The organism is Bifidobacterium aesculapii (assembly GCF_001417815.1).
Lineage (GTDB): Bacteria > Actinomycetota > Actinomycetes > Actinomycetales > Bifidobacteriaceae > Bifidobacterium > Bifidobacterium aesculapii.
On the sequence record NZ_BCFK01000017.1, the window covers coordinates 1 to 57,671 of the forward strand.

Here is a 57,671-nt window from a genome sequence, read left to right on the forward strand (position 1 = left end):
TCTTCCGCATGGCCCAGGAGAAGAAGCAGGTCGTCAAGGCCCCGATCGTCGAAGTGTTCAAGAAGTCCTGGAAGCAGGTCCTGCAGGCAACGTTCCTCGTCGCCGTCACCTACACGCTGTTCTACACGCTCGCCACCTGGTCCCTCGCTTGGGGCACCAAGGAGCAGGGCGAAGGCGGCGGTGGCCTCGGCTTCACCAACCAGGAATACCTGCTCATGCTCATGATCGCCATCTGCGTGTTCGCGCTGTTCATCGTGATCTCCTGCGTCAACGCCGATAAGCTCGGCCGCAAGCGCGTCATCACCTTCTCCTCCTGCGCGCTCGTCGTGTTCGCCGCCCTGTTCCCGTTCCTGCTCAACGGCCAGATCGTCGGCCAGCGCAACTTCGTCGCCAACATGGTCTTCCTGTGCGTCGGTTTCGCCCTGATGGGCACCGCGTTCGGCCCGATCGGCGCGTTCCTGCCCGAACTGTTCGAGGCCAACGTGCGCTACTCCGGCTCCGGCATCGGCTACAACCTCGCCGCCATCGTCGGCGCGGCCTTCGTGCCGACCATCGCCACGTGGCTGTCCTCGCACTTCGGCGTGCACTCCGTGGGCCTGTACCTCGGCGTGATGGCCGTGTGCTGCCTCGTCGCCGTGCTGACCTGCAAGGAGACGAAGGACGTTGATTTCACCAAGTGAAATCAACGGCAGGTTTCTGCCTTCGCTTCGGCTGTCGCCTCGCTCAGGCGTCGCCTATGGGAAGCCCACTGGGCTTCCCACTTGACGGCGCCGCACGGACGTTGGTTTCACGGCTCCCTCTGCCGAGGGGACTCCCGCGAAGCGGTGGGGGGAGAGGTCGACGCGGTGCGGTTGAGACCGCATCGATTCCCAAACTTTCCAGCTGTAATCGTCTTTGATTTCGGCTTGATTCCATAACTGAAAACGCAACTCAATATTTGGACGCGGGTGGCCGCGTCAATCACCGGTGGACTAGAAATAGACCCCAGTGGACCGATGACTTTCCCGACACAAGGACACAATCCTTCTCGTCGAAGGCCGTCAGCAATCTCACCGATTGCCGGACGTGCAGTTTTCGTTCGGCACACTGAACAACATAAAGGAGTGCCTATCATGGCAGCAACTATCTGGTACGAGAAGGACGCCGATCTGTCCGTGTTCGATGGCAAGAAGGTCGCCGTTCTCGGTTACGGCTCCCAGGGCCACGCCCACGCGCTGAACCTGCGCGACTCCGGCGTCGACGTGGTCGTCGGCCTGCGCCCGACCTCCAAGTCCGTCGAGTTCGCCAAGGAGCAGGGCCTTGAGGTCAAGCCGGTCGGCGAGGCCGTCGCCGAAGCCGACGTGGTCATGGTGCTGCTGCCTGACCAGTACCAGGCCGCCGTCTACAAGAACGACATCGAGCCGAACCTGAAGCCGGGCGCCGCCCTGGCCTTCGCCCACGGCTTCAACATCCACTACGGCTACATCAAGCCTTCCGAGGATCACCCGGTGTTCATGGTCGCCCCGAAGGGCCCGGGCCACATCGTGCGTCGTGAGTACGCCGCCGGCCGTGGCGTCCCGGTCGTCGTCGCCGTCGAGCAGGATCCGGACGGCAAGACCTGGCCGCTGTGCCTCGCCTACGCGAAGGCCCTCGGTGCCCTGCGCGCCGGCGCCATCAAGACCACCTTCACCGAGGAGACCGAGACCGATCTGTTCGGCGAGCAGGACGTCCTCATGGGCGGCATCAACCACCTGTGCGACATGGGCTTCGACGTGCTGACCGAGGCTGGCTACCAGCCGGAGATCGCCTACTTCGAGGTGTTCCACGAGCTGAAGATGCTCGTCGACCTCGCCAACGAGGGTGGTCTGAACAAGGCCCGTTGGTCCTGCTCCGACACCGCCCAGTACGGCGACTACACCTCCACGGTCATCACCGAGGAGACCAAGAAGCGCATGCAGTACCAGCTCAAGCGCATCCAGGACGGCTCCTTCGCCAAGGAGTTCATGGACGACCAGGCCGCCGGCGCCCCGAAGTTCAAGAAGCTGCAGGAGGAGTTCTCCCACCCGCACCTCGAGACCGTCGGCCCGAAGCTGCGCGCCATGTTCTCCTGGAACAACGGCCCGGCCAAGGATCAGGACGAGGCCGAGTCCTTCAACGGCAAGATCGCTCGTACCCAGGTTCAGTGATTCTGGCCGCGTAAGCGGTAGTCGCGGATTGGCCGCAAGGTTTTCCGCGTAGAAGTAGGGCCGCCACTTCGATTCCCATCGAGGTGGCGGCCTTTTCGCGTTGCTGCGGAGGGGAGGGGCCACAATAAGCTGAGTCAGCGCTGATGCTGGCGGCGTAGGTATTCACGCAGGAACGGTACGGCGAAATCGACTTCGCCGCGTTCGGTCTCGCGGATGGCATAGGCGTCGAGCAGGCGTTTGCGGTATGTCGCGGCGTAGTTGTTGGTTTTGCCCATGCGCCGGGCGATGTCGCTGGTGGAGGCGAGGACCATCGGACGTCGCCATCGCTTCCAGATACGCCCGGTCGTTGCGTGAGAGTCCGTGCAGCTCGGGAACGCATACGGCGTTGTCAAGATCGATTCGCGCTTCGGCGAGACCGTCGGTGATATCGCCGTCAGTGACGATATCCGAGTCTCGCATGTCGGCTGCATCCCAGATGTGGTATCCGACCAGCTGGATTATGTACGGGTATCCGCGGGTCGCCTCGGCGGCGATGCGAAGCTGCTCGTCGTCGATTTCCATGCCGGCGCTTCGGAAGGTAGTGCTGAACGCGTCCTGCACGTCGTTGATCGGTACGTCGGTCAGCACATTGGTTTTCGCTCGGCGGAGGAATGCGATGACCTCATTGTTGAACAGATCGGAGATCATCTGGGGGAGTCCGGCGAATGCGATGGCGATGTCGCGGCGCTCTCGAACCTGATGCTGGATCGCCGTGGCCAGCGCGATCATATCGGAGCGTTGCGCGGCTTGCGTCTCGTCTATGGTGATCAGCAGTCCGGCGTGATGTTTGGCGAGTGCGTCGAGACGTGCGGACATGGCTTGACGCATGGTTTCCGGCATGCGTTTGGGGGACAGCTCCGCTTCGCCCAAGCTTACGCTTGTGCCGGCGAAGCTTACGGCCGGCTTGATGGAGAGCCTGTCGAGCATATGGTCCTTGCTTCGCAATTCGTTGACAAGACGTTCGCACAGGCCTTCCGAAGCGGTTTCTTCGATGACGTCCCATTTTCGGGCTCGGGCTTTGTCTCCGAATACGGTGAGCATAACCGTTGGCTCTGTTAAACCAGCTTTGACATGGCATCCTAAAAGTCCAATACTGTAGTTGCACTGAGATTACAGTATTGGAGGTGATGGCGATGGGGCTCGCCGACGCGGTACGCAGACAGCTCAAGGACATGGGGCCGGTCGAACGCGAAAACGCGGTGCGTGAACTGCGTGAGGTCCTGTACGAGGACGCCTACGACACGATCACCGCGCATGACGATGTGCCCGCCTGTCCCTGTTGCGGTTCCGTCTCCATCGTCAGGAAGGGCCATAACCCGAACGGCTCCCAGCGTTGGATGTGCAAGGACTGCCGGCGCACGTTCTCGCAGACGAGGGACACGCTGATCGGCCGGTCGAAGCTACCGGTAGCCAAGTGGATGAATGCTTCGTGGGTTGTCTTCCGTTGCGTGAATGCGCCTCGCGCTGCAAGGTGTCGCTGCGCACCGCGTGGCTCATGCGCCGCCGCCTGCTCAAGTGCCTCGAACGGTTCCTGCCGAAGTTCACGGCCGGCGCTGGCGTGTCCGTCCAGCTGGATGAGACGTATCTGCGCGAAAGCTTCAAAGGCAACCACAGGAAGGGCAAGTTCCGGCTCCCGCGCCCCGCACGGCATCGCGGATGCTCCCTGCGCAAGCGTGGATTGTCGAAGGAGCAGATCTGTGTCATGACCGGCGTCGCCGATTCCGGCATCGCGTTCGCCGCATTGAACGGGCGTGGCGTCATCTCCAAGCGGCGCGCCCTTGAATCACTCGCCGGGCGCGTCGGCAAAGGCGCTCTCGTCATGGCAGACGAGGCCGCCGCCTACCCGGGCGCGATGGAAGTATTGGGGGCCATGTTCGAGCAGGTGGACGCGAAATCGCATCGCATCAACCGGATCAACACGCTCCACTCGAACCTCGACGGGTTCCTCGCTGGATTCAAGGGCGTGAGCACGAAGCGCCTGCAAAGCTATCTGACATGGTTCCTGTGGCGGCGCTCGTTCCGCGACGACAGGAACGGCAGCATCATCAGACAGGTCGCCGCCCAGCCCTGCCCCGGCGTGACGCGCGACCGGAGCCATGTGCTCCCGCTGTACATGGACTACTGGGGCATGGCCACATGACGGATGCAAGTACACTGTACATATCTACACTGTCGAACAGGAAGGAGACTGGCATGGCGAACACGCCAACCACGACCATGCGCCTCGACCCAGAACTGAAGGACAAGGCCATGAGCATACTCGAACCGTTGGGGTTGAGCATGACCGGGGCAGTCACCATATTCCTCAAAGCCGTGGTGCGCGAAAACGGACTGCCGTTCGAAGTGAAGAACAAGGAGAACTGAGGCAGGATGCCTTACGAAGACACTCGATATAAAGAACATCATGAAGTACGGCTGCCTTTGCTTAAACAGCTGTTGGGCAAAGGATGGAACCGAGACCAGATCATCTGCCCCTCTCCGGATAGCGACGATAGGGAATGGCAGGTCCCCAGAACGCCCTCAGATAATTCCGTAAGGGAATCCGGAAGACGTTTTGCTGGATTCCCCGTCGATATGGCCATATTCGACGAGCCTCAGCATCGGGGAGAATGGGACCATGTCATAGCTTTGGTCGAAACGAAGGCTCCCACACATGAGGAAGGCATCTCGCAGCTGGAGACATATCTCGGGCTGGAGCCAAATGCCGTGCTTGGCATATGGTCCAACGGTTCGTCGATTTCACTTGTATACAAGCAGGTCGATCTTCATTACAAAGTCATTCGAGACGCCGCATTGCCGTCTCCTTCCGACAATATCCTGTTTGCTGGCGATGAGCCGCTTACTTACGGCGAACTCCGAAACCATGAGGAAATCAGCGGGAAGGGTCTGAATCATCTGTTCTCGGAATTGCTGGACCATATCGTGGCCGGTGATTCCAAGTCCACGAGGGCGGACGACCGTTTGGACAACATGTGCGACATGCTGCTCTTGAAGATGGATTCGGACACCAATGGCAAGATGGCGCGCAATCCCGATGAGGCGGTTCTGGAATTCCAGATTCTCGCCACTCCGCAGGAAACAGCGAAACGCATCAACGCCTGCTTCGAGGAGTATGTGGATAAATACCCGTTCCTGTTCGAGGACAATACGTCGAAGACCATCAAGTTCGACGACGAGACGATACACGCCATCGTCTACCGCTTGCAGAACATCAATCTCAAGGCAGCGGCACCGGAAACACTGTCGGCGGCATTTCAGGTATTCCGCTCGGCCAACGTCAAACAAGGCGAAGGACAGTATTTCACGCCTCAGCGTATCATCGAAGCGGCCGTCAAACTTACCGGGGTTGACTATCACGACAAAGTCATCGACCCGGCATGTGGTACGGGCGGTTTTCTCTTTGAATCGTACAGCAACCTTCTTTCCCAAGCGACCTCCGAGCAAAAGGATGAAATCCGGACGTGGGCGCATCATAACCTGTATGGGGTCGATTTGGATTCCATCAACGTCAAACTGTCCAGAGCTCTGATGATCGGGGCTCGTGACGGCTCCACGAACATCGTGCTCGGGGATTCTCTGAGAGAAGGCAAATGGCTGGAGTTTCCCAAACTTGCCCCGGTTATAGGCCATGAAGCCGATGGTTCGTACAGTGTCGTCCTCACGAATCCTCCATTCGGGGAGAAGCTGAAGATCAAGGCCACGGATGCCAAAGCGGCTGAATACTCTATCTGCAAGCACACAAGCGGTGGTGCGGCAAGCGACAAATACGCCGACACGGAACTCGGTCTGGTATTCATGGAACGGGCCTATCGACTGCTTGCTAACGGCGGACGTCTTGGTATCGTCCTTCCGGAAACATACTTCTTTTCAACGTCCTACCGCTGGTTCCGAACGTGGGTCGATGAACGCTTCGATCTGCTCGCCGTAATGAACGTTCCCATGGAGGCGTTTCAAGGTTTCTGCCGAGCGAAGACGAATTTCTACGTCATGCGTAAAAGACCAGTGGGAGACAAGCCAGCGCTACCACTTCCATCATGGGCGGAAACGGGGCGCACCTGGATCACCTATGCTCCGACGATCGGCATCAACAAGGATGGCAAAACCCTGTTCAAAGTGAACAAGGACGGAATCCGGACTGCGGAAATCGACGACAAGGTGCTGTCCGACGTTGAGGCGCTTGTCAAAGGCAAAAAGGAGACGGAAACATCACGTTTCGTCCCCACTCCAGATTCGTTGTCGTTGGCTTTCCTCGGAGTGCCGCAATACTATGACCAGACCAGTGTCCTTGAATTTGAGAGGTATGTTGGCACCCACTTTGGAAACTTCTCAACACGCTCATTGGGTGATCTGGTCGATGATGGAATCATCACCGTGGAAAACGGGCATGGCAGTCCCTCAGCCGACACTCGCAATGGAACCATCCCATACGTGAAAGTCTCCGATCTCCGTGCAGGCATGGTCAACTTCAATTCCACCAACATGGTCCCCTTATCCGTGGCACAGCGCTTTTGGCATGGGACGGATAGTGGATTGTCTCCGTGGAGCATAGTCACACCATCACGGGCCTCCAAGAACATAGGTGAGCCATCCGTGCTTCTTCCTGGTCAGGAACAGGCAGTGTTCACTAAAGAGACCCTGATCATGAACACCACGGATAAAGCCGACTTTGACAACTTCTATCTGGGATGGGCACTTGATCTTGATGTCGTACGCCGCCAATGGGCGCGTGTCGTATTCATGCAGACGAATCGCGAGGACCTGGGAACCCGGTATCGCGAAATACTGATTCCGATTCCGGATACCAGAGAGGACGGGGAACGAGTCTCGCTTCATTACCGGGAGTACTATCAAACCATCGCACGGTCACGGTCTGCTTATCTGAAAGCGCGTGCATCTCAAAACCAGTAACCAGTAAATTGAGGGGCGGCAAATGGAGCCGCCCCACTTTTATGTCAATTCTGGTTTAACAGAGCCTAACCGTTTTGCCGGTACCGCAGGCCCCGGTGATCACCATGATGCGTCCCGGTGCTCCTACGCCGTTATCGAGACCTTTCTCGAAGTCCCGAATGACTTTGGCTCGCCCGATGAGCAGAGGAGGCTCCCCACCGGCGGTCGGCTTGAACGGGTTTGCTGGCGTGCGCACTGTTGCCTCCTGAAATGGTGATATAAAGCCAAATCAAAAATATCAAAAATATCAAAGGAGGCTGTTGATGGTCACGGCTGACGTTGTTGATGTTGTCATTATCCACGTGGTGCGTTGCTTCCTGTGCTCCGCGCGATTTTGGTGCGGAGAACGCGCGACGAGAGGAGTCCGGAACGAGTCGCGCCGGCCTTGTTCCGGTGCATTGTCCCGATGTCCGCATGATGGAATGCGGTGCCTTGGGTAATAATGCGTGGTTACTCTAATCCGCATCGCCTCGTACTGAACGGTGCGGGCGTATTCGAGAGGGAAGAAGGATCGGACCATGCAATCGTTGCGTAGGGCCGCGGCATGCGGCATGAGCATCATGCTCGCCATCGGATTGGGGCTTGCCGGCGTCGTGTCCGGCGCGCAGGCGGATGATGCCGCGTCGACCGTCGTATCGCCGTCCGCACAGGAGGACGGCACGCGCAACTACGTGTTGAACCTGCCGGAGCAATCCACGGCCGGTCAGCTCGATACGGTGGTTTCAGCGTCCGAGCAATTGGGCGCGAAGACGCTGATGCGATACCCGCAGCTGCACGCCGTGTTCGTGCAGGCGCAAGCGAAGGATTTCGCGCAGCAGGTCGCCGATGCCTCGCGCAAGGCCGGCGTGGCGTTGGACTCCGTGGGCGGCACGCGCACGAGCCTGGTCAAGGGGCAGGAGGATCTGTTCGCTGCATCCGGTGATGCCGCCAAGCCGGCGGCAACGCAGGCCCGCGCAGCAGCCGCTGCGGCCGGACGGTCCTCTTCCGATGCGGATGTGTCCGTCGTCTCCGATCCCGATGTGACCGAGGACAAGGCGTGGGGCGTCATCGCCACCGGCGCGGACAAGGCGCTACCCGTCATCGAGAATCATGTGAAGCTCGCCAAGACGGTGGTGGGCATTCTCGATTCCGGTGTAGACGACACCCACCCGGACATCGCGCCGAACTTCGACGCGGCCGATTCAGCGAACTGCAATGTCAACGGCATTCCCGACAACTCATTCGGCGCATGGCGTCCGACCTCGAACGCGCACGGCACGCACACCGCCGGCACGGTGGCGGCGGCCCACAACGGCATCGGCGTGGACGGCGTGGACCCCCAGGCCACCATCGCCGCCGTCAAGACGGGCAACGATGACGGACTCCTATACCCTGAATACGTCACCTGCGCCATGGTCTGGTCCGCCGACCACCATTTCGACGTGACCAACAACAGCTACAGCGTCGACCCGTGGCTGTACTGGGTGCCGAGCGATCCCACGCAGACCGCGGGGTATGAGATTATCCGCCGTGCGGTGGCATACGCCACGTCGCAGGGCGTGGTGACCGTCGTCGCGGCGGGCAACAACAATTCGGATCTCGACAATCCGACGACCGACTCCCAAAGCCCCTACGACGGAACGCCCATCCAGAACCGCGACGTGCGCGACGGCGTGGAGCTGCCGGGCATGCTGCCCGGCACGGTCGTCGTATCCTCCAGCCGCAAGGCCTCGGTGACCAATCCCGGTGCGGGCATGTTCCCGCTCACCCGCCCCGACGACCCATACGGCTCCAACTACGGCAAGAAGACCATCACCGTGAACGCGCCCGGCGACCGAATCTACTCCACCACACCGGTGCATCCGGTGGACGGCAACAAAGCCTCGTATGACACGTTCAGCGGCACTTCGATGGCGACTCCGCACGCGGCCGGCGTCGTCGCGCTGATCCGCGGCATCCACCCGGACTACACCGCCGAGCAGACGGTGGCGTTGCTGAAGAAGCAGGCGGGATACGATTACGACCGTATCGCGCCGCCCACGGATGGCGCGGAATTCCGCGGCTCCGGCCTGGCGAACGCCTACGCGGCCGTCACCAAGGACCAGCCGCAGCCGGCCGTGGAACATGTGGAATACTCGGCCGACGGCGGTGCCACGTGGACGCCGCTCGCCGATGGTGCGCGACTGTCCGGAACGGTGAAAGTGCGCGTCACGGTGGGAGGCTCCGTATCCGCGGTGACGGTGTCGAGCGGCGACGTGCAGGCGCATGGCGTTTCGGCCGACGGCAAGCCGGTCACCGTGGCCATGACGCTGGATTACTCGAAGGTCAAGCAGGACGCCGCAGGCACGCTGTCCATCGCGGCGGAAGGGTTGAACTCCGCGCCGGACGCGGATGACGACATCGCCAAGACCATCGGGTTCACGGCTGCGGCGAAAGGCGAATCGGGCTCCGACGGCAACGGGGCGCAATCCGGCTCCGGCGACGCCGGTCATCCGAACGGCGCTCCGTCCGGTTCCGCCACCGCGTCCGATGCCGGCAAGGCTCGGGGTCTGGCCTCCTCCGGAAGCGATGCCGGTGTGGTCGTCGTCGCCGGGGTACTGCTGGCGCTCGTCGGCGCAGGCGCGCTGCTGGCCCGTCGTTTTGCCCGATAGCGGATAGGGCGCGATAGGCGAGGGCTGCGGCGGCCCTTTCATGTCTCCGTGGCGTTCTCTGCTGTGCTCGGAGGGGAGGGGCGTAGGTGGAATATGTCCACGATTTGGTTCGAGAGACCAAAATCCGGCCCACCTTGTGGACGGAACCATGGCGGCCGGGCGCACGTCGGTAGGATGGGGCGCAGTTCACGGGACACAATCCCGCACGCTTACGGCCGACCGACCCCGCACAACGCACGCGCCGCCGGTCTGCCGACGAACGCGCGATGCACATCGCGCAACCATACGACACCGTGTGCCGACCGCAACATCCGGACGCGCCGTCGAACCGGTTGGATGCCTGATGGGTGATTCAACCGGCGACCCGCACGCCCGCCTCCGACGGCCGGCACGCAAGTAAAGGAGTGCCAAACATGGCTGCACAGATCTGGTATGAGAACGACGGCGATCTTTCCGTGCTCGAGGGCAAGAAGGTCGCAATCATCGGTTACGGCTCGCAGGGCCACGCGCACGCGCTGAACCTGCGCGATTCGGGCGTCGACGTGGTCGTCGGCCTGCGCCCGACCTCCAAGTCCGTGGACTTCGCGAAGGAGCAGGGCCTCGAGGTCAAGTCCGTGCCGGAGGCCGCCGCCGAAGCCGACGTCATCATGATCCTCGCGCCCGACCAGTACCAGCGCAACATCTGGAAGGACGACATCGAGCCCAACATCAAGCCGGGCGCGGCCGTCGCCTTCGCGCACGGCTTCAACATCCACTACGGCTACATCAAGCCTTCCGAGGATCACCCGGTGTTCATGGTCGCGCCGAAGGGCCCGGGCCACATCGTGCGTCGTGAGTACGCCGCCGGCCGTGGCGTGCCGGTCGTCGTGGCCGTCGAGCAGGACCCGCGCGGCGACGGCTGGGCGCTGACCCTGGCCTACGCGAAGGCTCTCGGCGCCCTGCGTGCCGGCGCCATCAAGACCACGTTCAAGGAGGAGACCGAGACTGATCTCTTCGGTGAGCAGAACGTGCTCATGGGCGGCGTGAACAAGCTCGTCGAAATGGGCTTCGAGGTCCTCACCGACGCCGGCTACCAGCCGGAGATCGCCTACTTCGAGGTGTGCCATGAGCTCAAGATGCTCGTCGATCTGATGAACGAGGGCGGCCTCAACAAGGCGCGTTGGTCCTGCTCCGACACCGCCCAGTACGGCGACTACACCAACACCGTCATCAACGAGGACTGCCGCAAGCGCATGGAGTACCACCTGGGCCGCATCCAGGACGGCTCCTTCGCCAAGGAATTCATCGACGATCAGGACGCCGGCGCCCCGCACTTCAAGGAGCTGCAGGAGAAGTACTCCAACGAGCGCATCGAGACCGTCGGCCCGAAGCTGCGCGCCATGTTCTCCTGGAACAAGGACGGCGTCAAGGACGCCGACGAGGCCAACTCCTTCACCGGCAAGATCGCCCGCGCCCAGGTCCAGTGATCCCCCCGGCGGCGAGCCCCCGGCGGGCTTCCCCGGCGGGCTCCCATCCCGCCCCTCATCTCCCATGGTGCGGTAAATCGCCCATGGTGCGGTGGTCCAAAACCGCATGATTCCGCGGTTATGGAGAACGTGTGTTATCGCACCATGGGAGTAGGGCCGTGGGAATGCGGCCATGGGAACAGGGCTGTGGGAATAGAGCCGTCGCCTCCGTATCGGGGGCGGCGGCTTTGTTGTTGGGTGATGGCGGCGTCGGCCGTCACCCTATACCACGTTCCATTTGAAAAAACAAGTCTTGTGTTCCGTGAATTCGCGGCGTACATTGACGAAATGACTGTGAGTGTTCAACGGCGGCACCGGTGAACGGGAAGCACAGGCAAGGTGCCGCTCGCCGGCGTCGCTGCGGATGCCCGCGATGCCGGCTCGTTGGGGGAGTGTGCGACGAATTGGCGTAATTGCTTACGCGAGTAACAGGTGCGCCTTCACAGCGGTCACCACCGGAACGACGGTGACCACTGTGGCGCCACCGGAACAGCGCAGGCGTACGGGCAATCGTGTGGATACGAGCAACCGTCACAACCGACAACACCGCCACATGCCGCTGCGGCAGTCATGCGCAACCGTGCAGATCGCACGGCCGCAGCGGCATCGAGAAGAGAGAACACAACCGATGGTTTCATGGCATACTACCGGTCTTCTGCGTTCGGCCACGGCACTGACCGTGGCGGGCATCATGCTGGTACCGGCCAATCTGGCCGTCGCCGCGCCCACGTCGCCGCAATCAGGCGCGACGCAGACGACACAACCCGCAAACGCCGCCGTCACGAACGCGGCAGACACCGCAGACGCCGACGCGCTTCTGCGCGCGGTCGGCCAGTCCGCCGCGTCCGACGACAAGTCCTCCGGACTGCTCGCCGGCGACGGCACGACGACCGGCATCGCGACGATCATCGTGCAGCTCGACGACACCACGGCGGGCGTGCCGTGGTACCGTTCGCTGTTCGGTATGAGCAAGCAGACGCGCCACCGCGCCGTCAAGGACAGCATCCGCGACCTCGCCGCGCAGGAGGCGTCCACGCTGTCGCTGCAGGACACGCAGGAAAAGTCCGCCGACCTCACTCAGGTGAGCGACGTGCAGGACTACTACCACGTGATCGACGGTTTCGCGATCAAGGCTTCGGCCGCGCTGCTCGACGGCATCCGCGACCTGCCGGGCGTCAAGCGCGCGTTCCTCGAAAGCAAGTACGCCATCCCGGACGAGACCGCGACCTCCGCCACCGCGGCGTCCGACCCGAAGAACCAGTCCTCGCTCGACATGACCGGTGCGGACAAGGCCGCACAGAAGGGTGACGGCCAGATCATCGCCATCATCGATTCCGGTCTCGATACCGACCATGAGGCGTTCCGGGGCGATCTCGACGACGCGAAGGTGAAACTCACCAAGTCGCAGGCCGAAGCGCAGATCAACAACCTCGGCCACGGCACGTACGTGTCGGAGAAGATTCCGTTCGCGCGCGACTACGCCGACAGCGACGACGACGTGAACCCGAGCGACCTGTCCGGCATGGAGCACGGCACACACGTGGCCGGCATCGCCGCCGCCAACTCCGGCGAGATCCGCGGCACCGCGCCGGACGCGCAGATCGTGCCGATGAAGGTCGCCGACGATTTCGCCGGCGGCATCTACGATTCCGCCCTGCTCGCCGCCCTCGACGACTCCAAGGCGCTCGACGTGGACACGGTGAACATGTCGCTCGGCTCCGACGCCGGCTTCTCCGAGGAATCGACCTCCACCTACGGCGACGCCATCAAATCGCTGCGTGACGGCGGCGCCACGGTGAACGTGGCCGCCGGCAACGCGACCACCTCCGCGCTCGGCAACCGTTCCGGCGCGAACCTGCCGTACGCCACCGACCCGGACAGCTCCGTGATCTCCTCGCCGTCCTCCTTCGTGGATTCGCTTTCCGTCGCCAGCGTGAACAACGCGCAGCGCCAGTCCGCGTTCCTCGGGCCCGACGGCACCGCCATCGGCTACACGCCGCTCGGCTTCGCCACCGCCGACGGGCAGGCCACCGGCGACAGCACGCCCGGCCTGTCCGATCCGGACAAGGGCCTGGCAGACGGCTCCTACGAGTACGTGGACGGCGGCATCGGCTCCACCGAGGACCAGACCCGCCTCGCCGACGCCTACCAGTGGGACCTGTCCGGCAAGATCGTCGTCGTCAAGCGCGGCGGCACCGAACCCACCGACGGCCACGCGCTCACCTTCGGCGACAAGCTGATGAACGTCGGCACCGCCCTCGGCGCGGCCGCCGTCATCTTCTACAACAATGCCGACGGCGCGATCACCGGCGCGGCCATCAAGAACGACATCGTCGTGAACATCCCCGTCGTCGCGATCTCCGGCAAGAGCGGTGAAACGCTCATCGCCGCCGCGAAGAAGACCCTCACCGTGCAGGCGACGGCCACCGCCGCGCCCGCAGGATATGCGATGAGCGACTTCACCAGCTGGGGCGTCACCCCCGATCTGAAGCTCAAGCCCGAAATCACCGCGCCCGGCGGCAACATCTGGTCGTCCGTGCCCGGCGACAAGTACGAGTACATGTCCGGCACGTCCATGGCCACGCCGCAGATGTCCGGCATCACCGCGCAGATCCATGAATACGTGGACGGCGACGCGAAGTTCTCCAAGCTGACCGACGCGGAGAAATCCGCAATCGTCACGCAGCTGCTGATGAGCACCGCGACCCCGGTCACAGCCGGCGACTCCTACGCCTCCCCGCGCCAACAGGGCGCCGGTCTGGCGAACGTGCCCGCCGCCACGAAGACCGATGTCTACCTGACCGTCGACGACGCCACCGACGCATCCCGCCCGAAGGCCGACCTGGGCGACAGCGCGCAGGGCACGTGGGCGTTCACGCTCACCCTGCACAACCTCGGCGGCAAGGCCCGCACCTACACGCCCGACGCGCAGGCGTTGAGCGAAGCCGTTGCCGGCGGACTGTTCCAGAACACCGACGACAACTGGACCGGCAAGGGCATCGCCGTCTCCTACGGCGGCGACGGCTACGACGCCGCGAAGGGCACCGTCACCGTGCCCGCGAACGGCACCGCGAAGCTTACCGTCTCCATCAACGCCGAGCAGGCGTTCAAGGACTTCGCCGCCGCGAACACGCCTAACGGCACGTTCGTGGAAGGCTTCGCCATGCTCAAGGCCGCCAAGGGCGGCGTGGACCTGTCCGCGCCGTTCGTCGGCTTCTACGGCAAGTGGAGCCAATCGCCGGTCTTCGATTCCGCACTGTGGGAGCAGGGCGAGAACGCGTACCACGTGTACGGCACCGCGCTCGCCAATCCGAGCAACGGCGTGCCGCTCGGCGTGAACCCGCTCGACGCCGACGCCACCGCCGGGCCGGTGTACAGCATCGACCCGGAACGCATGGTCGTCTCGCGCACGAACTACAGCAGTTCGCCGACCGCCGCGTGGCCGCTCACCGGCCTGCTGCGCAACGTCGACAAGCTCGCGTACACGTACGTGAACGCCGCCGGCGAGACCGTGCGCAGCTACTCCTACGATCACGTGTCGAAGTCCACGCTGCAGCAGACCACGAACTCGATGCTGTACGCCGAAGCCCGTCTCGGCAACGGTGCGGGCGCGTTCGACGGCAAGTCGGACGACGGCAAGAACCTGCCCGACGGCACGTACACGCTGCGCCAGACCGCGACCACCGCCGGTCCCGGCGCGAGCGAGCAGCGCAACGACGACTACCACGTCACGCTCGACACCACCGCGCCGAAGATCACGAACATGACGCTCACCGGTGACGGCGACGCGAAGACGTTCTCCTTCGACGTGACCGACGCGACGTGGCTCTCCGCCATCGACTTCCACGATCCGACCACGCTCGCCTACTTCAAGCGCATCCTCGCGCCCGCCGACTACACGACGAACGCCGACGGCACGCGCACGTGGCATTTCGACGTGAAGGTCGCCGACATCGCCGACGCATGGACCGCCAGCGGTCTCGAGGGCGCCCTGCCGAACACCGTGCCGCTGTACGCGTGGGATTACGGCCTGAACGCGAGCGATCGCGCCACCGCCGTCATGACCGAGGTGCCGGCCACCGGCATCACCGTCACGCCGGACGCGACCACCATCGCGCCGGGCCAGAAGACGCGTCTCAAGGCCGCGGTCGAACCCGCCGACTCCACCGAAACCGAGTTCACGTGGACGAGCGCCGACCCGTCGAAGGTCACGGTCGACGCGCACGGCAACCTCACCGGCGTCGCCCCCAGCGACGGCAAGCCGGTCGACGTGATCGTCGCCTCGAAGCTCGCCCCGGCCGTCAAGGCCATCGCGAAGGTGACCGTCGCCGACGTGACCGACGAGACCGGCATCGCGATGGCGCAGGACAGCGCCACCGTCGAACCTGGCAAGACCGTCGACGTCGCCGCGCTCGTCGCGCCTTCGCTGGCGGACGAGAAGGTCACGTGGGCGAGTTCCGATGAGAAGGTCGCCACCGTCGCCGCGAAGGACGGCAACGGCACGCAGGCCGTCGTCACCGCCGGCGAGCAGGTCGGCACGGCGACGATCACCGCCACCGTGGCAGGCAAGTCCGCGACGATGACCGTGCACGTCGAGCCCGCCGACTTCGGCCAGTTCGTGTTCGACAAGGACGGTACCACGCTGCTCGGCTACACCGGCAACGCGGCCGACGTCGTCATCCCGAACAACACGAAGGCCATCGACCACAACGCGTTCGCGAACACGCAGGCCGTCACCATCACCGTGCCGGCAAGCGTGGAGACGATCGGCTCGCAGGCGTTCGCCGGCGCCGGCAAGCTCACGCAGGTCGTGTTCCAGAACGACGCGAAGCACCCGAGCAAGCTGAAGTCCATCGGCGACGAGGCGTTCACGGACACGCTCGCGCTCGACACGGTGAACCTGCCGGTCGATGCGAAGGACTTCACGCTGGGCGTCAAGGCGTTCTACAGCTCGACGATCCGGCACGTCACGCTGCCCGCCTCCCTCACCGAGATTCCGGACGACGCGTTCGGCACCGACGCGCAGCTCTTTGACGTCACGATCTCCGCAGGCACCACCGCGATCGGCGACGGCGTCTTCAGCGCGAACATCTCGCTCGGCGAGCTCAAGCTCGTCGACGCGAGCGGCACCGTGACCAAGGGCTGGCCGAAGAAGCTGAAGACCATCGGCAATTCGGCGTTCTCCGGCACCGTGTTCACCGGCGTGATCGAACTGCCCGCGAGCGTGCGGACCATCGGCGACAACGCCTTCAACCTCGTCCAGGCGGACATCCGCCTCAACGACGGGCTGGAGTCCATCGGCGCGACCGCGCTCTCCAGCAGCACCGGCACCGAACTCGTCATGCCCGATTCGCTGGACGCGGTGGGCCGCGGCGCGTTCTCCAACATGCCGAACCTCGCCAAGGTGACCGTCGGCGCGAACGTGCCCGACAAGGCGCTGGCGGCGGCGTTCACCGGCGACCAGAAGCTGGCCGAATTCACCGTGCCGGACAGCGTGAAGCACTACAGCGTGTACGGCGGCGTGCTGTTCGACAAGGACCGCACGACGCTCGTCGCCTACCCGAACGCGAACGCGCAGGGCCCGGCCGACGGCGTGTACACGATCCCGTCCGAAACCTCTTCCGATGGGTTCGGCGCGACCGTCACCGACGTGGCCGAATACGCGTTCTTCGCGAACGATTCGCTCAAGGGCGTGAACTTCACCGAAGGATTGAAGACCATCGGCGACTCCGCGTTCCTGCAGACGCAGCTCGCGCAGGTGGCGCTGCCGAAGAGCATGGAGACGATTGCGCACGCCGCGTTCATGAACATGGCCAACCTCACGTCCGTCGACTTCGGCGGCACCGTCACCGTGGGCGGCAGCGCCTTCTACGGCGACCCGGTGCTCACCGACCTCAACATGAGGCCCGAGTACAGCCGTCTCAAGTCGTTCGGTCGACTCGCGTTCGGCCAGTCGCCGTCCATCACGAAGCTCGACTTCCCCGACTCGGTGGTCGAACTGGGCGACGCCGCGTTCTCGAACATCACCGCTCTCAAGGAAGTGCACCTCGGCGCGGGCATCACCTCCGGCGTGGCCGGCGTGTTCACCGGTGCCAACGGTCTGACCACGATCACCGTGTCCGACAAGAACCCGGTGTACTCCGCGACCGGCAACGTGCTCTACCAGAAGAAGGACGACGGCCTGCACCTGGTGCTCTCCGCGCCGGGCAACCCCGTCACCGAGTACACGGTGCAGGACGGTACCGTGGCCATCGAGGCGCAGGCGTTCCGCAACAACCACCAGCTCAAGCGGATCGTTCTGCCGGCAAGCCTCAAGACCACGACGACCGGTTCGTTCAACTCCACCGACGCGCTCACCGAAGTCGTCTTCCCTGACGGCTTCGAAAGCACGAACAGCTCGTTCCTGTTCGCCGACGCGCTCGAATATGTGGAGTTCGGTACCAAGACCAAGTCCATCAACGACGAGTTCTGGGGCCACCGACCCACGCACCTCGTCGTGCGCGGCGGCCAGGACGGCACGTACACGGGCGGCATCATCGCCGGCGGCATGCAGACCGCATACTTCGGCGAAGGCATGACCACGATCAATATCTCCGATACGCCGAGCATCGTCGTGGTGCCCTCCGATCTCAAGTCGCTCAGCCTCGCCGGTGATGGCGTCGTCTACGCGCCCGCCGGTTCGGAAGGCGAGAAGACGGCCGTGGCCGTCGTCGGCGCTGACCGCGTCAAGGCGTACACGCCGCTGAGCCTGACCGCGAACATCGAGGGCGAAGTCAAGGCCGGCGCGACCGTCACCGTCAAGGCCGAGGCCGCGGGCGGCGTCGACGGCGACAAGCAGTACCGCTTCGTCGAAATCGCCGCCGACGGCACCAGCACCGTGCTGCAGGACTGGTCCGACGCCGCGCAGGCGACGTGGACCGTGCCCGCGAAGGCCGGCGGCGCCAAGGTGCGCGTCGAAACGCGCGACGCCACGTGGTACAGCGTGGCCGTCAACGCGACCGACGGCACGCTCGACGCGGCCCGCGCCGCGCTCGCCGACTCGCTCGACGCCGCCAAGGCCGTCAAGCAGGGCGACAAGGTCGATTCCGCGTGGAAGACGCTGCAGGATGCGATCGCCGCCGCCCAGAAGGCGCATGACGACGCCTCCGCCACGGCCGGCGACCTCCAGCAGGCCGCCGCCACGCTGGATGACGCCGTCACGGCGTTCGAGGCCGCCGCCTCCAAGCCGAGCGACGAGCAGCGCGCCGCGCTCGCACAGGCCATCGCCGACGCGAAGGCCGTGACGCAAGGCACGAAGACCGACGAGGCGTGGAAGACGCTGCAGGATGCGATCGCCGCCGCCGAACAGGTCGCCGGAAACACGTCCGGCGACCTCACCGCCGGCGAGGTCGATGCCGCCACGGCCGCGCTGAACGCCGCGGTGAAGGCGTTCCGTCAGTCCGCGGACAAGACGGAAGGCGGTGACAACGGCGGTGATAACGGTTCCGGTGGTTCCGGGGCTGACGGGTCTGGGTCTGATGGCTCTGGGTCGGGCCAATCCGGGACGAACGGTTCCGACTCGAACCGGAACGACGGCTCGCAGGGCAATCTGCCCGGCACCGGTTCCGCAGTGGCCGCCCTCGGCGTGTTCGCCGCGGTCTGCCTGATCGTCGCCGCGCTCGCCACCATCGTGCGTGCGCGCCGCCGCCGGTGACGCGGTTCCGGTGACATTGTCCGCGGGCGGATTGCCCGCCCGCGGACGGTCTCCCGTCACCGGAGCCCAACTCCTTCCCCCGCGCATCATCTCCCATGGTGCGGTAAATCGCCCATGGTGCGGTGGCCCAAAACCGCATGATTCCGGGGTTATGGAGAAAGTGTGTTACCGCACCATGGGGATAGGGGTGTGGGAGTAGGGGTTGGGAATAGGGCCGGGGGGATGGGGAGAAATGGGGGAATGGGTGGGGTTGTCGTTGAGTGCTGGGATAATTGCGGCAGCTTGGTTATGGTAGCGTTCACAACCGTGAAACGGCGTCGTTGAGGAGCGGCGGCAGCGCATATGCGTGGCGGCGTGGATGCGATCATGGGCCATCGTGCGCGGCATCGGCGAAGCTGTTGAGCGCTGCGCGCGGTCGCCGGCATCGTCGTGGTGTGACGCAGCATCGTGAGGCGACGGCGCCGGGGAGACGAAGGAGAGGCGCTGCGTCGCGCCCGAAGGAAAGTGCATAGCAGCATATGAACTATTGGAAGAAGATAGTGGCGGCGGTCGCGACCGTGCCGATGCTGGCGGCGTTCGTGCCGACGGCGACGGCGGCGGACGTGACGCCCGCGCTCGCGCAGAGCGCGCCGGCCGCGGCCGCGTCGGACCCGCAACTGCTCGCCAGCTGGGACTTCACCGGCAAGGACGGCACGAACAACGGTTCCATCGCGGACTCCACCGGCAAATACAACCTGACCCTCAACGGCGGCGTGTCCGTCGTCAAGTTCGGCGACCGCTCCAACAACGAGGCGCTGAACCTCAACAACGACGCGAACAGCGCCAAGTACGCGCAGATCGACGACCAGCTGTTCAAGGACGCCGGCGACTCCTTCACGCTGGAGTTCGCGGCCAAGTCCCGCCAGGCGGACAGCGACGCGTTCTTCACGTTCGCGGTCGGCAAGGACTACAACAAGTACTTCTTCAACCGCATCAGCACCACCAAGGTGAAGACGGTCATCTCCGACAACAAGTGGAACAACGAGCAGGGCGACAACGTCGATGTCACGGACAACAACAACAAGTGGCACGACTACAAGATCGCCGTGGACGGCACCAATCTCGCCGTGTGGCGTGACGGCACCCCGATCATCTTCAAGGCCAACACCAGCATCAAGATGAGCGACCTGGGCGGCTACACCACGTACATCGGCAAGTCGTTCTACGACGGCAGCGGTTCCGGCATCGGCACGGACAAGTACTGGAACGGCGCCATTGACGACATCAAGGTGTACAAGGGCGCCTCGCTGACCGCCCCGACCGGCGTCGCCATCTCCGGCGACGGCGTGGTCGACGGCAAGCTCGCCCTCACCGAGAAGTCCACCGCGAAGCTCACCGCGACCGTCACCCCTGACGACGCCGTGAGCAAGGACGTCACCTGGACCTCCTCCGACGACAAGGTCGCCACGGTCGCCGCCGACGGCACAGTGACCGCCGTCAAGCAGGGCACCGCCACCATCACCGCCACCGCGTTCGGCGGCGTGAAGGCGGAACTGCCCGTCACCGTCAACCCGCTGGACCCGAAGTCCGCCGCCACCGAGGACCTCGACGCCGCGATCTCCGCGCTGAAGAAGACCACGACCGAGAACCTGCCGCTGGTCGCCGAAGGCACGAAGCACGGCTCCGCGATCACGTGGACCTCCTCCGACCCGAAGCTCGTCACCGGAACGGACGCCGACTACAAGAACACGACCACCGGCGCGGACGACCCGTACAAGGGCGCCGGCGTCGTGACCCGCCCGGCCTACGGCGATGGCGACTCCAAGCCCGTCACCCTGACCGCCACCGCCAGCTACAACGATGGCGAGAAGGTCACCAAGACCGTCGAGGTCACCGTCAAGGAGAAGACCCGCACCGCGCCTGACACCGGTTACGCGTCCGTCACTTTCGAGAGCGACGGCAACGGCGGCGAGAAGGCGTGGGTCGCCTCCACCGAGAAGAACGATTTCTTCACTTTCAAGACCCGCAATAACGGCAAGTCCGTGCTCACCAACGACGCCGACACCGGCGGTCTGCGCGACATGTTCGTGCTGCGCTCCCACGAGGGCGATAAGTACTACCTGATCGCCACCGACCTCAAGGTCTCCTCGATGGGCTGGAGCCAGAACCAGCAGTACGGTTCCCACAAGGTCGAGGTCTACGAGTCCACCGACATGATGAACTGGACCCGCACCAACGGCGACGGCAACGGCGGCATCACCATCAACTCCCCGAACGCCGGCATGACCTGGGCGCCGGAGGCCTACTGGGATGACGACCTGAACGCCTATGTGGTGTTCTTCTCCTCCCGCATGTACACCGACGAGACCCGCAAAACCCCGGTCAAGAACGAGACCACCGGCCGCAGCTCCTACGCGCAGGTGCGCTACTCCATCACCCGCGACTTCGTGAACTTCACCGAGCCGCAGACCTGGCAGGATACGGGCTACTCCCGCATCGACTCCACCGTGCGCAAGATCGGCGGCTACTACTACCGCTTCACCAAGAACGAGGAAAGCGGCAAGGCCGGCGACTACATCACCACCGGCAAGAGCGTGTTCCTCGAGCGTTCCAAGGTCCTCACCGCGCCGACCACCAAGGCCGATCCGGACCAGGATCCGAACACCGGCTGGCAGCTGCTCGAGCAGGCCCTGCTGCCGTTCGAGGGCCCGGAGACCGTCAAGCTCAACAAGGATGACGAACTCAACACGAAGGATGACGACGGCTACATCCTGCTGTCCGACAACTTCGCCTACCGCGCGTTCATGACCACCGGCTCCGAGCTGTCGAAGACCACGTGGGACAATCCGATGACCAAGCGCTACCCGGACTTCAACAACGAGAAGAAGCCGGTCAAGGCCGAGCCGGGTGCGCAGGGCTACATCACGAAGGGCGCCGAGGGCGGCCTGCCGGACAAGGTCCGCCACGGCGCGTTCGTCAACGTGCCGCAGACCGTGCTCGACGTGACCAAGACCTGGACCACCTCGAACCCGACGCACATCCAGGCCGTGGACTCCACCACCAAGGCCGCGTTCGACAAGGATTCGCGTAAGCTCACCGCCACCGTCACCGCCGCCGACAAGGGCACCCTCGCCGGTTCCGTGACGTTCACCGCCGGCGACTGGACCGAAACCGCCAAGCTCGACGCCAAGGGCAAGGCCTCCGTCACCGTCCCGGCCGAAGTCAAGGGCGACGTCACCGTCGCCTACGACGGCTACACCGACGGCCTCGTCAAGGCCTCGTCCGCCACGTACAACGTCGAGGAGGGCGAAGTGACGCCGCCGGAAGCCGGCACGCCGCTCATCCACTACTCCTTCGATAAGGCCATCGACGGCAAGACCGTGACGAACGAAGGTTCCGCCGCGGACTCCGACGCCACGCTGAGCGGCGAGGCGACGGTCGAGAACGGCCAGATCAAGCTGACCGGCTCGCAGACCATCGAAGTGCCGACCACGGCGATCAAGGGCCAGCAGGACGTGACGCTGTCCGTCTGGCTGAAGAACAACTACGGTTCCGGCAACGTCGCGGCCGCGTACATCGGCAACGCCGCGACGAAGAACGGCTACCTGCTGCTCAACCCGTCGAACCCGAAGGGCTACGTCAAGCCCGTCATGACCACCGCCACCGCCGCCAACCCGAACGCCAGCCCGTGGAACACCGAAGTCGGCCCCGGCTCGACCAACGCGGCCACCAGCGGTGCGAAGGCCACGTCCGACCTCGCGCTGTACACGGTCGTCATCAACGGTTCCAAGGGCACGATGAGCTTCTACCTCAACGGTGAAGCAGTCGGCGACAAGACGTACGCGATTCCGGCCGGCGGCCTGACGAACTACGGCGACCTCGTCGCGTACATCGGCAAGTCCGCCTACGCCGATCCGAACACGAAGATCGACGTCGACGACTACGCCGTGTACGGTTCAGCGCTCCCCGCGGGCACCGTGGCCGCGCTGTACGCCGAGCAGGCGCTCGACAAGGCCGTCGCCGCGGTGACGGTTCCGGAATCCGCGACGAAGGACTTCACGCTGCCGACCTCGGCCGCAGGCGCGTCCGTCGCGTGGAAGTCCGACAACGACGCCATCAAGGTCGACGCGAAGGGCAACGCCGTCGTCACCCGTCCGTCCGCCGAAGCCGGCGACGCGACGGTCACGCTGACCGCCACGTTCACGATTGACGGCAAGACCGCGACGAAGACCTACAAGGTGACCGTGCCGAAGCAGCTCTCCGACAAGGAGAAGGCGCAGGCCGACCTCGACGCGCTGGAGATCGAGAACGCGGACGACATCCGCGGCAACTTCTCCGTCGCCACGAAGGGCTCCAACGGCTCCGAGATCACGTGGAAGGTCACCGAGGGCGGCGACAACGCCACCGTCGGCGACGGCGTGAACAGCAAGTCGGCCACCGTCACCGTCAAGCGCCCCGCCGCAGGCAAGGACGCGGCCAAGGTGACGCTGACCGCCATCGTGAAGAACGGCACGGCCACGCTCACCAAGACCTTCGAGGTGACGGTCCAGCCGATGCCGGTCGAAGAGGACGACCAGGCGTACGTCTGGGCGTTCTTCACCGGCGAGGGCCAGGGCGCCGAGAAGATCAGCCTCGCCGCCTCCAAGGGCAACGACGCGCTCGACTGGAACACGCTGAACAACGGCCAGCCGCTGTTCACCTCCGAGTTCGGCGAGAAGGGCCTGCGCGACCCGTTCATCATCCGCTCGAAGGACGGCGACAAGTTCTACATGCTCGCCACCGACCTCAAGATCGCCGGCCGCGCAGGCAGCTTCGACACCGCCCAGCGCAACGGCTCGAAGTACATCGAGGTCTGGAAGTCCGACGATCTGGTGAACTGGTCCAAGCAGAGCCACGTCAAGGTGAGCTCCGACTACGCGGGCAACACCTGGGCGCCGGAAGCCTACTACGACGAGGAAATCGGCAAGTACGTGGTCTACTGGGCCTCGAACCTGTACGACACGACCGACAACAGCCTCACGGCCCGTCCGTCCGTCACGTACAACCGGATGATCTACGTCACCACCGACGACTTCGTCAACTTCTCCGATCCCCAGGTCTGGGTCAACGTGAACCAGGGCCAGGGCAAGGGCATGATCGACGCGACCATCGCCAAGCAGGACGGCGTCTACTACCGCTTCTACAAGGACGAGTCCCGCATGAAGATCCGCGAGGAGAAGTCCACGAACCTGCTCTCCGCCATCGGTTCCGCCGACAAGCCGGGCTCCCTGCCGAAGCAGACCGGCCTCGCCGCCTCCGACCAGTGGACGCTGGTCAAGGAGAACATCGGCGACGGCCAGAACAACCAGTACGGCGGCAAGTTCTCCGGCGGCGAAGGCCCGTCCGTGTTCCCCGCGAACAAGGGCGACGTGAACGGCAACAAGTGGTACCTGTTCATGGACCAGCCGAACTACCACGGCGGCCCGAACCACTACATCGGATTCACCACGGACGACCTGTCCACCGGTGACGTGACGGCCGTCAAGTACAAGAACCTGCCGACCAACGCCGACGGCGGCAAGCCGCGTCACGGCACGGTCGTGCCGGTGACTCGCGCCCAGTACCAGAAGGTGCTGGAGGCGTACGCGAAGAACGTCGCGGTCACGTCCGTGAACGCGGTGAACGTCGCGACGAACGTCGGCGATGCGCCGAAGCTGCCGGAGACGGTGCACCTCACGCACGCCGACGGCTCCGAGGCGGACGTCGCGGTCGTCTGGGACGAGGTCAAGGCCGACTCCTACGCGAAGACCGGCACGTTCACCGTGAAGGGCGTCGCGCAGGACGACTCCCGCATGCCGGTCGAGGCGACCGTCACCGTCAACGGCATCGACATCTCCGGCGCGACCGTCACGGTCGAGCCGAAGGAGTTCACCGCCGACGGCGCCGCCAAGGAGCCGAAGGTGACCGTGACCCTCGCCGACGGCACCGAGCTGAAGGCCGGCGACGACTACACGGTGACCTACGCGAACAACGTTGAGCCGGGCACCGCCACGGTGACCGTCACCGGCGCCGGCAAGTACTCCGGCACCGCCACGGCGACCTTCGAGATCAAGAAGGCCGACGAGACCAAGCCGACGGTGGACAAGTCCGACCTGCAGTCGCTCTACGACAAGGTCAAGGGCTACCAGGAGGCCGACTACCAGTCCGGCTGGGCCGCGTTCAAGGCCGCGCTCGACAAGGCCTACGGCCTGCTGCAGAGCTCCGACGCCAGCCAGCCCGACGTGGACCAGGCCCTGAAGGACCTCCAGTCCGCCGTCGACAAGCTGGTCAAGAAGCCCGCCGCCAAGCCGCAGCCGACCAAGCCGGCCACGACCGCCAACACCGGCAGCGCCATCGCCGGCGTGACCGCGCTCGCCGCGCTCACGCTCGCCGCGGGCGTCGCCCTGACGGTCTGGCGCAAGCGCCGCGCCTGACGCGCGTTGTCCGTGACGCGTCAGCCGTGACGCGCCGGACCTGACGCAAGACGGACGGTTCCGCCGTGCGATTCCCGTGAATCGCGCGGCGGGCCGTCCGTTCCCATTCATGCATACCGGCGGTTTGACGATTCCGCGCGCGAACCGCCAACACGTGGTCAACCGTTTTACGCTACAATGCGGTAGCGTGGCCGTGACGCAGCGGCCCATATAACCGAATGCTACGGATGCCGGAAGTACGGTGATACACCGGTATCCGCGGCGATTTCTTCAGTGCCGTCAATGGAACGACATGGCACACGATCAATCACAGGAGATGTGCGTGGGAGCACCCTGCCCCGCGCCAAGGAGGAACTATGACAACCCGACCCACATCGCTGGGCAGGCGCCTCATCGGCGCGGTGCTCGCAGTGCCCATGGCGCTCGCGGGCATGGCGCTCGGCGCGACCACGGCGGTTCCGGCCGCAGCGGCCGACGCCGTGCAGCTGCCCACCCCGCTGGCGAGCTACAGCTTCGCCAAGGACGACGGCAAGGGCGCCGTGGCCAACGAGGCCGCGGGCTCCGCGTTCGGCGCCGCCCAGATCAAGAGCGCCACGGACGCCGACAAGGCCGGCACCTACGAGGACGGCGCGCTCCAGCTCACCGGCGACGAATACGTGAAGCTGCCCGACGACCTGCTCAAAGACAAGACCTCGGCCACCGTCGTCGCGATGGTGAAGAACAGCGACTTCAGCATCAGCGACTCGAAGTGGACGTACTTCTTCACCTTCGGCGGCTCCCGCCTCAAGGCCGAAGGCAACTGGGCCGTCTCCACGCACAACGGCCTGTACACCTCGATCACCGCCACGCAGAACGGCGACAACGAGAACTACTTCAGCGCCTCCAGCAACCTCTCCACCGAGAAGTTCCAGCTGCTTGCCGCCACCATCGACGGCGCCACCAAGCAGGCGAACCTGTACATCAACGGCCGTCTCGTCGGCTCGGGCACGTTCAACACGCTGCCGAACCAGTTCAAGGCGCAGAACTGGAACACCATCGGCAACTCCACGTACCCGGGCGTCGGCGACGCCATGTTCCACGGCGCCATCAAATCGTTCGCCGTCTACGACACCGCACTCACCCAAAGCCAGATCGTCACGATGATCGACGCCGAAGGCGCCGCCGACCTGCTCAACGGCGAGATCGGCAACCTGACCGTGCCGACCACCGCCAGCACCGACTTCACGCTGAAGACCTCCACCGACAACGCCTCCGTGGCATGGTCCAGCAGCAACGAGAAGGTCATCAGCGTCGACAAGGCAGGCAACGCGAAGGTGACGCCCTCCACCGCAGGCGACACCACGGTGACGCTCACCGCCACCCTGTCGCCCAACACGGGAGTGCCCGCGCCGCCGCAGCCGGTGACGAAGACCTTCACCGTGCAGGTGCCGCAGAAACTCAACGACGAGGAGATCGTCACCCGCGACCTGAAGGCGCTCACCATCGAAAACGCGAACGACATGCGCACCAACTTCTCCGTGCCCACCAAGGGCGCCAACGGCGCGACCATCAGCTGGACCGTCAAGGACGCCGGCAAAGCCGATCCGAAGATTACGGACGGCGTGAACAAGACCTCGAAGACCGTGCGCGTCTCCCGCCCCGCCGCCGGCGCCAAGGCGACGACCATCACGCTCACCGCCACCGTCACCAGCGGCAACGTCACGCAGACGCGCGACTTCACCGTCAAGGTGCAGCCGATGCCCAGCAGCAAGACCGACACGCAGGCCTACGTGTGGATGTACTTCACCGGCGAAGGCGGCGAATCCCAGAAGGTGAGCATCGCCGCATCCAAGGGCGACAACGCGCTCGACTGGAACGCGCTCAACACCAACGCGGAAGGCAAGGCCGAACCGATCATGACCTCCGTGTTCGGCGAGAAGGGCCTGCGCGACCCGTTCATCATGCGCTCGCATGACGGCGACAAGTTCTACCTGCTCGCCACCGACCTCAAGATCGGCAGCGACAACAACTTCTTCAACGCCCAGGCCAAAGGCTCCAAATACCTGGAGATCTGGGAGTCCACCGACCTCGTCAACTGGTCGAACCAGCGCCACGTGAAGGTCAGCACCGACTACGCGGGCAACACGTGGGCGCCCGAAGCCTACTGGGACGATGAACTCGGCACCTACGTGGTGTACTGGGCCTCCAACCTGTACGACACCACCGACGAGAACGAGCGCACCGCCGCCACCTACAACCGCATGATGATCGCCACCACCGATGACTTCATCACGTTCTCCGAGCCGAAGGAATGGGTGAACGTGGACCGCCGCGGCCAGGCCGGCGCCGGCTCCATCGACGCCACCGTGCAGAAGGTCGGCGACACCTACTACCGCATCTACAAGGACGAGAACTCGATGACCCTGCGCGAGGAGAAGTCCACCGACCTGACCGCCTCCATCGGCGCCGACGGCGTGACCGACTTCGCCACCGCGCTCAAGGGCAGCAAGTGGACCGAGATCGGCACGAACATCGGCGGCGGCCAGGCCAACGGCTACGGCGGCACCTTCACCGCCGGCGAAGGCCCCTCCCTGTTCAAGGCCAACAAGGGCGACGTGAACGGCTACCAGTACTACCTGTTCGCCGACCAGCCCGACTACCACGGCGGCCCGAACCACTACATCCCGTTCGCCACCACCGACATCACCGACGCCTCCAAGTGGACGTCCGTCGGCGATAAGATGCCCGAATCGAACATGCCGCTCAACTCCGACGGCGGACGCCCGCGCCACGGCACCGTGCTCGGCGTGACCCGCGCCGAATACCAGGCCGTGCTCGAAGCGTACGAGCCGTCCATCGCCGTCAAGTCCGTGGACGCGCTCGACGCGACCACCAAGTCCGGCGAGGCGCCCACGCTGCCCAAGACCGCGCACCTGACCATGGCCGACGGCACGTCGAAGGACGTCGACGTCGTCTGGAACGACGTCAAGGCCGACGACTACGCGAAGGAAGGCACGTTCACCGTCGCCGGCGTCGCGCAGGACGACTCGCGCATGCCGGTCGAGGCGACCGTCACCGTCGCCGCGAAGGCCGCGAGCGTCGAGACCGTCGCCACGGACGCGCTCAAGGTCGGCTCCAACGGCACCGCGACGTTCGCCGAACCGGCCGCGGTGAAGGGCTACGCGAAGCGCGCCCTCACCAAGGCGCCGGCGAAGGGCGTCGTCACGCTCGCCGACGACGGCGTGCGCTACGACGCGCTCAACGTCGCGAACGGCACGTTCGCGTTCACCGTGCGCTACACGCTGAAGGACGGTTCGCTCGTCGACGTGACGTACACGGCCGAAGTGACCGCGGCGCTCGCCGACGCCACGCACCAGCGCGGCTCCTCGCACGATCCGAGCATCGTCAAGGAAGGCGACACGTACTACGTGTTCGGCTCGCACCGCGCCTGGCTCAAGTCGAAGGACCTGCGCAACTGGGAGCCGTTCGAGAACAATCTGAGCACCGACTACAAGACCGTGCTCGGCGGCATCTGGAACGAATGGTCCTCCAAGAACGACGCGGGCAACACCGAGCTCGACGGCAACATGTGGGCGCCCGACGTCTCCTGGAACAAGACCATGAACAAGTGGACGATGTACCTGTCCGTCAACGGCGGAGGCAAGGGCAACTACCAGAAGACCGTCATCGTGCTGCTCACCGCCGACCACCTCGACGGCGACTGGACGTACGTGGGCCCCGTCGTCTACTCCGGATTCCAGGATGCCGACGTGGCCGCGACCGACGTCGACAAGGTCTCCGGCGTGCTCACCACCGACGGCAAGGTGCCCGCCCGCTACAAGAGCCTCGACGACACCGGCGTCAACGCCATCGACGCCGACGTGCACACCGACGACGACGGCCAGCTGTGGATGAGCTTCGGCTCCTGGTTCGGCGGCATCTGGGCCATCAAGCTCGACCCGGCCACCGGCCTGCGCGACTACACGGCCACCTACACGACCAAGGCGGACGCCTCCGACGCCTACTACGGCGTGAAGCTCGCCGGCGGCCACAACAACTCCGGCGAAGGCGCGTCGTTCGTCAAGCGCGGCGACTGGTGGTACATGTTCGTCTCCTACGGCAACCTCGGCGTGGACGGCGGCTACCAGATCCGCGAATTCCGCTCCAAGAGCCTGACCGGCCCGTATGTGGACCAGAACGGCAACCCGGCGATCTACACGTCCGTGTACGGCAACCCCGGTTCCGGCGCGAACAAGACCATCAACCGCGGCCTGCGCGTGCTCTCCACGGTGGAACAGAACGGTTCCGCCGAGATCCGCGCGGCGCAGGGCGGCAACGAGGTCTACGTGGCCGACGACGGCGCGATCTACAACGTGTACCACACGCGCTTCGTCAGCAAGACCGCCGCCGAAACCGCCACCAAGTCCGACAACGAGCTGCGCGTGCAGCAGATGGTCGTCTCGCCCGACGGCTGGCTCGTCTCCACCCCGTACGAGTACTCCGGCGCGTTCCGCCAGAAGGCCTCGTACACGATGGCGGACGTGGCCGGCGACTACCAGATCGCCGTCAACGACCCGACCCGCTCCTACGCGACGAACACCGAAACCGCCGACGAGGCCACGCGTCTCGCCGACGCGGGCATCGTCCACGCGGTCGACGTGCGCCTCAACGAGGACGGCACGCTCTCCGGCCGCGCACAGGGCACGTGGGAGCTCGACGGCAACGCCGTCACGCTCCACGTGACCGCCGCCATGCCCGGCAGCAACCTCATGGGCGACTACACCGGCACGCTCGCCGGCCAGCCGAACGAGACCGGCGGCTACGCGCTCGTGTTCGGCGCCGTCGGCGGCACCGTGTTCACCGATGCCGGCACCGACGTGAAGACCGCCACGCCCGGCGCGACCGCCATCTGGGGCGCCAAGCAGACCGCATGGCCTTCCGACGAGGACCCGGACAACCCGTCCGGCCCGGATGACGGCAAGAACGACGGCACGCTCGACGACGGCAAGGACACGGCCGACGGCTCCAAGAAGCCCGGACTGTCCGCCACCGGCACCGCCGTGCTTGGTGTGGGCGGCATGGTCGTGCTGCTCGCCGCCGCCGGCATCGGCCTGACCATCTGGCGCAAGCGCAAGGCCTGACGTCGTTGCGTGATACGGGCGCGCGCGGCGTGATCCTTTCGCCGTGCGCGCCCCCATCCTTACCCGACACAGTGATTTGTTGATTTCGGTCCCAGTAGTGCAAAGGAGAACCATCGGAATGACCACCACAACCACCGCCCGACGCTGGGGGCGCAAGCTCCTCGGCGCGGCGCTCGCAGTGCCCATGGCGCTCGCGGGCATGGCGCTCGGCGCGACCACTGCGGTCGCGGCCGACACCGTCCCCACCGATCATCTCGTCGCCGCCTACGACTTCTCCGCGAAGCCGGCGGACGGCAAGACCGTCGCCAACAGCGCGCCCGGCGCCACGCTCGGCGCCGCCGAAGTGCAGAACCCCTCCAAAGCCACATGGGCGGATGGCGCGCTCACCCTCTCCGGCGGCGCGAAGACCAGCGGCGACTGGGTGCGGCTGCCGGACGACATCGTCAAGGGCGCCGAATCGGCGACCATCACGATGGAGGTCAAGGCCGACGCCGCGATGAAATCCGACTACCACTTCATGTGGAACATCGGCAACGAAGGCAACAATGCCGGAACCGGCCCGTACTGGTTCACCGCGCTCAAATGCGCCGACGGCCGCACGCCGCTCACCTGGATCAAGGACGGCGCCGCCGGCGCCGAAACCGGCGCGTCCGCAGGCTCCTGCGTCGTCAACTACGGCACGTGGCTGTCCGTCGCCTCCGTGATCGACGGCGCCACCAAGACCGCGAAACTGTACATCAACGGCACCGAGGTCGCCTCCGGCAAGACCAACATCACGCCGGCCGGCGTGACCGACCAGTCGTACAACACCATCGGACGCTCCCCGTGGCCCGACGCGCTGTTCAAGGGCAGCGTCGCGAACTTCCGCGCGTACACCACCGCGCTCGGCGCCGACCAGATCGCCGCCATCAGCACCGCCGACGCGAAACTCCACGCCGACGAGCTCACCGGCGCGGCGCTCGACGCGCTCAGCGTCCCTGGGGAGATCAACGAGTCCTACGTGGCGCTGCCGACCGCGAACGGCGTGACCTGGACGTCCTCCGACGCCTCGGTCATCGCGCCGAACGGCATGGTCACGCAGCCCGCCAAAGGCGAGGCCGCGAAGACCGTGACGCTCACCGCGAGCGTCACCGTGCGCGGCGTGAGCGCGTCGAAGACGTTCACCGTGAAGGTGAACCCGACCGACAAAACCGCCGACGAAGTGCTCAAGGAGGCCGCCGCCGGCTACGCGATCCCGTCCGTCGTGCGTGAAGGCGACACGCTGCCTGCGGCCGCAAGCGGCACCAGCGTCGCCGTCAAGTCCGCCACCGGCGGCGTGACGGTGACGGACGGCGTGTTCGGCCTCGCCGGCGACGCCGACGCGAAGGCCGAAGGCGCCGTCACCGTCACCTTCGCGAAAGACGGTCTCGCCGGCAGCGTCGACAAGACGTTCGCCGTGACCGTCCTGCCGAAGGCGCAATCCGCGACCATCGCCGCATACGACCGCAACGCCACCGGCGTCGACGACGCGAACAATGGCGACGTCGCCTACAGCATGCACCTCGCACTGCGCGGCGACGACGGCACGTACACGCCCTACAACGAGAACTACGGCATCTTCTTCCCGCTCGGGTACAAGACGCAGCCGCTCAACATGAACACCGAGGACGTGGCCCGCAACCTCAAGGACCCGAGCCTGTTCCGCCTCGCTGACGGCACGTTCGGCGTGATCGCCGTGCGCACCAACCGCGGCACCGCCACCGGCGACTCCACCGCCAAGTCCAGCGTGCTCATCGCCACCTCCAAGGACCTGCTCACCTACGATGAGAAGACGAACTCCGGTTCCATCGTCGACCTCGGCGAAACCAACGGCGTGAACGCGCCGTACGCCGTGTACGACACCGCCGCCAAGCGCTACCTCATCGGGTGGAAGGACGACAACGGCGTGGCCAAGTACACGACGTTCGCCACGCTCGACGGCAAGGACTCCAAGCACGGCGACGTGATCGTCGGCGCCGCTGCCACCGCCGGCACGCTCGCCGCCTCCGACGCGAACGGCATCGCCGACTACCGTTCCGGCGCGACCATCGCCATCGACGCCGCCACGCGTAAGGCGCTCGACACGCGCTTCGGCCGCTCCGAGAACACCGGTGCCAGCAACCTGCCGCAGACCATCACCGTCAAGCAGGGCGCCTCGATGAGCGACGTGACCAAGCAGCTGCCGAAGAACGTCGAACTCACCTACTCCGACGGCTCCACCGGCTCCCTGCCGATCTCCTCGTGGGATACCTCCGCGCTCGACCTGGATTCGGTCAACGAGACGGGCACTACCGTGACCGGCACCGTCAAGCAGACCGAATACCAGATCCCGTTCGCTGAGGACCGCGCCGACCCGTCCATCTACAAGTGGGAATGGACCCACGAGAAGGACGGCAAGGAAGTCACCGAAACCAAGTTCCTGATGATCGCCTCCAACGACATCCAAGGTGACGTGACCTGGCAACACGGCAGCCCGCACATGCCGTTCCGCATGGCCGACTCCATCGCGGCGCTCGCCGACGAGCCGGGCAATCCGGACGCGCTCATCCAGCAGAACGGCTACAACAACAAGGAGGTGTCGCTGCTCACGGCCGGCGTCAAGGATTCCGAAGGCAATGCGATCATGCACAGCTTCTGGGCGCCGGAGATCCACGAGATCAACGGCCGCCTGACCATCCTGTTCATGGCCGGCTACGGCAACGTGTGGACCAACGGCAAGTCCGTGTACATGCAGCTCAAACAGGACGCCTCCGGCCACGACCTCGACCCGACCGATCCGGCCAACTGGACCGTGCCGACGCCGATCTACCGCAACGCCGCCTCGCAGGTCAACGGCAAGAAGGACCTCGCGCTCGACGCCAACGGCAACGTGGGCATGTCGCTCGACATGACCTACTTCAAGGACGCCGACGGCAAGTCCTACTACGCCTGGCAGCAGCTCGGCGCCACGTACATCGCCACGATGGACCCGTCCGACCCGGGCCTGATCACCTCCAAGCCGGTGCGCATCGTCTCGCCGGAATACTCGTGGAACGTGACCATCGCCGAAGGTCCGAACGTGACCATGCGCGACGGCAAGCTGTACATGATGTTCTCCGGCTCGTCCGTGGGCAAGACGTACACCACGGGATTGGCCGTGGCGGACGCCTCCGGCTCCGACCTGACCGATCCGGCCAGCTGGACGGTGCTCAACTACCCGATTCAGAAGTCCGGCCCGTTCAACGGCGAGATGCAGCTCGGCACCGGCCACGGCATGTGGAGCGAGGACGAGGACGGCAACCAGATCTACGTGTTCCACGCCTACGCGACGAAGAACCTCGGCACGGTCAACGCGACAGGCCGCGACACGTTCGTGCGCCGCGTCCACTGGGCCGCCGACGGCATGCCCGTGTTCGACATGAGCTCCTCCGAGGAACTCGCCGCCTCGCTGAAGACCGTGAGCGTCACCGTGAAGGTGGTGGCCGATTCGGTCGAGGTGGACAAGACCGGGCTCTCCGCCGCGATCGCCGCCGCCAAGCAGCTGCGCGAATCCGACTACACGGCCGCGACGTGGGAGCCGTTCGCCGCCGCGCTGGCCTCCGCGGAGAAGGTGTACGGCGACGATGCGGCCACGCAGGATGCGGTGGATGACGCGGTCGCCGCGCTCACTGCGGCGCAGAAGGCGCTGGTGCGTGTGGATGGTTCGGGCGATGGCAGCGGTTCGGGCAACGGGTCGGGTGATGGCGCCAAGCCGTCGGCCAAGCCTAATCGTCCGGGCCTGTCGGTCACCGGCACTGATGTGGCCGGCATCGTGGCAGCGATCGCGCTGCTCGCCGTAGGCGGTGGCATCGCGCTCGCAATGAGCAAGCGCCGCGCCTGACGCCCTGACGGTACCCATCCCGGCGGCGGATATTACGGAGATTTCCCCATTGCTCCGTAATATCCGCCGCTGAGTTGTTCTGAGCGGCGGTTTGTACGGAGATGAGGCCATTGCTCCGTATTTTCGGTCGCTGGCAATGGCTCAGCGGCGGTTTGTACGGAGCAGTGGGCTGTTTTCCGTATTTTCCGCCGCCGGGGATTGTGGTGTGGTGGGGTTCGAGGTGTGGGGATTGGCTTGTGGGGGATTGGGTTGTGGGACCCTGCCGGGGCTGCGTGGGGAATCGCTGCGAGATCCCGGTGTCTGGCGGCGAACCGCGTTGGCACCCTGCCGCATGGGGAGAATTACCACGGAACCGCACGCCGCCGCTGTGCGAAAGCGTTGTCGCATCAACGATGCCTCACGGCTGGTGAACGCTAACAGGTATAATTTCATACACGGTTTCAACGCCGTGTGGCGCCGGGCGCGACGCCTGCGAAAACGTAGTCGTTCGTAGGATCGGGCGCGATGTCACGCCGCCTGCAGTGATGCGGGTACAACAGTCGGATCGGGTGCGCGAGGAAGCACCGGAGGTCGTGTGCGTATGCACGGCCCGGAAGATTCGATAACAAATTGATAACAATGAGGTGCATTGAAGGAGAGGCTCTCAACGCATGAGAACTACCGATAATCACAAGGGGAAGGGCGTGTGGCGCAAAGGCGTCGCGGCTGTGGCCGCGTTGCCGATGGTGTTCACGTTGATGACCGCGGGAACCGCCGTGGCCGCCGACGCGACATCTACGATCGCCCCCGCCACCAACGATCAGAACAACGTACTCAACTTGGGCTTCAACGGCGATCTGAGCGACGCCAGCCCGGTGAAGAACACGGTTACCGAATACAAGGGCTCGACCAGCTACGTGACCGGCGTGGACGGCCAGGCCATCAAGCTCGACAAGGGGGCCCTGAGTCTGGGTGCAAGTCAGAAGTTGCAGCCGCAGGACCTGTCCCTGTCGTTCTGGTGGAATCCGAGCGGCACAATGACCGGCGAGCAGATTCTCCTGTGGAGCAAGGCCAAGTACAACCAGGATGGTTGGTACCTGAGCTCCGCCTCCGATTCCAAGCCGCTGGTGCTGTCGATTGGTGCCGGTGCCCCGCAGCCGCTCGAGTTCAACCTGACCGGCAACCGCGCGGATATCTTCCCCGCTAACACGTGGACCCATGTGATGGTCACGTTCGATGCCACCACGAAGACCGCGAAATTCTACGTCAACGGCGAATCGCGTGCCTACACCACCGGCAACACCGAGCAGCCCGGCAGCATCACGGCCAATGACGCCGTCAAGTACATCGGTTGGAATGGTGCCCATGCGAGCGGCGGTCAGCTGAACGGCACGCTCGATGACGTGAAACTGTGGGACACCGTCGCCACCACTGCCGATGTGGAGCGTGAGGTGAAGATCGGCGACGCCAAGTTCGATGCGAAGGCCCTCGCTGAAACGGCGCTTGAGAAAGTCGATATCGCCACCGAGGCGACCTCGAACCTCACCTTTGACGCTGAGGCCTCCAACGGGGCCTCGCTCACCTACGCTTCCGACAACAAGGCCGTCATCTCCGATTCCGGCGTCGTCAACCGTCCTGCCGTAGGCGAGCCGGATGCGACCGCGAAGATCACCGTCACCGCGAGCTACGGCTCCGCGGCCGTCTCCAAGACGTTCACCGTGACCGTGCCCGCGCAGACCGAGAACGGCGGCGAGCACGACGTCGAATACCTGAAGAACTACCTGTCCGAGCAGGGCATGGAGAACGTGACCGTCTCCGACGCCTACCTGCAGAACGCCGGCAAGAAGGAAGTCGAATACCTGCTGAGCTTCGAGCCGGACCGTCTGCTCACCGAGTTCCGCGCGACCGCGGGACTCCCGACCAACGGCGCGAAGAACTACGGCGGCTGGGAGAACGGCCCGTCCGCCTCCCGCAACCCGGACGGCACCAGCAACCCGAACCGATTCACCGGCCACTTCGTCGGCCACTGGATTTCCGCCGTGTCGCAGGCGCAGCGCTCCACGTTCGCCACGCCCGAGCAGAAGGCCGAACTCGCAACCAAGCTCACCGCCGTGGTCAAGGGCATCCGCGAAACGCAGGAGGCCTACGCGAAGACCGACGCCGCCAACGCCGGATTCTTCCCCGCGTTCTCCGTCAACTACGTGCCGAGCGGCGGCAACAATCTGATCGTGCCGTTCTACAACCTGCACAAGGTCGAACAGGGCATGGTGCACGCGTATGAGTACGGCACCGACCAGGACACGCGTGACACCGCCAAGGCGGCCGCGGTCGACTTCGCCAAGTGGGTCGTCAACTGGAAGAAGGCGCACGCCTCCACCAACATGCTCAAGACCGAGTACGGCGGCATGAACGACGCCCTCTATCAGGTCGCCGAGATCGCTGACGCGAAGGACAAGCAGACCGTGCTCGAGGCCGCGCACCTCTTTGACGAGACCGCGCTGTTCGAGAATCTCGCCGCCGGCAAGGACGTGCTCAACGGCCTCCATGGCAACACCACGATTCCGAAGTTCATCGGCGCCATGCAGCGCTACGTGGCCTACACCGAGGATGAGGACCTGTACAACAGTCTCTCTGCTGATGAAAAGGACAAGCTCACGTCGCTCTACCTCAAGGCGGCCGAAAACTTCTTCGACATCGTCACCAAGGACCACACGTATGTGACCGGCGGCAACTCGCAGTCCGAGCACTTCCACGTGGCCGGCCAGCTGTGGCACGACGCCACGCAGAACGGCGACGTCAACGGTGGTTACCGCAACGCCTCCACCGTGGAGACCTGCAACGAGTACAACATGCTCAAGCTGTCTCGCATGCTGCTTCAGGTGACCCGCGACTCCAAGTACTCCGAGTACTACGAGCACACATACATCAACGCGATTCTCGCCTCGCAGAACCCGGAGACGGGCATGAGCCTGTACTTCCAGCCGATGAAGGCCGGCTACCCGAAGGTCTTCGGTGTGTCCGGCACCGATTATGAGGCCTCGCTGTTCGGCAACGCCATCGGCGAGTTCTGGTGTGATCAGGGCACCGGCGTGGAGAACTTCGCGAAGCTCAACGACTCGTTCTACTTCACCGACAAGAACGACGTCTACGTGAACATGTTCCGCACGTCCACCTACACGGACAAGCGCCATGACCTGACGATCGCGCAGACCGCCGACGTCCCGAAGCAGGACACGGTCACGTTCGCCGTGACCGGCTCCGGCTCTGCGAACCTCAAGCTGCGCGTGCCCGACTGGACCATCGCCTCCGGCGTGAAGCTCGTCGTCGACGGCAAGGAACAGCCGACGACCAAGGACGACAAGGGCTGGGTGTCCGTTCCCGTCAAGGATGGCACGCAGATCGCCTACACGCTGCCCGCGAAGCTCCAGTCTGTCGCCGGACCCGACAACGCGAACTGGGTCGCCTTCCAGTACGGCCCGGTCGTGCTCGCCGGCGCGCTGAACCCGACCAACACTGCGACCAACTACTCCTACGGCGGTGTCAAGGTCCGTGTCTCCAACTACGACGCCGACGCCAACGCCAAGGCCGCGATTATCCCGTCCAACGGGGAGAGCGTGACCAACTGGCTCAAGGGCATCAGCGCCGACGGTCTGTCCGGCAACCTGGTGCGTACTGACAAACCAGATGATGGACAGCAGCTCTCGTTCCAGCTGAAGAACGTCGATGGCGATGCGGCATCGGTGGAGATTCACCCCTACTACTCGACGTATAAGACGTCGTACGCGATCTACTGGGATATGGCCGAGGTCGACTCCGACGCCTACCAGCAGAACCTCCTCAAGAAGAAGACCGACGCCGCCAACGCGGACCTCGTCTCCGACGCGGTCGACGCGTTCGACAACGAGTTCCAGCAGGAGCTCGCCCACAACGCCGCCAAGTCCGACGACTCCAACGCCGGCACCTACAACGGCAAGCAGTACCGTGACGCGAAGGCCGGCGGCTGGTTCAGCTACGACCTCGCCGTCAAGGCCGGCCAGGACAACTACCTGGGCGTCCAGTACCACTCCGCGGACAACAGCCGCAACTACGACGTGATCGTCGACCCGACCCCGGTCGCCGACAAGTCGAAGGGCGAGGTCTCCTCCAACGCGGTCAAGCTCACCCGCGCCAAGGGTGAAAACGGCTTCTACTGGGATGTCCAGCAGCTGCCCGCCGACCTGCTCGCGAAGGTCAAGGACGGCAAGGTGCGTGTGCTGTTCAAGTCCACCGGCGGTCTCGTCGGCGGCGTCTACGGCGTGCGCATGCAGAACGCCAAGGCCCTCTCCGCCGACGCGAAGCTCGCCTCGCTGAAGTTCAGCGCCGGCACGCTCGACAAGGCGTTCGACCCGGCGAAGAGCCTGTACACGCTGACCGTCCCGGCCGACGCCAAGTCCGTCGAGGCCGAGATCGGCGTGAACAAGCCCGGCGCCTACGTGAAGGTCGACGGCGTGATCATCGACGACACCAAGGCCCGCGCCATCGCGCTCGGCGACGGCGTGACCACCGTGGAGATCGCCTCCTACGCGCAGAACCACGAGGCCGTGAAGTACTACTCGGTGCAGATCGTCAAGGAAGGCGCCACCGCGCCCGCCACCGGCGATCCGGTCGTCGAGTACACCTTCGACAAGGACTCCTCCGCCGATAAGGGCGCCACCGTCGACAACACCGGCACCGCCGGCGACAAGCTCGACGGCACGGTCTCCGGCTCCGGCTCCTCGCTCGTCGACCACAAGGACAACGGCAAGGCGCTCAAGCTCAAGGGCGGCAACCACGGTTCCACCGGCACCGTGACGATCCCGGCCGGCGCGGTTTCCGCCGACCAGAAGGATCTGACCGTCTCCGCCGACTACCAGTGGGACGGCGCCAACGGCTGCGTCTACCCGTGGGCCCTCGGCAAGGATTCCAAGGACTACCTGGTGAACATCGTCTCCTGCGGTTCCAACACGCGCGTCGAAGCGTCGAAGAACGGCTCGCAGACCCAGCTCGCCGGCTCCACCCCGGCCAAGAACACGTGGGTTCACGTGGACGTGGTCGTCAAGGGCGGCAAGTCCATCGCCTACTACCTCGACGGCAAGCTCGTGGCCACCAAGACGACCACGCTCACCGCCGCCGACTTCGTGGGCACCTCCACCGCCTCCGGCTACCTCGGCCTCTCCTTCTACAGCTCCGACAAGGACTTCGGTGGCCAGATCGACAACTTCAAGGTCTGGAACCGCGCCCTGACCGCCGCCGAGCTGTTCAACCCGGACACCGACGAGCCCGCCCCGGCCCCGTCCGACGACGCGACCCTCAAGTCGCTCGCCGTCGCCGGCCAGACCGTCGACCTTGAGGCTGCCGCCTCCAAGGACGGCGCCGAGCTGACCGTCGACGACCCGGCCGCTGTCAAGGAGTCCGACGTCGCCGCCACCGTCAACGAGGCCAACGCGAAGACCGCCGTGACCATCGCGGACGGCGTCGTGCTCGTCAAGGTGACCGCCGCCGACGGCAAGACCGTGAAGACCTACACCGTCAAGCTCGTCAAGAAGGTCGTCAAGGTCGAATCCGTCACCATCTCCGGTGACGGCGTCGCCGACGGCAAGCTCGCGCTCGAGACCGGCAAGACCGCCCAGCTGACCGCCACCGTCGCCCCGGAGAACGCGGACGACAAGACCGTCACCTGGAAGGTGACCGAGGGCGAGGGCGTCGTCACCGTCGGCGCGAACGGTCTCGTGACCGCCGCGAAGGCGGGCACGGCGAAGATCGTCGCCGTCGCGGGCGGCGTGGAGTCCGCTCCGGTCGTCGTGACCGTGACCGACCCGACGCCGGTGCCGCCGGCATCGTCCGTCGACTCCGTGACCGTGACCGGTGACGGAGTCAAGGACGGCAAGCTGGCCCTCAAGGCCGGCGACACCGCCCAGCTCAAGGCCGACGTCAAGGTGACCGGCGACGCCGCGACGACCGTCGCATGGACCTCCTCCGACGAGAAGGTCGCGACCGTCGACGCGGACGGCAAGGTCACCGCAGTGGCCGCCGGCGAGGCGACCATCACCGCCACCTCCACCGTCGACAACACCAAGTTCGACGCGGTGACGGTGACCGTCACGGCGAAGGACGACGGCAAGCCCGAACCGGACAAGCCCGCCCCGGCCGAGAAGGACCTCACTGACGCGAACAAGGTCGATGGCCTGATCAGTGCCGGCACGGTCGCCCCGGGCGCCAAGCTCACCCTCAACGTGGGCAAGGCGTTCGCCGGCAAGACGGTCGATGTGTACGCGCTGCGTGACGGCAAGACCGTGCTCGTCGCCTCCGGCGTGACCGTGGGCGAGGACGGCACGCTCGTCGTGACCGTGCCGGCCGACCTGAAGCTGGGCGCGACCAAGTTCGCCGTCCGCTTCGCCGACGGTGCGCTGGTCTGGGATGCGGTCAACGTCGCCAAGCCGAGCGAACAGCCCAATAAGGGCGGTGTGACCGCCGCGACCGGTGCCGCCGTGATCGGCGTGGTGGGCGTCCTCGTGGTGCTCGCCGCCGCCGGTGCCGGCCTCATGATCTGGCGCAAGCGCCGCGCCTGACCGGCAACCACCGGCTGCCAGCCACCCCCGGAAGCCCCCTCACATGAGGGGGCTTCCCCTATTTCCCGCCACTGCTCGGTGGTTGCCCGTTGTTCGTTGGTTCGGAAGGCCGTTCATTGATTTGGCGGTTATCCGTTGGTTCGGAAGGCCGTGCCGGTGATTTGTGGCCGCCGGTTAGTCTAGCGGTTGCCCGTTGACTCGGCGGTTGCCCGTTGACTCGGTTGTTGTATCGCTCGGCGGCGGATATTACGGAAATCATCCCATTGCTCCGTATTTTCCGCCGCTGAGTTGTTCTGAGCGGCGGTTTGTACGGAGATGGGGCCTTTGCTCCGTATTTTCGGTCGCTGGCGTCGGCTCAGCGGCGGTTTGTACGGAGCAGTGGCCTCTTTTCCGTAATATCCGCCGCGCCGGCGGTATCGTCGCTGCCGCTACAATGCAGCCAGAGACGGCATCGGACGTGAGGAGGTCATCATGCGCGAACTCAACTGGGCCACACTGGGGTGCGGCGTCATCGCCAACGAGCTCGAACAGGCATTGGAACGCAATGGACGCAAGCTATACGCGGTCGCCAACCGCACCCATGCCAAAGGCGTCGCCTTCGCCGAACGATACGGCATCGGCAAGGTCTACGACACCATCGACGACGTATTCGCCGACCCGGACGTGGACGTCATCTACATCTCCACACCGCACAACACGCACATCGGCTTCCTGCGCAAGGCGCTGGCAGCTGGCAAGCACGTGCTGTGCGAGAAATCCATCACCCTCAACTCGGATGAGCTGGAGGAGGCCATCACACTCGCCGAAGCCAACCACGTGCTGCTTGCCGAGGCGATGACCCTCTACCACATGCCGTTGTACCGCGAACTCGACCGGATCATCGCGAGCGGTGAACTCGGCGCAGTCAAGCTCATCCAAATGAACTTCGGCTCCTACAAGGAGTATGACATGGCCAACCGCTTCTTCAACCGCGACCTCGCCGGCGGCGCCATGCTCGACATCGGCGTGTACGCGCTCTCCTGCATGCGCTGGTTCATGAGCTCCAAACCGGATCGGATCGTCTCTCAGGTCAAGGCGGCGCCCACCGGCGTGGACGAGCAGGCCGGCATCCTCCTGACCAACCCGGACGGGCAGATGGCCACCATCACCCTGTCGCTGCATGCGAAGCAGCCGAAGCGTGGCACCATCGTCTTCGAAAACGGCTACGTGGAGATCTTCGACTATCCGCGCGGCGAGCGCGCCACGATCTACGGCACGTCCGGCAAGCCCGTGCGCACCGTCGAAGCCGGGGAGACCGCGAACGCGCTGGCCTATGAGGTCGCGGACATGGAGCGGGCGATCGCCACACACGAGGCGGGCGAACGCGGCGACATCCCGAAGGCGCAGGCGGCTGCGGAGATCGAGGGTCTCATGCATCTTGGCTACACGCGCGACGTGATGTCCATGATGACCGAGATCCGCCGCGACCAGTGGCATATGACCTACCCCGAGGAGGAGTAGGGGAGCGGGGCGGTCACCACGAGGTGCGCCGGCGTACGATCACGATCGCAACGACCAGCAGTGTTGCGCCGGCGATGACGATGGTGATCGTCGGCGCGCTGAGCGGTCGCTGCCCATTCCCCGAAGTCGACCACTTTGCGGATTCCGTAGTGGACGGAGAGACATCCACCGCGAGCAGTGCGTGCCACAGTCTAGGTTGATGTCGAGGTAGAATCCGAATCTGAGCCATGCTCGTAGGCGTCAACGTCATTCGATAGTACCCGCGAATCGGAAGCGCCCACGTACAGCGCGTGATGCAATCGTTATTGTATCGTGATTAGTATAATCACGATACAATAAATCGTGATTATACTTATTGTGAATCGTCAGGACGGCATTGCAGGGGGAGAGAACATGGCGTTCATCGGTCGCGTCGACGATCTGGAGCAGCTCGACGAGTGCTATAAGGCCCGAAAGGCGCAGCTTGTCTTCGTGTACGGGCGCAGACGTGTGGGGAAGACGGCGACGCTCGTCCATTTCTCCCAAGGCAAGGAGACGCTGTTCTTCGCGGCGCAGAACGCCACGAAGGAGGAACAGCTCGCTTCGTTCTCCCGCTTGATGTTCGAAGCGGGCGCTCCCGGCAAGGACTATCTCAGCCAATATCCGTCCTGGGAGCGCGCGTTGGGTGAGCTGGCCAAACTGCCCGCAACAGCCGATGGCGGTCGTCGGCTCGTCGTGTTCGACGAATTCCCGTATCTGGTCAGGTCCGATCCGTCGCTGCCGTCGGTGCTGCAGAACCTGTGGGACCATACGCTGCGTGACGCGAATCTGATGATCGTGATTTGCGGCAGTGCGATGAGCTTCATGGAGAAGGAATTGCTGGCCGAGAAATCGCCGCTGTATGGTCGCGCGACCGGCATCCTGAAGATCGGTCCGATGCCGTATTGGGACGCGGTGCGTTTCTTCCCCGACTATAGCGCCGAAGACAAGGCGCTCGCCTATGCGATGTTGGGCGGCATCCCCCGTTACCTTGAGGAGTTCGATCCCGATATGGGGGTGGCCGAGAACGTCAGACGCCATATCCTCAGACGGATCGCACCGTTATACAGCGAGGTGGAGTTCCTGCTGCACGAGGAGCTGCGCGAAACCGCGAAATACAATAGTGTGATCCGGGCGATCGCGCTCGGCGCCACATCGTTGAACGAAATCGCGACGCATGCGATGATGCCCGGAGCCACGGTCTCGTCGTATCTGGCGAACCTGATGGAATTGGGCATCGTGGAACGTGAGTTTCCAGTCACCGCGAAGCTCAAGGAGCTGGCAAAGGGTGCGCGCGGGCTGTACCAGCTGAGCGATAATTTCTTCCGATTCTGGTATTCATTCATCTTCCCCTATCGTTCCGAACTGGAACGAGGCGATGTGGATGGCGTGTATGAGCGGCATATCGGACCCGTCCTGCATGATTTCGCCGGCAAGCCTTTCGAAGGGATGTGCCGTGAATGGATGTGGCGTGAGAGCATCGCCGGACGGTTACCGTTCCGCGCCCGTGTGGTGGGACGTTGGTGGAATCGAACGGACGAGATCGACGTGATGGCGGTAGACGACTCCGGGAAGCAGGCGATCGTCGGCGAATGCAAATTCCGCAATACGGCGATGAACGGATCCATGCTGAGCCTGTTGCGTGCGCGTGCGGCCCGCACGGGGATGGAAACGCGGCTGTCTGTCCTGTTCTCGTTGGGCGGTTTCGAGCGTGGACTCGTCGATATGGCCGCCGCGGAGCCGTCGACGTTACGTCTCGTAGGCGTCGACGATCTGTTCCGTGAATGATTCCGTGAATGATGGCAACAAATACGGAGCGTCCCCCGCACGATGACGCATCATCGTGCGGGGGACGCTCCGATAGCCGGTGTGTGCGGTGTGCCTTCGGGTGCGCGCGCCGTGCACGCCGCACATCTGGTGCGCTAACGGCGCTTCGCCTGGGTCAGCTGGTAGGCGACGAACAGGATCGCCAGCCAGATCACGCCGGCGATGACGGCCACGCGGTAGCCGTCGGAGAAGCACATGAGCACCACCACGAGCGCGAGGAACGCGAGCACCACCCACGGCGTGACCTTCGCGAACGGCAGCTTGAAGTGGATCGCGTCAAGCGCCTCCTGGCCGGATTTGCCCGCCAGCTCGGTGTCTTCCGGCGCGCCGCCGTCCGCCACCACACGGCGGAACCGCATTTCGGTGAACATGATCATCGTCCAGTTGATGATGCCCGCGATCGTGGCGATGGACATCAGATAGTTGAACGCGAAATCGGGCCACACGAACACGACGACCACGGCGATCGCGGTGATCACCGCGGAGGTGAGCACGCCCGCCACCGGCACGCCATGCTTGTTGAGCTTGCCGAGGTAGGCGGGCGCGTTGCCCTGCTTCGCCAGCGAGTACAGCATGCGCGAGTTGGCGTACAGGCCGGAGTTGTAGACGCTCATCACGGCGGTCAGGCACACGAAGTTGAGGATGCCGGCGGCCGCGTGGATGCCCACCGAGTCGAAGATCTGCACGAACGGGCTCGGAGCGCCGTCGCCGCCGATCGTGTTCCATGGCACGACGGCCATGATCACGCCCAGCGCGCCGATGTAGAAGACGAGGATACGCCAGATGATGTCGTTCGTGGCGCGCGGGATCGTGCGGCGCGGATCCTCCGTCTCGCCGGCCGTGATGCCGATGAGCTCGGTGCCGCCGAAGCTGAACATCACCACGACGAGCGCCATCAGCAGGCCGGTCCACGAGCCGCCCTTCGCCTGGCTCATCAGCCCGTTCGGGAAGAACCCGCCGCCCACGGTGAACCAGTTCGCGAAGCTCGCCTTCACGCCCGAAGCGGTCGGCAGCGCGAACACGATGACGGCCAGACCGCCGATGATCATCGCGATCACGGCGACGATCTTGATGATCGCGAACCAGAATTCGAATTCGCCGAACTTGCTCACGCCCAGCAGGTTCGCGGCGCAGATCACCACGAGGAACACGGCCGCCGAAACCCATGTGGGAATCGCCGGGAACCAGTAGTTGACGAAGCTGCCCACCACGGCCAGCTCCACCATCGAGACGAGGATGTAGTTGAACCAGTAGTTCCATCCGGAGATGAACCCGGCGCGCTTCGACCAGTAGCGCGTGGCGTAGTAGCTGAATGCGCCCGCCTTCGGGTCCTCCACGCTCATCTCGCTCAGCGCGCGCACGATCATGAAGATCGCGAGGCCGCCGATCAGGTAGGCGAGCAGGATGGACGGGCCGGCCAGCGCGATGGACTCGCTCGAGCCGTAGAACAGGCCCGTGCCGATCGCGCCACCCAGTGCGATCAGCTGGATGTGGCGGTTCTTCAACGATTTGCGCAGCGTCGCCGGCACCGGCACGTCGTCGGTTTCGCGCGGCTTCTTGGGCGCCGCGTCATTGACGGAACTCATGTTGTCTTCTCTCTGTCTCTGGTTGTCTCTGGGACGCCGCCGGATGCCCGGCCGGGCGCCGCGCGGTACGACCCGCGCAATGTCCGCCATTGTAGGTCTTCGGGTGCCGCCCCGGCGCCGGCTCGCCCGCAACGTGGCCTCGGTGATTTGTGCTTGTGGTGCGTGTGACGCGTGTGCGTGCGTGAGGGTGCCGCGCCTCATCGCGAGGACGGCATGGACATCGTGAAGATGATGTGCGCCACGGATTCCGGGGTGGCGGCGAGGTCGGTCGCGAGCCAGTGCTGGATGAGGCCGATGCTGCCGGAGACGGCGAAGCGCATGCGCATCTGCGCCTCCTGCGGTGTGGCGGCGTCGGTCTGCATCTGTTCGACCGCCGACTGTCTGCCGTAGATCAGTCCGAGCAGCTGCTGTTGGAATCCGACGTCCGCCTTCGGGCTCATCAGCACCTGCAGATGGTTGCGATTGTCGGCGATGTATCGGCAGACGCGTTCGATGATGTGTTCGATGCTTGCCGGGTCCGGTTGTTTCATGAGCTGATCGAGCGTTCCGGTGACCCATGCCATCGTTTCATCTTCGATGTCGTGCAGCAGTTCCTCGATGTTGGAGTAATGCGCGTAGAACGTGGAGCGGTTCACGTCCGCCCGCTCGCACAGGGCCTTGACGGTGATGTCGCCGAGCGCCTGATCGCGCAGCAGCTCGATGAGCGCGTCCTGCATCGCGGCCCGGGTATAGCGCGTCCGCCGGCTTTCCGTCAGGTCTTTGGTCATGGATCGTGCTCCTCGAGGGTTCGGCTGTCCGACATTTGCCAATCCGACTGTTGGTTGCGGAACCGACACGGTGTTGTTTTACTGGCACTGTAGCAGATGCCGATTCGATGGTCATCCTTACGGCCATGGCTGCGGCGCGAATACTCGGACAAAGGGCGTGATGATGGCGTACATCGAATTCGAGAACGTGGTCAAGGAGTATCCGACGGGCGGCGGCAAGCCGATCCGCGCGCTCGACGGCGCGAGCTTTACCGCGGACGAAGGCGAGCTCACCGTGATCCTCGGGCAGTCGGGCGCGGGCAAGACCACGGCGTTGAACATCCTCGGCGGCATGGACACCGCCACCTCCGGGCGCGTGATCGTCGGCGGGCGCGACATCACCGGGCTCGGCAAGCGCGACCTCGTCGGCTACCGGCGCACCGACATCGGCTTCGTCTTCCAGTTCTACAATCTCGTCCCCAACCTGACGGCGCTTGAGAACGTGGAGCTCGCCTCGCAGATCTGCCCCGACCACTTCGACCCGGCCGAAACACTGCGCAAGGTCGGTCTCGGCAGTCGCCTCGACAATTTTCCCGCGCAGTTGAGCGGCGGCGAGCAGCAGCGCGTCTCCATCGCGCGCGCCATCGCGAAGAAGCCGAAACTGCTGCTGTGCGACGAGCCGACCGGCGCGCTCGACTATGAGACCGGCAAGGAGGTGCTGCAATTGCTGCAGGACATCTGCCGTGAACAAGGCATGACGGTGATGATCATCACGCATAATTCCGCGCTCGCCCCGATGGCGCACAAGGTGATCCGCTTCCGCTCCGGCAGGGTGACGGCCTCCGAGGTCAACGAGCACCCCACGCCGATCGCCGACATCGAATGGTAGGGAGACGGGCACGATGACGAGGATGATTGGGGGACATGTGCGCGGAGGGTCACGACGTTCGTCGGCGCCGTCCGGCGCGGGCGTGTCTGCGGCGTTCGTCAAGGACACGCTGCGCTGCTGGCTGCGCGGATGGAAACGGTTCGTCTCCATCGCGGTCATCACGCTGCTCGGCGTGGCCGTGCTCACCGGCATCTACGCCGGCTGCCGCGACATGTTCCGCGCCGCCGACCGCTTCTACGACGCGCAAGGCCTGCACGACATCCAAGTGCTGTCCACGTACGGTCTCACCGACGCCGACGTCATCGCGCTGCGCCGTGTCGACGGCGTCGCCAAGGTGCAGCCCGAGCGCACGCAAAGCGTGACGACCGAAATCGATGGCACCGACAAAACCGTCACGATGCGTGAGATCGGCACGGAAGGGCTCGATCGGCCGCACCTCACCGACGGGCGCATACCGCGCAAGGCCGGCGAGATCGCCGTCACGCGCACATTCCTCAAGGACAGCGGGCTCAAGCTCGGCAGCCGTCTCACCGTCACGCCGGAAGAGGCCGACACGGCCGATGCGCTCGCCTCCGATGGTTCCGTCGATTCCGCCTCCGATGGTTCCGTATCCGGCGACACAACATCCGACGACACAGCCGAACAGGCCCCCGCCTTCCCGACCGACCTCACCATCGTCGGCGAAGTGCTCGACCCCACGGACCTGAGCAACCCCGACGGCATCGGCACCGAAGCGTTCCGCCGCTCCGCGACATCCGACTACACGTTCTTCGCGCCCAGCGCGGGCGTGACCGGCAACGTGTACACGGCCATCAGCCTCACCGTCAAGGGCGCCGCCGACGAAGACACGTTCGGCGACGACTACGACGCCATCGTCGGCGAAGTCGCCACCCGCATCGAAAACACCGTGCAGAACGCGCAACAGCAGTCGCGGCGGCAGACCATCGTGAACCGCGCGCAACGCGCCTTCGACACCGCGAAATCGGACGCCGAAACCAAACTCGACGACGCGCAACACCAGATCGACGACCAAAAGGCGCAGCTCGACAACGGCAGACAACAACTCAAAGACGCGAAACGCAACCTCGAAGACCAGCAAGTCACCCTCGAAAACAACGCGGAACGGCTCGAAGAGGGCCGCGACCAACTCAACACCGGCCTCACGCAGGCGCGCAACGGGCAGGCGCAACTCCAACAGGGCCTCGCCACCGCGCAGACCATGCGCGACGTCGCCGAGCAGGCGGCGTCCGCCGCCGATCAGGCGAAAGCGGCCGCCGACCAGGCCGTGACCGATGCGCGCGAGGCCGGCGCAAGCGATGCCGCGCTCGCGCCGCTGGAACAGGCCGCGAAGCAGGCCGGCGACACGGCCGTGCGGCTGCGCTCGCAGGCGGACGAATCCGCCGCGCAAGTGAACGGACTGCAGGCGCAACTCGACCAAATCAACGCGACCATCGCACAACTCGAAACACAATCGGCGCAACTCTCCACGCAAGCCGAACAGATCCGCACCGGACGTGTGCAGATCCGCGATGGATTCAAACAGATCGACGACCAACAGACGCAGCTCGACGAAGGCGCCGCGCAACTCGAACAGGCGCAGAAGGACCTTGACGCGCAACGCAAGACCGCGACCACGCGGTTCGCCACGCAACAGCAGCGCATCGACGACATCGCCGCCGCACGCTGGTACGTGCAGACACGCAGCTCCATCGACGGCTACAGCGCGCTCGATTCCGACGTGAGCTCCATCGAATCGATCGGGCGCGCGTTCCCTGTGGTGTTCCTGCTCGTCGCCGTGCTCATGAGCCTCACCACGATGACCCGCATGGTGGAGGAGGACCGCGGCCTGATCGGCACCTACACCGGCCTCGGCTACGGCCCGGTCGCCATCGCCATGCGCTACGTGCTGTTCGCCGTGCTCGCCTGCCTGATCGGCGGCGGGCTCGGCCTTGTCGCCGGATTCGTCGGCATTCCCGCGTTCCTGCTCGTCGTGCTCGAAGGCCTGTACACTATTCCCGGCATCCGGCTCGAATACGACTGGCTGTACGGTTCCGCCGGCATCGCACTGTTCGTCGCGGGCATCCTCATCGCCACGATCGCCGCCTGCGCGGGCGAACTGCGCCAGACCCCGGCCGCGCTCATACGGCCCAAGGCGCCGAAGGCCGGCACGCGCGTGCTGCTCGAACGCATCCCACCGGTCTGGCGGCACATGAGCTTCCTCAACAAAGTCACCGCGCGCAACATCGCGCGCTTCAAAAGCCGCCTCGTGATGACGGTCGGCGGCGTGGCCGGATGCACCGCGCTCATCGTGTGCGGTCTCGCCATCAACGATTCCGTCGCCACGCTCGGCGTGAAACAGTACGAGGACATCACCCGCTACTCGCTGATGGTCGTCGCCGGCGACTCCGACGCGGACGCCATGCGCGAACGCGTCGACGAGGACGGCCGCGCCACCAGCACGCTCGACCTGCGCGTCGAAAGCGGCGAGCTCGACGCCGACGATTCCAGCGAATCCGTCGAACTGCTCGTCGTGCCGAACAAGGACGCCGGGCGGCTCGACGACATGATCGCGCTACGCGACGCCACCGGCGACCATGAGGAACTCACGCTCGGCGCGGCGGGCGGCACGGCGGACGGCAGCGCGTCCGGTGCGTCCGGCGGCGTGATCGTCGACCAATCGGCCGCGAACGCGCTCGGCGTGAAGGCCGGCGACACCGTGACCCTGCACGATGCGAACATGCGCATCGGCGAAGCGAAGGTCGCCGCCGTCTCGCGCAACCTCATCGGCTCGAATGTGTACATGACCGAAACGCAGTACCGGAACACGTTCGGCGTGAACGCCGACGCCGACGTGACACTCAACGCGCGCCTCGCCATGCTCGACGGCACCGCAGACGAGAACATCGCCTACGCCGACAAGCTCGCGCGCGACCCGTCTGTGCTGAGCGCCGTCAGCACCGACAAACTCGAGCGCAGCTTCCAGTTCGAGCTGATGGCCGCGGTGGTGGCGCTGATCGTCGGGCTCGCGGGCGGGCTCGCGCTCGTCGTGCTGTTCACGCTCGCCAACACGAACGTCTCCGAACGCGTGCGCGAGATGGCGACGCTCAAGGTGCTCGGATTCTTCGACCGCGAAGTGCACCTGTACGTCAACAAGGAGATGATGATCCTCACGGTGGCGGGCATCCTCGTGGGATTGCCGCTCGGCCGGTGGGTCGGCGGGCTGCTCACCGCCGCGCTCGCCATGCCCGGCATGTACTTCGAGGTGGAGGTGCGCCCCGTGAGCTATCTGATCGCCGCGGCGGTGACGCTCGCGTTCACGCTGCTCGTGCAGTTGCTCACCAATCCGGTGCTCGACCGCATCGACCCGGTCGGCGCTCTCAAGAGCGTGGAGTAGAAGCGGCGCCCGGTGCGTCCGGTTCCTGCCGATCCGTCGCCGTCACCGCGCCCGCCGCACCCGCGTCGCCGTCGTCCTCGATGTGCATGTCCGCGCTCGACCATGGTTTCCGATCGCGTTTGAGCAGGTCGGCGCGCAGCCAGTACATGCGGTGCTCGAACCGCCGGATCAGCTGCGTGGTCGTGCAGCGCAGCCGTTGCGCCGGCGTGAGCCGCCCCGTCAGCCGCGACAGCGCCAGCAGATCGCTCTGATACGCGGCCCGATGCGTCTCGCGCACCGATGCGTCCATGTCCGGCGCGTCGAAGTCCTTCGCTGCCGGTTCGGCGTCGCATGCGCTCGCCAGCGCGTAGTAGCTGCGCGCGGGCAGCACGCCGTGCGCCATCGCGATGTCGAAGTTGCGCGCGGCGGCCGCGGCCATATCGTGCTGGTAGGCGAACTCGTGTTCCGGCGGCTCGTCGCCTTCGTGCTGCAGCTGGTGGTAGAGCACCACGTCGATGTCGGCGACCTTGCCCACGCGCGGGTACAGTTCGCCGGCCGTCATCGTCACGTGCGCGCTGGTGTCTTCGGGGAACCGCAGCCCCTCCCATAGGGTGCTGCGGTAGAGGCGTCCCCAGCAGGAATCGTTGAAATACCGGGCTTCCGTGTTGCGACCGAATTCGGTGCCGACGAGGCGCAGGCTTTTGCAGAACACGTTCTGGTACGCCTGCAGCGCGTCGGTGAACACGGTCACGTGTTCCGGCTCGCGCTCGCCTTCCGCCGTGGCTTCGGCCACGTCGTACAGCCGCGCGACGCCGAACTGCCGCCATCGCGCCTTCGCGAGGTCGGCGCCGGTGCGCAGTGCGGCGTGCAGCAGCAGCTCGACGTACCGGCGGTCGAGGATGTCGTCGCTGTTGACGAACGTCACGTACGCGCCGCGCGCGGCGTCGAGTCCCGCGTTGCGGGCCTTCGCCGCGCCGGCGTGCGTCTGGTGGATGACGGTCACGCGGTCGTCGCGCAGCGTGTATTCGTCGAGGATGGCGGCGCTGGCGTCGGTGGAACCGTCGTCGATGAGGATGATGTCGAGTCGCGCGTATGACTGCCGCAGGATCGAGTCGACGCTGTAGCGTACGTATTCCTCGGTGTCGTGCACCGGGACGATGACCGATACCAGTGGCGTGGTCTTCGGGGTGCCCGGCGGCGTGGTCAGCAGCATGTGGTGTGTGGTTCCTCGGTTTCCTCGGGATGATTGCATGATGCCCGGCCCGTGGTGCCGGAGCCGGTTTGTCCGGCTCCCAGTATGGCACGGGTGGTCTGAACGTATGCTGAATGCCGATGGAATACCCGGGAAATCCACGGGTGTGTGTTTGGCTGTGTGTGTTGTGGTGCGCTCGGCGGTTTATTCGGCGGTGCCGGTGAGCGCCTCGTTGGAGGCGATGACGGCCTTCGCGGCGGCGTCGAGACCGCTGGTGGCGGCGCGCAGGCCGTCCGAGTAGTCGCGGATGGAGGCGATGGCGGTGTCCACGTCGTCCTGCGAGCCGTCGGCGGGGCAGGCCGGGGCGTCGCCGAGCTTGTCGACTTCGGCCTGTGCGGCTTTCAGGTCCTTGAGCAGCGACGCGTCCTCCACGTCGTCCGCGGTGAGTGTGGCGGCTTCGTCCGCGCTTTCCTGCGTGGTCTTGAGCGCGTCCTGGTGCGTTTCGAGCGCGGTGAGCTGCGTCGTGCAGTTCTCGACGGATTCGGCGCTCGCGGTGCCGCTGCCGAGTCCGGCGGTCAGGAATATGGCGGCTGCTGCGGCCGCGACGACGATGGCCACGATGACGCCGGTCCTGTGGTCCTTCTTCAGTTGCATGGTGGATTCGTTCTGCTGCTCGCTCGTCATCGGCGATGCTCCTTCGTATGTCGGTGATGGGTGGGTATCAGGGTGATGTCGGTGGACGTCGAGGTGGGGTATCGGGGTTCGGGTGATGGGCGGTGGGTGTGCGAATCGGGTCACGCTCGCCCTGTGGCAGCTGGTTTCGCGCGGGATGCCGCCGTCTTCGGCCCGAATGATTGTACCCGAACGCCACCGTGGCGCAATCGCCGAGCCCCGGTTGCCCGAATTTCGTGTAAAACCGTGAGACGGCTCGGTGCTGCTGTGCGATTTGGTTCGGTCCGGTTCGGTCGTTATCCGGTATGGGTGCGGTTTTGTGCGCTGTGTCTCGGTGTGACGTGGCGCGGTTGCGTGGGGGCGAGAGGCCGTGTGTCTCATATCGTGAGACTATCTGTCTTAAAAGGTGTGAATGGTCGCGATGTGAGACGCACTGCGGGTGGAATCGTCGATGAAATTGCCGCAAAACCGCGGAATGTGCCCATAGTATAGCGTTATATGCCGCGACTGCCACGTGTCGCACCAAAAGTCAAGACTGTTGTTATCGGAATTTCTTCTCTATCGTTCATGGGGATTGTGGATTTAGAGAGGAATTTCGGGATGTCTGCGTTTGCGCTGCTCAAACGCGTTCCGGTGAGGCTCGTCGCGCTCGCCGGCGCGCTGATGATGATCGTGGCGGTGGCGGTCGCGCCCGTCGTGCCGCAGACCGCGCTCGCGGCCGATTCGTCGTCGAAGTCGTCCGGACTGTCGTCCGCGACCAGCGACGCCACGAACTACAAGACGTGGGGAGCCGTCGCCGAGGCGATGGCCGAGGAACTGCAGAACGGCCAGCACGAATACGAAAGCGGCAACACGTCCGGTGCCACCTCCGACTTCATGTCCGCGTACAACTCGATCTACGTGGCCTCGAACTTCACCGCCGTCGTCTCCCAGACCATCGGCGCGGACAAGCAGACCGCGCAGCAGCAGGCGTTCCAGGACATCCAGAACCTCTCCTACGTGCCGGGCAACAACGACCAGCTCGACCAGAAGATCACCGCGCTCGTCGCCGACCTCGACGCGACCGCCCAGCAGCTCGACGCGAACACCGGCCTCGCCAAGCCGAAGGAATACGCGAAGGCGCTGCAGGCCGAGCTCGACAAGGAGCGCAAGGAGCTTGACGCCAAAAAGAAGAAGAACCCCGGCAAGGGCAACCGCTCCTGGACCGACGTGGCCAACGAAATGACCCCGATTCTCGACAACGCCTACAAGGCGTACGAGAAGGGCGACGGCGCGAAAGGCGCCACACTCGTCAACGAGGCCTACTACCAGTACTACGAGAAGCTCGGCTTCGAGAAGAACGTGATGAACGCCATCAGCGGCAACCGCGTCTCGCAGGTCGAATACCAGTTCAAGATGTGCCGCAAGTCGATGAACACCGGCGCCTCCCTGAAAGACACCAAGAAGCTCATCGACGACCTCAAGGCCATGCTGGTCAAGGACGCGGGCATCCTCGACGGCGGCGCGGCCGACCAGGAGGGCGGCTTCACCAAGTTCATCACCAGCGCCGTCGGCCAGGCGTTCATCATCCTCGTGCGCGAGGGTCTTGAGGCGCTGCTCGTCGTCGCCGCCGTGATCGCCTACCTCGTCAAGTCCGGCAACAAGCGATTCACCAAGTGGATCTACCTGGGCGTGCTCGTCGGCCTCGCCGGCTCCGGCGTCATCGCCGTGATCTTCGGCCTGCTGTTCGGCGGCTCCGGCCCGCAGCAGGAGATCATGGAGGGCGTGTGCGCGCTCGTCGCCATGGGCATGCTGCTGTGGACCAGCAACTGGATGCTCAACAAGAGCTCGGTCGAGGCGTGGAACCGCTACATCCGCAACAAGACCGAAGCGGCCGTGGCCTCCGCGTCCGCGCAGGTCGAATCCGGCAGCAAGGTCGCGCTCGGCACCGTCGTCTCGCTCGCGATGCTGAGCTTCCTCGCCGTGTTCCGTGAGGGCGCCGAGACCGTCATCTTCTACGAGTCGATCTACTCGATGAGCCAGGATTCGAAGGGCATGTGGACCGGCGGCATCGCCGCGGCCGTCGTGCTCGTCATCATCTTCCTCATCATCCGCTTCACCTCCGTGAAGATCCCGATCGGCCCGTTCTTCCTCGTCACGTCGATCCTGATGGCCGTGCTGGTCGTCATCTTCGCCGGCGGCGGCGTGCACGCGCTCATCGAGGGCGACGCGCTGCCCGCGACATACCTGCAGGGCGTGCCGACGAACGACTGGCTCGGCTTCTACCCGTACGTCGAGTGCATCGTCGCGCAGGTGATCGCCGCCATCGCCGTGATCGCGCTGTTCGCGGTCGGTTTCGTCAAGCAACGCAGGCTCAAGGCGTCCGCCGCCGCGGCCTGACCGTGCGGCCGCCATGCACACAGACTTTCCCGAGTAATCGATAATTCAACCAATAATCCGTGAAGTTCCTTCACTTCCGTAATAGAGAAACAAAGGATAGAGAAATGATGAAGAACAAGAAGATCGCCGCCCTGCTCGGCGTGCTGCTCGCCGGTTCCATGGCGTTCTCGCTGGCCGCCTGCGGCTCCTCCAACAGCTCCGACACGGCCACCAAGTCCGGCTCGGACTCCTCGCAGTCCTCCGACTCCAGCTCCTCCGACTCCGCCGCCTCCGATTCCGGCGCCGGCTTCGAAGAGGTCCCGGTCGGCCCATCCGGCACCGCCGAGGAGCAGGATCAGGAGGCCGGCCCACTGACCGTCGGCGCCGTCTACTTCCAGCCGATCGACATGGAGCCGTCCTCCATGGGCCTGAAGGCCGCGGACGCCTCCTTCCACCTCGAGGCCGACATCCACGCCAACGAGAAGGGCACCGAGCTCGGCTACGGCAAGGGCGACTTCATCCCTGACCTGACCGTCAACTACGACATCATCGACAAGTCCACCGGCAAGTCCGTCGAGGGTGGCACCGCCACCTCCGGCACCTTCATGCAGATGAACGCCTCCGACGGCCCGCACTACGGCGCCAACGTCAAGCTCGACAAGGCCGGCACCTACCAGCTGAAGCTCTCGATCGAATCCCCGGCCAAGAAGGGCTGGATGCTCCACGTCGATCCGGAGACCGGTGTCAAGGGCCACTTCTGGACCGAGCCCATCGAAGTCACCTTCGACAACTGGGAGTACACTCCGCGTCAGTGGTAATTTCCATAGGAAATTACCACGGCGGAATGGCCGAGCCGTGAAGAAAACGCCAGAGGCGTTTTTAGGCGAGGGCGAACGACAGTGAGCCAGTATGGCAGGCGTTCGCATCAGCGAACGTCCGTATCGGCAAACCCGTGAAGAAAACGCCCCCTCGCCAGAGGGGGCTTTCGCCGTTAGGACGTTAGGACGTATATCAGCCGCAATCGGCAGACAGGAAAGGGCGCGAATGCTGGAACAATTCGTTGCGGTGATGCCGGGAACGCTGGCCCCCGCATTGCTGGTCATGTGCCTGAGTGTGACACTCACGGTCGGTGAAGGCAAGGACAAGCCGCTCAGCGCCCACTGGCGTCTCTACGGCCTGCTGTTCGGCACGGTCGCGGCCATCGTGTTCGCCGCGCTGCGCGCCACCGCCGTCATCAACCAGCGCACCTTCGTCAACCAGCCGGTCCTCACCGTGGCCGTCATCGTCGACGTGCTCGCCATCGCCGCCGTCATCGCCGGGCATTGGATCACCACGGACTGGCGCCGGCACGCGCCGCTCATGCACGCGGCGAACGCGGTCGGCGCGCTCGCCATCGCGCTCACCGTCTTCTACGCGCTGCCGGACGTCATCCTGCAGCTGACCATCTGGGTCGAACCGGGCGAAACCGCGTTCACCTCCGCGATGCTGCTGCGCGCGCTCGGATTCACGCTCGGCGTGGTCATGTCCGTCATCGTCGCCGCGATCTACCGCACGATGCGCAACACCGCCGTGCGCCCGGCGTTCACCACGGCCGCCGCGCTCATGATGGCGATACTGTTCGTCCAGCACGCGACCGGCCTGCTGCAGATCATCCAGGCGCATTCGCTGCTGTTCCCGCACGTCCTGTTCCAGCCGCTCGTCTGGTCCATCAACCACAACACGCAGATGATCATCGCGCAGGGCGTGGTGTTCGTCATTCCCGCCGTCGCGTCCGTCGTCGCCGGTTTCCGCACGCCCACGACGCCGCGCGCGGGGGAGAACGAGGCCGACGTGCGCCGGCACAAGGCGTTCCGCCGTCGTGCCGTCGCCGCGGCCGTGTGGAGTCTCGTCGCCGCGATCGGCGTGACCGTCACGCTCACTGTGGGCGTCGCCGCGACCACGCGCACGATCACGCTGTCGCCGCCGGAAGCGTATTCGCTCAAGGACGGCGTCGCGACGATCCCGTTCAGCCAGGTCGAGGACGGCCACCTGCACCGGTTCGAATACAAGGCGCAGGACGGCACCGAAATGCGGTTCATCATCATCAAGAAGAACGGCGGCGCGTACGGCATCGGCCTCGACGCGTGCGAGAACTGCGGCGACGCCGGATACTACGAGAAGGACGGCAAGATCATCTGCAAGAAGTGCGAGGTCGCGATCAATCTCGCGACGATCGGCTTCAAGGGCGGCTGCAACCCGATCCCGTTCCCGTACAAGACCGGCAACGGCAAGATCACCATCCAAACCGCCGATCTGGACGCGCTGAGCGCCCACTTCCAGTGAGATAGGGCAGGAGGCTCCATCATGTTCTTTCTGCGAATGATCGCGCGGTCGTTCACGCGTCAGCTACGCCGGCGCCTGCTCATCGCCCTCACCGTGTGCCTGTCGGCCACGGTGAGCGTGGCGATGCTCGGCGTCGTGTTCGACGTGGGCGACAAGCTCAACGCCGAACTGTCCACCTACGGCTCGAACATCACCGTGCAGCCGAAGTCGGACGC

The 57,671-nt window shown here is 64.9% G+C and carries 26 protein-coding genes and 2 pseudogenes (1 of these 28 running past the window's edge); 22 read left to right on the forward strand and 6 right to left on the reverse strand.

Annotated elements, in window-relative coordinates; genetic code table 11:
* A partial coding sequence (locus BFAL_RS02020; RefSeq protein ID WP_152973483.1) for an MFS transporter occupies nt 1–680 on the forward strand: 680 nt, incomplete at its 5' end.
* Nucleotides 681–1,112: 432 nt separating this feature from the next.
* Nucleotides 1,113–2,165, forward strand: coding sequence for a ketol-acid reductoisomerase (gene ilvC / locus BFAL_RS02025; RefSeq protein ID WP_055426777.1), 1,053 nt, complete (start codon nt 1,113–1,115; stop codon nt 2,163–2,165).
* 134 nt (nt 2,166–2,299) lie between these two features.
* On the opposite strand, the gene BFAL_RS11940 is transcribed toward ilvC (BFAL_RS02025), so the two are convergent.
* Nucleotides 2,300–2,635, reverse strand: a complete 336-nt coding sequence (locus BFAL_RS11940) for a DUF8462 domain-containing protein (RefSeq protein ID WP_503089869.1) — start codon at nt 2,633–2,635, stop codon at nt 2,300–2,302.
* A gap of 7 nt (nt 2,636–2,642) precedes the next feature.
* On the opposite strand from BFAL_RS11940, the gene BFAL_RS11945 reads away from it, so the two are divergent.
* From BFAL_RS11945 to BFAL_RS02050, 5 genes and pseudogenes are all read left to right on the forward strand, one after another.
* On the forward strand, nt 2,643–3,263 hold the full coding sequence (locus BFAL_RS11945; RefSeq protein WP_503089870.1) for a hypothetical protein: 621 nt from the start codon (nt 2,643–2,645) through the stop codon (nt 3,261–3,263).
* A gap of 113 nt (nt 3,264–3,376) precedes the next feature.
* Nucleotides 3,377–3,529 (forward strand): annotated as a pseudogene (locus BFAL_RS11835) (IS1595 family transposase); the annotation flags it as partial.
* Between the two features lie 104 nt (nt 3,530–3,633).
* The gene (locus BFAL_RS02040) at nt 3,634–4,344 is read left to right on the forward strand and encodes an IS1595 family transposase (protein ID WP_236691623.1); all 711 of its coding nucleotides are present in this window, start codon (nt 3,634–3,636) and stop codon (nt 4,342–4,344) included.
* A 53-nt stretch (nt 4,345–4,397) separates the two neighbouring features.
* Nucleotides 4,398–4,568 carry a type II toxin-antitoxin system RelB/DinJ family antitoxin gene (locus tag BFAL_RS02045; protein ID WP_055426780.1) on the forward strand — a complete coding sequence of 57 codons (171 nt, stop codon included), beginning with the start codon at nt 4,398–4,400 and terminating at the stop codon, nt 4,566–4,568.
* Nucleotides 4,569–4,574: 6 nt separating this feature from the next.
* Nucleotides 4,575–7,112, forward strand: a complete 2,538-nt coding sequence (locus BFAL_RS02050; RefSeq protein ID WP_055426781.1) for an HsdM family class I SAM-dependent methyltransferase — start codon at nt 4,575–4,577, stop codon at nt 7,110–7,112.
* 61 nt (nt 7,113–7,173) lie between these two features.
* Here BFAL_RS02050 and BFAL_RS11495 read toward each other — a convergent pair.
* Nucleotides 7,174–7,347 (reverse strand): annotated as a pseudogene (locus tag BFAL_RS11495) (ATP-binding protein); the annotation flags it as partial.
* 322 nt (nt 7,348–7,669) lie between these two features.
* Between BFAL_RS11495 and BFAL_RS02055 the strand changes: the two are divergent.
* From BFAL_RS02055 to BFAL_RS02095, 9 genes are all read left to right on the forward strand, one after another.
* Nucleotides 7,670–9,781: a S8 family peptidase gene (locus BFAL_RS02055; protein ID WP_055426782.1), complete on the forward strand. Its 2,112-nt coding sequence runs from the start codon at nt 7,670–7,672 to the stop codon at nt 9,779–9,781.
* A 350-nt stretch (nt 9,782–10,131) separates the two neighbouring features.
* Nucleotides 10,132–11,247 (forward strand): ketol-acid reductoisomerase, encoded by a 1,116-nt coding sequence (gene ilvC / locus BFAL_RS02060; RefSeq protein ID WP_269082755.1) that lies wholly within the window; start codon nt 10,132–10,134, stop codon nt 11,245–11,247.
* Between the two features lie 667 nt (nt 11,248–11,914).
* Nucleotides 11,915–18,979: a leucine-rich repeat protein gene (locus BFAL_RS02065; protein ID WP_055426783.1), complete on the forward strand. Its 7,065-nt coding sequence runs from the start codon at nt 11,915–11,917 to the stop codon at nt 18,977–18,979.
* Between the two features lie 518 nt (nt 18,980–19,497).
* Nucleotides 19,498–25,410, forward strand: a complete 5,913-nt coding sequence (locus BFAL_RS11790) for an immunoglobulin-like domain-containing protein (RefSeq protein WP_306345420.1) — start codon at nt 19,498–19,500, stop codon at nt 25,408–25,410.
* Nucleotides 25,411–25,766: 356 nt separating this feature from the next.
* On the forward strand, nt 25,767–30,530 hold the full coding sequence (locus BFAL_RS02075) for a family 43 glycosylhydrolase (protein ID WP_055426784.1): 4,764 nt from the start codon (nt 25,767–25,769) through the stop codon (nt 30,528–30,530).
* Between the two features lie 118 nt (nt 30,531–30,648).
* On the forward strand, nt 30,649–34,407 hold the full coding sequence (locus BFAL_RS02080; protein WP_055426785.1) for a family 43 glycosylhydrolase: 3,759 nt from the start codon (nt 30,649–30,651) through the stop codon (nt 34,405–34,407).
* 650 nt (nt 34,408–35,057) lie between these two features.
* The gene (locus BFAL_RS02085) at nt 35,058–40,973 is read left to right on the forward strand and encodes a beta-1,3-specific beta-L-arabinofuranosidase (RefSeq protein WP_082440276.1); all 5,916 of its coding nucleotides are present in this window, start codon (nt 35,058–35,060) and stop codon (nt 40,971–40,973) included.
* A gap of 471 nt (nt 40,974–41,444) precedes the next feature.
* Entirely contained in the window at nt 41,445–42,473 is a 1,029-nt protein-coding gene (locus BFAL_RS02090) for a Gfo/Idh/MocA family protein (protein WP_055426786.1), read from the forward strand.
* 393 nt (nt 42,474–42,866) lie between these two features.
* Nucleotides 42,867–44,279 carry an ATP-binding protein gene (locus BFAL_RS02095; protein ID WP_055426787.1) on the forward strand — a complete coding sequence of 471 codons (1,413 nt, stop codon included), beginning with the start codon at nt 42,867–42,869 and terminating at the stop codon, nt 44,277–44,279.
* A 134-nt stretch (nt 44,280–44,413) separates the two neighbouring features.
* On the opposite strand, the gene BFAL_RS02100 is transcribed toward BFAL_RS02095, so the two are convergent.
* The gene (locus BFAL_RS02100) at nt 44,414–45,904 is read right to left on the reverse strand and encodes an amino acid permease (RefSeq protein WP_055426788.1); all 1,491 of its coding nucleotides are present in this window, start codon (nt 45,902–45,904) and stop codon (nt 44,414–44,416) included.
* Nucleotides 45,905–46,101: 197 nt separating this feature from the next.
* Nucleotides 46,102–46,671, reverse strand: a complete 570-nt coding sequence (locus BFAL_RS02105; RefSeq protein ID WP_055426789.1) for a TetR/AcrR family transcriptional regulator — start codon at nt 46,669–46,671, stop codon at nt 46,102–46,104.
* 163 nt (nt 46,672–46,834) lie between these two features.
* Here BFAL_RS02105 and BFAL_RS02110 point away from each other — a divergent pair, with 163 nt between their 5' ends.
* Together BFAL_RS02110 and BFAL_RS02115 are read left to right on the forward strand one after the other, a co-directional pair.
* A complete protein-coding gene (locus BFAL_RS02110; protein ID WP_055426798.1) occupies nt 46,835–47,539 on the forward strand; it encodes an ABC transporter ATP-binding protein in 705 nt (234 codons plus the stop codon).
* Between the two features lie 13 nt (nt 47,540–47,552).
* Nucleotides 47,553–50,933, forward strand: a complete 3,381-nt coding sequence (locus BFAL_RS02115) for an FtsX-like permease family protein (RefSeq protein WP_055426790.1) — start codon at nt 47,553–47,555, stop codon at nt 50,931–50,933.
* On the opposite strand, the gene BFAL_RS02120 is transcribed toward BFAL_RS02115, so the two are convergent.
* Both BFAL_RS02120 and BFAL_RS02125 read right to left on the reverse strand, forming a co-directional pair.
* Complete coding sequence (locus BFAL_RS02120) at nt 50,917–52,125, reverse strand: glycosyltransferase family 2 protein (RefSeq protein ID WP_082440277.1); 1,209 nt, start codon at nt 52,123–52,125, stop codon at nt 50,917–50,919. The two genes, BFAL_RS02115 and BFAL_RS02120, sit on opposite strands and share 17 nt — an antisense overlap.
* A 183-nt stretch (nt 52,126–52,308) precedes the next feature.
* On the reverse strand, nt 52,309–52,788 hold the full coding sequence (locus tag BFAL_RS02125; RefSeq protein WP_055426791.1) for a hypothetical protein: 480 nt from the start codon (nt 52,786–52,788) through the stop codon (nt 52,309–52,311).
* A gap of 651 nt (nt 52,789–53,439) precedes the next feature.
* On the opposite strand from BFAL_RS02125, the gene BFAL_RS02130 reads away from it, so the two are divergent.
* The 4 genes from BFAL_RS02130 to BFAL_RS02145 all read left to right on the forward strand — a co-directional run.
* Nucleotides 53,440–55,155 carry an FTR1 family iron permease gene (locus BFAL_RS02130; protein WP_236691625.1) on the forward strand — a complete coding sequence of 572 codons (1,716 nt, stop codon included), beginning with the start codon at nt 53,440–53,442 and terminating at the stop codon, nt 55,153–55,155.
* A 104-nt stretch (nt 55,156–55,259) separates the two neighbouring features.
* Nucleotides 55,260–55,952 carry an iron transporter gene (locus tag BFAL_RS02135; protein ID WP_082440278.1) on the forward strand — a complete coding sequence of 231 codons (693 nt, stop codon included), beginning with the start codon at nt 55,260–55,262 and terminating at the stop codon, nt 55,950–55,952.
* Nucleotides 55,953–56,178: 226 nt separating this feature from the next.
* The gene (locus BFAL_RS02140) at nt 56,179–57,456 is read left to right on the forward strand and encodes a DUF2318 domain-containing protein (protein WP_055426793.1); all 1,278 of its coding nucleotides are present in this window, start codon (nt 56,179–56,181) and stop codon (nt 57,454–57,456) included.
* Between the two features lie 21 nt (nt 57,457–57,477).
* Nucleotides 57,478–57,671: the 5' end (the start) of an ABC transporter permease gene (locus BFAL_RS02145; protein WP_055426794.1), read on the forward strand. 1,126 nt of this gene lie beyond the right edge of the window; the window shows 194 of its 1,320 coding nt (coding positions 1–194); it begins with the start codon at nt 57,478–57,480; its stop codon lies beyond the right edge, outside the window.

Bases quoted from the DNA above. Each gene is read 5' to 3' on its own strand.
- BFAL_RS02140 (WP_055426793.1), top strand. From the start codon at position 56,179: ATGCTGGAACAATTCGTTGCGGTGATGCCGGGAACGCTGGCCCCCGCA.
- BFAL_RS02090 (WP_055426786.1), top strand. From the start codon at position 41,445: ATGCGCGAACTCAACTGGGCCACACTGGGGTGCGGCGTCATCGCCAAC.
- BFAL_RS02130 (WP_236691625.1), top strand. From the start codon at position 53,440: ATGATGATCGTGGCGGTGGCGGTCGCGCCCGTCGTGCCGCAGACCGCG.
- BFAL_RS02120 (WP_082440277.1), bottom strand. From the start codon at position 52,125: ATGCTGCTGACCACGCCGCCGGGCACCCCGAAGACCACGCCACTGGTA.
- BFAL_RS02045 (WP_055426780.1), top strand. From the start codon at position 4,398: ATGGCGAACACGCCAACCACGACCATGCGCCTCGACCCAGAACTGAAG.
- BFAL_RS02055 (WP_055426782.1), top strand. From the start codon at position 7,670: ATGCAATCGTTGCGTAGGGCCGCGGCATGCGGCATGAGCATCATGCTC.
- BFAL_RS02100 (WP_055426788.1), bottom strand. From the start codon at position 45,904: ATGAGTTCCGTCAATGACGCGGCGCCCAAGAAGCCGCGCGAAACCGAC.
- BFAL_RS02115 (WP_055426790.1), top strand. From the start codon at position 47,553: ATGACGAGGATGATTGGGGGACATGTGCGCGGAGGGTCACGACGTTCG.
- BFAL_RS02085 (WP_082440276.1), top strand. From the start codon at position 35,058: ATGAGAACTACCGATAATCACAAGGGGAAGGGCGTGTGGCGCAAAGGC.
- BFAL_RS02080 (WP_055426785.1), top strand. From the start codon at position 30,649: ATGACCACCACAACCACCGCCCGACGCTGGGGGCGCAAGCTCCTCGGC.
- BFAL_RS02065 (WP_055426783.1), top strand. From the start codon at position 11,915: ATGGTTTCATGGCATACTACCGGTCTTCTGCGTTCGGCCACGGCACTG.
- BFAL_RS02135 (WP_082440278.1), top strand. From the start codon at position 55,260: ATGATGAAGAACAAGAAGATCGCCGCCCTGCTCGGCGTGCTGCTCGCC.
- BFAL_RS02110 (WP_055426798.1), top strand. From the start codon at position 46,835: ATGGCGTACATCGAATTCGAGAACGTGGTCAAGGAGTATCCGACGGGC.
- BFAL_RS11790 (WP_306345420.1), top strand. From the start codon at position 19,498: ATGAACTATTGGAAGAAGATAGTGGCGGCGGTCGCGACCGTGCCGATG.
- BFAL_RS02050 (WP_055426781.1), top strand. From the start codon at position 4,575: ATGCCTTACGAAGACACTCGATATAAAGAACATCATGAAGTACGGCTG.
- BFAL_RS02095 (WP_055426787.1), top strand. From the start codon at position 42,867: ATGGCGTTCATCGGTCGCGTCGACGATCTGGAGCAGCTCGACGAGTGC.
- BFAL_RS02105 (WP_055426789.1), bottom strand. From the start codon at position 46,671: ATGACCAAAGACCTGACGGAAAGCCGGCGGACGCGCTATACCCGGGCC.
- ilvC (WP_055426777.1), top strand. From the start codon at position 1,113: ATGGCAGCAACTATCTGGTACGAGAAGGACGCCGATCTGTCCGTGTTC.
- BFAL_RS11940 (WP_503089869.1), bottom strand. From the start codon at position 2,635: ATGCAGCCGACATGCGAGACTCGGATATCGTCACTGACGGCGATATCA.
- BFAL_RS02125 (WP_055426791.1), bottom strand. From the start codon at position 52,788: ATGACGAGCGAGCAGCAGAACGAATCCACCATGCAACTGAAGAAGGAC.
- BFAL_RS02075 (WP_055426784.1), top strand. From the start codon at position 25,767: ATGACAACCCGACCCACATCGCTGGGCAGGCGCCTCATCGGCGCGGTG.